55 protein-coding genes (1 of these 55 cut by a window edge) are annotated in these 57,671 nt (G+C 33.8%); 21 read left to right on the forward strand and 34 right to left on the reverse strand.

Annotated features, from left to right (window positions below):
* Positions 1-288: 288 nt before the first annotated feature.
* Positions 289-1,071, reverse strand: a complete 783-nt coding sequence (locus BMY56_RS14075; RefSeq protein ID WP_091625558.1) for a hypothetical protein — start codon at positions 1,069-1,071, stop codon at positions 289-291.
* 158 nt (positions 1,072-1,229) lie between these two features.
* Between BMY56_RS14075 and BMY56_RS14080 the strand changes: the two genes are divergently transcribed.
* Complete coding sequence (locus BMY56_RS14080; protein ID WP_245737231.1) at positions 1,230-1,862, forward strand: GntR family transcriptional regulator; 633 nt, start codon at positions 1,230-1,232, stop codon at positions 1,860-1,862.
* 5 nt (positions 1,863-1,867) lie between these two features.
* Here BMY56_RS14080 and BMY56_RS14085 read toward each other — a convergent pair whose 3' ends face one another.
* Together BMY56_RS14085 and BMY56_RS14090 are read right to left on the reverse strand one after the other, a co-directional pair.
* Entirely contained in the window at positions 1,868-2,467 is a 600-nt protein-coding gene (locus tag BMY56_RS14085; protein ID WP_091625564.1) for a hypothetical protein, read from the reverse strand.
* 3 nt (positions 2,468-2,470) lie between these two features.
* On the reverse strand, positions 2,471-2,959 hold the full coding sequence (locus BMY56_RS14090) for an RNA polymerase sigma factor (RefSeq protein ID WP_091625566.1): 489 nt from the start codon (positions 2,957-2,959) through the stop codon (positions 2,471-2,473).
* 143 nt (positions 2,960-3,102) lie between these two features.
* On the opposite strand from BMY56_RS14090, the gene BMY56_RS18695 reads away from it, so the two are divergent.
* A complete protein-coding gene (locus BMY56_RS18695; RefSeq protein WP_177170977.1) occupies positions 3,103-3,249 on the forward strand; it encodes a hypothetical protein in 147 nt (48 codons plus the stop codon).
* 2 nt (positions 3,250-3,251) lie between these two features.
* Here the strand turns inward: BMY56_RS18695 and BMY56_RS14095 are convergent, their stop codons facing one another.
* Together BMY56_RS14095 and BMY56_RS14100 are read right to left on the reverse strand one after the other, a co-directional pair.
* Complete coding sequence (locus tag BMY56_RS14095; RefSeq protein WP_091625569.1) at positions 3,252-4,355, reverse strand: amidohydrolase family protein; 1,104 nt, start codon at positions 4,353-4,355, stop codon at positions 3,252-3,254.
* On the reverse strand, positions 4,345-4,971 hold the full coding sequence (locus BMY56_RS14100) for a nucleotidyltransferase family protein (protein WP_143057824.1): 627 nt from the start codon (positions 4,969-4,971) through the stop codon (positions 4,345-4,347). The genes BMY56_RS14095 and BMY56_RS14100 overlap by 11 nt, the downstream gene beginning before the upstream one ends.
* A gap of 222 nt (positions 4,972-5,193) precedes the next feature.
* Between BMY56_RS14100 and BMY56_RS14105 the strand changes: the two genes are divergently transcribed.
* Entirely contained in the window at positions 5,194-6,285 is a 1,092-nt protein-coding gene (locus BMY56_RS14105) for a vWA domain-containing protein (RefSeq protein ID WP_177170978.1), read from the forward strand.
* Positions 6,286-6,491: 206 nt separating this feature from the next.
* The gene (locus tag BMY56_RS14110; RefSeq protein ID WP_091625577.1) at positions 6,492-7,322 is read left to right on the forward strand and encodes an OmpA/MotB family protein; all 831 of its coding nucleotides are present in this window, start codon (positions 6,492-6,494) and stop codon (positions 7,320-7,322) included.
* 67 nt (positions 7,323-7,389) lie between these two features.
* Here the strand turns inward: BMY56_RS14110 and BMY56_RS14115 are convergent, their stop codons facing one another.
* Genes BMY56_RS14115 through BMY56_RS14130 form a run of 4 tightly spaced genes read right to left on the reverse strand, consistent with a single transcriptional unit; the run spans position 7,390 to position 11,487 of the window.
* The gene (locus BMY56_RS14115; protein WP_091625579.1) at positions 7,390-8,853 is read right to left on the reverse strand and encodes a M14 family metallopeptidase; all 1,464 of its coding nucleotides are present in this window, start codon (positions 8,851-8,853) and stop codon (positions 7,390-7,392) included.
* Positions 8,854-8,877: 24 nt separating this feature from the next.
* Positions 8,878-9,549: an N-acetylmuramoyl-L-alanine amidase gene (locus tag BMY56_RS14120; RefSeq protein WP_091625582.1), complete on the reverse strand. Its 672-nt coding sequence runs from the start codon at positions 9,547-9,549 to the stop codon at positions 8,878-8,880.
* 10 nt (positions 9,550-9,559) lie between these two features.
* Positions 9,560-9,970: a 3D domain-containing protein gene (locus BMY56_RS14125; RefSeq protein WP_091625584.1), complete on the reverse strand. Its 411-nt coding sequence runs from the start codon at positions 9,968-9,970 to the stop codon at positions 9,560-9,562.
* A gap of 5 nt (positions 9,971-9,975) precedes the next feature.
* On the reverse strand, positions 9,976-11,487 hold the full coding sequence (locus BMY56_RS14130; RefSeq protein ID WP_091625587.1) for an FG-GAP repeat domain-containing protein: 1,512 nt from the start codon (positions 11,485-11,487) through the stop codon (positions 9,976-9,978).
* 105 nt (positions 11,488-11,592) lie between these two features.
* On the opposite strand from BMY56_RS14130, the gene BMY56_RS14135 reads away from it, so the two are divergent.
* Positions 11,593-11,994: a DUF2452 domain-containing protein gene (locus tag BMY56_RS14135; RefSeq protein WP_091625956.1), complete on the forward strand. Its 402-nt coding sequence runs from the start codon at positions 11,593-11,595 to the stop codon at positions 11,992-11,994.
* 85 nt (positions 11,995-12,079) lie between these two features.
* The gene (locus tag BMY56_RS14140; RefSeq protein WP_091625589.1) at positions 12,080-13,414 is read left to right on the forward strand and encodes a serine hydrolase domain-containing protein; all 1,335 of its coding nucleotides are present in this window, start codon (positions 12,080-12,082) and stop codon (positions 13,412-13,414) included.
* Between the two features lie 349 nt (positions 13,415-13,763).
* Here BMY56_RS14140 and BMY56_RS14145 read toward each other — a convergent pair whose 3' ends face one another.
* Positions 13,764-14,606, reverse strand: a complete 843-nt coding sequence (locus BMY56_RS14145) for a 1,4-dihydroxy-2-naphthoyl-CoA synthase (RefSeq protein ID WP_091625959.1) — start codon at positions 14,604-14,606, stop codon at positions 13,764-13,766.
* Between the two features lie 185 nt (positions 14,607-14,791).
* On the opposite strand from BMY56_RS14145, the gene BMY56_RS14150 reads away from it, so the two are divergent.
* Complete coding sequence (locus BMY56_RS14150) at positions 14,792-15,520, forward strand: phosphatase PAP2 family protein (RefSeq protein ID WP_091625591.1); 729 nt, start codon at positions 14,792-14,794, stop codon at positions 15,518-15,520.
* 125 nt (positions 15,521-15,645) lie between these two features.
* Entirely contained in the window at positions 15,646-16,407 is a 762-nt protein-coding gene (locus tag BMY56_RS14155; protein ID WP_091625594.1) for an SDR family NAD(P)-dependent oxidoreductase, read from the forward strand.
* A gap of 312 nt (positions 16,408-16,719) precedes the next feature.
* On the opposite strand, the gene BMY56_RS14160 is transcribed toward BMY56_RS14155, so the two are convergent.
* The 3 genes from BMY56_RS14160 to BMY56_RS14170 form a co-directional block, all read right to left on the reverse strand.
* Positions 16,720-18,549, reverse strand: a complete 1,830-nt coding sequence (locus tag BMY56_RS14160) for an adenylate/guanylate cyclase domain-containing protein (RefSeq protein WP_091625597.1) — start codon at positions 18,547-18,549, stop codon at positions 16,720-16,722.
* Positions 18,550-18,573: 24 nt separating this feature from the next.
* The gene (locus BMY56_RS14165; protein WP_091625599.1) at positions 18,574-19,032 is read right to left on the reverse strand and encodes a hypothetical protein; all 459 of its coding nucleotides are present in this window, start codon (positions 19,030-19,032) and stop codon (positions 18,574-18,576) included.
* A 107-nt stretch (positions 19,033-19,139) separates the two neighbouring features.
* Positions 19,140-19,511: a hypothetical protein gene (locus tag BMY56_RS14170; protein ID WP_091625602.1), complete on the reverse strand. Its 372-nt coding sequence runs from the start codon at positions 19,509-19,511 to the stop codon at positions 19,140-19,142.
* A 600-nt stretch (positions 19,512-20,111) separates the two neighbouring features.
* On the opposite strand from BMY56_RS14170, the gene BMY56_RS14175 reads away from it, so the two are divergent.
* From BMY56_RS14175 to BMY56_RS14185, 3 genes are read left to right on the forward strand one after another with little or no spacing between them, the layout of a single operon-like run.
* Complete coding sequence (locus tag BMY56_RS14175; protein WP_245737232.1) at positions 20,112-20,609, forward strand: mechanosensitive ion channel domain-containing protein; 498 nt, start codon at positions 20,112-20,114, stop codon at positions 20,607-20,609.
* A complete protein-coding gene (locus BMY56_RS14180; RefSeq protein WP_091625605.1) occupies positions 20,602-21,186 on the forward strand; it encodes a hypothetical protein in 585 nt (194 codons plus the stop codon). The genes BMY56_RS14175 and BMY56_RS14180 overlap by 8 nt, the downstream gene beginning before the upstream one ends.
* Entirely contained in the window at positions 21,176-21,877 is a 702-nt protein-coding gene (locus BMY56_RS14185; RefSeq protein WP_177170979.1) for a DUF2490 domain-containing protein, read from the forward strand. Before BMY56_RS14180 ends, BMY56_RS14185 begins: the two co-directional genes overlap by 11 nt.
* 146 nt (positions 21,878-22,023) lie before the next feature.
* On the opposite strand, the gene BMY56_RS14190 is transcribed toward BMY56_RS14185, so the two are convergent.
* The 5 genes from BMY56_RS14190 to BMY56_RS14210 all read right to left on the reverse strand — a co-directional run bounded on the left by BMY56_RS14190 (position 22,024) and on the right by BMY56_RS14210 (position 28,991).
* Entirely contained in the window at positions 22,024-23,283 is a 1,260-nt protein-coding gene (locus BMY56_RS14190; RefSeq protein WP_091625610.1) for a glycosyltransferase, read from the reverse strand.
* A gap of 225 nt (positions 23,284-23,508) precedes the next feature.
* Positions 23,509-25,719, reverse strand: a complete 2,211-nt coding sequence (locus BMY56_RS14195; protein ID WP_143057825.1) for a DUF981 family protein — start codon at positions 25,717-25,719, stop codon at positions 23,509-23,511.
* A gap of 219 nt (positions 25,720-25,938) precedes the next feature.
* Positions 25,939-27,450: a DEAD/DEAH box helicase gene (locus BMY56_RS14200; RefSeq protein WP_091625616.1), complete on the reverse strand. Its 1,512-nt coding sequence runs from the start codon at positions 27,448-27,450 to the stop codon at positions 25,939-25,941.
* A 98-nt stretch (positions 27,451-27,548) separates the two neighbouring features.
* Positions 27,549-28,478: a 2-hydroxyacid dehydrogenase gene (locus tag BMY56_RS14205; protein WP_091625617.1), complete on the reverse strand. Its 930-nt coding sequence runs from the start codon at positions 28,476-28,478 to the stop codon at positions 27,549-27,551.
* Between the two features lie 3 nt (positions 28,479-28,481).
* Positions 28,482-28,991, reverse strand: coding sequence for a DUF6155 family protein (locus BMY56_RS14210; RefSeq protein WP_091625620.1), 510 nt, complete (start codon positions 28,989-28,991; stop codon positions 28,482-28,484).
* A 172-nt stretch (positions 28,992-29,163) separates the two neighbouring features.
* Between BMY56_RS14210 and BMY56_RS14215 the strand changes: the two genes are divergently transcribed.
* Both BMY56_RS14215 and BMY56_RS14220 read left to right on the forward strand, forming a co-directional pair.
* The gene (locus BMY56_RS14215; RefSeq protein WP_091625622.1) at positions 29,164-30,027 is read left to right on the forward strand and encodes a sigma-70 family RNA polymerase sigma factor; all 864 of its coding nucleotides are present in this window, start codon (positions 29,164-29,166) and stop codon (positions 30,025-30,027) included.
* An 860-nt stretch (positions 30,028-30,887) separates the two neighbouring features.
* On the forward strand, positions 30,888-32,099 hold the full coding sequence (locus BMY56_RS14220) for a PI-PLC domain-containing protein (protein WP_143057826.1): 1,212 nt from the start codon (positions 30,888-30,890) through the stop codon (positions 32,097-32,099).
* A gap of 50 nt (positions 32,100-32,149) precedes the next feature.
* Here the strand turns inward: BMY56_RS14220 and BMY56_RS14225 are convergent, their stop codons facing one another.
* Genes BMY56_RS14225 through BMY56_RS14250 form a run of 6 tightly spaced genes read right to left on the reverse strand, consistent with a single transcriptional unit; the run spans position 32,150 to position 41,768 of the window.
* Positions 32,150-33,487 (reverse strand): YaiO family outer membrane beta-barrel protein, encoded by a 1,338-nt coding sequence (locus BMY56_RS14225; protein ID WP_091625627.1) that lies wholly within the window; start codon positions 33,485-33,487, stop codon positions 32,150-32,152.
* Positions 33,487-35,868 (reverse strand): sulfatase-like hydrolase/transferase, encoded by a 2,382-nt coding sequence (locus BMY56_RS14230; RefSeq protein ID WP_091625630.1) that lies wholly within the window; start codon positions 35,866-35,868, stop codon positions 33,487-33,489. Before BMY56_RS14230 ends, BMY56_RS14225 begins: the two co-directional genes overlap by 1 nt.
* Before the next feature lie 8 nt (positions 35,869-35,876).
* Positions 35,877-37,307 (reverse strand): glycosyltransferase family 2 protein, encoded by a 1,431-nt coding sequence (locus BMY56_RS14235; protein WP_091625632.1) that lies wholly within the window; start codon positions 37,305-37,307, stop codon positions 35,877-35,879.
* Positions 37,300-39,624, reverse strand: coding sequence for a HEAT repeat domain-containing protein (locus tag BMY56_RS14240; protein ID WP_143057827.1), 2,325 nt, complete (start codon positions 39,622-39,624; stop codon positions 37,300-37,302). The genes BMY56_RS14235 and BMY56_RS14240 overlap by 8 nt, the downstream gene beginning before the upstream one ends.
* A 13-nt stretch (positions 39,625-39,637) precedes the next feature.
* Entirely contained in the window at positions 39,638-40,006 is a 369-nt protein-coding gene (locus BMY56_RS14245; protein WP_091625637.1) for a response regulator transcription factor, read from the reverse strand.
* Between the two features lies 1 nt (position 40,007).
* Positions 40,008-41,768 (reverse strand): ATP-binding protein, encoded by a 1,761-nt coding sequence (locus tag BMY56_RS14250; RefSeq protein WP_091625639.1) that lies wholly within the window; start codon positions 41,766-41,768, stop codon positions 40,008-40,010.
* Positions 41,769-41,911: 143 nt separating this feature from the next.
* Between BMY56_RS14250 and BMY56_RS14255 the strand changes: the two genes are divergently transcribed.
* Positions 41,912-43,195 carry a dipeptidase gene (locus BMY56_RS14255; RefSeq protein WP_091625642.1) on the forward strand — a complete coding sequence of 428 codons (1,284 nt, stop codon included), beginning with the start codon at positions 41,912-41,914 and terminating at the stop codon, positions 43,193-43,195.
* 2 nt (positions 43,196-43,197) lie between these two features.
* Here BMY56_RS14255 and BMY56_RS14260 read toward each other — a convergent pair whose 3' ends face one another.
* Positions 43,198-43,602 carry an acyl-CoA thioesterase gene (locus BMY56_RS14260; RefSeq protein ID WP_091625645.1) on the reverse strand — a complete coding sequence of 135 codons (405 nt, stop codon included), beginning with the start codon at positions 43,600-43,602 and terminating at the stop codon, positions 43,198-43,200.
* Positions 43,603-43,880: 278 nt separating this feature from the next.
* On the opposite strand from BMY56_RS14260, the gene BMY56_RS14265 reads away from it, so the two are divergent.
* Positions 43,881-44,285: a glyoxalase gene (locus BMY56_RS14265; protein ID WP_091625647.1), complete on the forward strand. Its 405-nt coding sequence runs from the start codon at positions 43,881-43,883 to the stop codon at positions 44,283-44,285.
* Here BMY56_RS14265 and BMY56_RS14270 read toward each other — a convergent pair.
* Positions 44,277-44,957, reverse strand: a complete 681-nt coding sequence (locus BMY56_RS14270) for a DUF2461 domain-containing protein (RefSeq protein WP_091625650.1) — start codon at positions 44,955-44,957, stop codon at positions 44,277-44,279. The genes BMY56_RS14265 and BMY56_RS14270 overlap by 9 nt on opposite strands.
* Positions 44,958-45,051: 94 nt before the next feature.
* Between BMY56_RS14270 and epsC the strand changes: the two genes are divergently transcribed.
* Both epsC and cysM read left to right on the forward strand, forming a co-directional pair.
* Positions 45,052-45,843, forward strand: coding sequence for a serine O-acetyltransferase EpsC (epsC, locus tag BMY56_RS14275; RefSeq protein WP_091625652.1), 792 nt, complete (start codon positions 45,052-45,054; stop codon positions 45,841-45,843).
* Positions 45,836-46,720, forward strand: coding sequence for a cysteine synthase CysM (gene cysM, locus BMY56_RS14280; RefSeq protein WP_091625655.1), 885 nt, complete (start codon positions 45,836-45,838; stop codon positions 46,718-46,720). The genes epsC and cysM overlap by 8 nt, the downstream gene beginning before the upstream one ends.
* 43 nt (positions 46,721-46,763) lie before the next feature.
* Here cysM and corA read toward each other — a convergent pair whose 3' ends face one another.
* Together corA and BMY56_RS14290 are read right to left on the reverse strand one after the other, a co-directional pair.
* Positions 46,764-47,858: a magnesium/cobalt transporter CorA gene (corA, locus tag BMY56_RS14285; protein WP_091625657.1), complete on the reverse strand. Its 1,095-nt coding sequence runs from the start codon at positions 47,856-47,858 to the stop codon at positions 46,764-46,766.
* Between the two features lie 35 nt (positions 47,859-47,893).
* Positions 47,894-48,679, reverse strand: a complete 786-nt coding sequence (locus BMY56_RS14290; RefSeq protein ID WP_091625964.1) for a tRNA pseudouridine synthase A — start codon at positions 48,677-48,679, stop codon at positions 47,894-47,896.
* 347 nt (positions 48,680-49,026) lie between these two features.
* Here BMY56_RS14290 and BMY56_RS14295 point away from each other — a divergent pair, with 347 nt between their 5' ends.
* Positions 49,027-49,509, forward strand: a complete 483-nt coding sequence (locus BMY56_RS14295) for a hypothetical protein (protein WP_091625660.1) — start codon at positions 49,027-49,029, stop codon at positions 49,507-49,509.
* A 275-nt stretch (positions 49,510-49,784) separates the two neighbouring features.
* On the opposite strand, the gene BMY56_RS14300 is transcribed toward BMY56_RS14295, so the two are convergent.
* Both BMY56_RS14300 and BMY56_RS14305 read right to left on the reverse strand, forming a co-directional pair.
* A complete protein-coding gene (locus BMY56_RS14300) occupies positions 49,785-51,248 on the reverse strand; it encodes an AAA family ATPase (RefSeq protein WP_091625663.1) in 1,464 nt (487 codons plus the stop codon).
* A gap of 162 nt (positions 51,249-51,410) precedes the next feature.
* Positions 51,411-52,562, reverse strand: coding sequence for a vWA domain-containing protein (locus BMY56_RS14305; RefSeq protein ID WP_091625665.1), 1,152 nt, complete (start codon positions 52,560-52,562; stop codon positions 51,411-51,413).
* Positions 52,563-53,019: 457 nt separating this feature from the next.
* Here BMY56_RS14305 and BMY56_RS14310 point away from each other — a divergent pair, with 457 nt between their 5' ends.
* From BMY56_RS14310 to BMY56_RS14320, 3 genes are all read left to right on the forward strand, one after another.
* Entirely contained in the window at positions 53,020-53,736 is a 717-nt protein-coding gene (locus tag BMY56_RS14310) for a DUF1853 family protein (RefSeq protein ID WP_177170980.1), read from the forward strand.
* A 232-nt stretch (positions 53,737-53,968) separates the two neighbouring features.
* Positions 53,969-54,376 (forward strand): GNAT family N-acetyltransferase, encoded by a 408-nt coding sequence (locus tag BMY56_RS14315; protein WP_245737233.1) that lies wholly within the window; start codon positions 53,969-53,971, stop codon positions 54,374-54,376.
* A gap of 8 nt (positions 54,377-54,384) precedes the next feature.
* Positions 54,385-55,113, forward strand: coding sequence for a class I SAM-dependent methyltransferase (locus BMY56_RS14320; RefSeq protein WP_091625672.1), 729 nt, complete (start codon positions 54,385-54,387; stop codon positions 55,111-55,113).
* Positions 55,114-55,135: 22 nt separating this feature from the next.
* On the opposite strand, the gene hisIE is transcribed toward BMY56_RS14320, so the two are convergent.
* The 4 genes from hisIE to BMY56_RS14340 form a co-directional block, all read right to left on the reverse strand.
* The gene (gene hisIE, locus BMY56_RS14325; protein ID WP_245737234.1) at positions 55,136-55,759 is read right to left on the reverse strand and encodes a bifunctional phosphoribosyl-AMP cyclohydrolase/phosphoribosyl-ATP diphosphatase HisIE; all 624 of its coding nucleotides are present in this window, start codon (positions 55,757-55,759) and stop codon (positions 55,136-55,138) included.
* Positions 55,760-55,927: 168 nt separating this feature from the next.
* The gene (locus BMY56_RS14330; protein WP_091625969.1) at positions 55,928-56,620 is read right to left on the reverse strand and encodes an aspartate/glutamate racemase family protein; all 693 of its coding nucleotides are present in this window, start codon (positions 56,618-56,620) and stop codon (positions 55,928-55,930) included.
* Between the two features lie 169 nt (positions 56,621-56,789).
* Positions 56,790-57,545 carry an imidazole glycerol phosphate synthase subunit HisF gene (gene hisF / locus BMY56_RS14335; RefSeq protein WP_091625675.1) on the reverse strand — a complete coding sequence of 252 codons (756 nt, stop codon included), beginning with the start codon at positions 57,543-57,545 and terminating at the stop codon, positions 56,790-56,792.
* Positions 57,545-57,671, reverse strand: partial view of a DinB family protein gene (locus tag BMY56_RS14340; RefSeq protein WP_091625677.1) — the 3' end only. The gene runs 392 nt beyond the window's last position; only the last 127 of its 519 coding nucleotides appear in the window; its start codon lies beyond the right edge, outside the window; it ends in the stop codon at positions 57,545-57,547. The genes hisF and BMY56_RS14340 overlap by 1 nt, the downstream gene beginning before the upstream one ends.

The following is a 57,671-nucleotide window of genomic DNA, read 5'->3' on the forward strand; positions in this document are numbered from 1 at the left end:
ATTTTTTTCAAGTTTCAAGAATAGTAAAAGGGTGCAATGGGTAGCCTCTAGAAACCATACCCATTAAACCTCATTACAACAAAAATTGGGCGCCATCCTATTAACAACTCAAAATATTTCTGCAAATTTATTTTAGTAATTAGAGGATTGGGATTGGGATTGGGATTGGGATTGGGATTGGGATTGGGAAACAACAATATAAATTTCCAATAATCCATAAAAAAAAGGATAAGATTCATGGATCTTATCCTTTCTATTGATAATCTAAATTAGATTTTTTGAGACTTTTTAGTCTCTAAGGGTAATTTCTTCCTCTACTCCATTTGGATATGTTAGCGTAGCTACATCATCACAAGTCCCATCTCCAAAATCAACATTGACAGAAAGTCCATTCTTTGATATATTCATATCTCCGCTAGAAATATAGTTACAGCCAATACCACTTGTCAAAGAAGAGTTAACCATAACATTATAGGTATTTCCTTCATAAACAACTGTCCAAGTACCATCGATACTATAAGTAGGTGTATCTTCAAATGTTATTGTGGTAGATTTGGTACCGTTATCAGATATAATAGAACCATCTTCCATTTCTACCATCATATCACTTGTTACCTCAAAAGTTATAGAACTTTGGTCTGTGTTCGTACTAAAAACATATGACCTTGATCCATTAATTTTAGTCTCGCCAACATAAAAATCGACATAGCTTGCAGTAAAAGAACCCGCTTCTCCTTGTTGATCATACGTAACAGTCAATGTTCCATTTACACTTGCGGTTCCGTTTAAAACACAATTATTAAAGGTTGCCGTATATCCAGTATCAGAATATACAGCGCTGTAGCATTCTTCATTCGTAGATTTTCCAGTAGAATTTTGATTCGAGAATAAATCGTACAACGCAATATCAACGCCACCGGTAATATCATCGGTTTCTAAAACGGCTTTTAACTCCGTTTCGGTAAAAACAACTTCTTCATTAGCGCTTTCATCATCACTACAACTATATGTGAGAAAAAATACGGGTAGGACAATACATAACTTTTTAAAAATTAATTTTAAATTTTTCATATTATTTACTTGTGGGGTTGAGCCTTATAAACGAAAAAAAGTTTTTTTAAGTATTGACCATAGAATATTTAACGATAGTAATCGACGAGGAATATTTTATATTTTATACTAAAGCATTTAGAATTATAGTTATTATCGTATACGATATATTATATTTGATGATGCTGACAAAGATAAATTTAAGGGACCAAGTACGTGATTATCTATTAGCTGAAATGATTACGGGAAATCTAAGAACTGGAAAAACCATTAATTTAGCTGCACTTTCAAGAGATTTAAATATTAGCGTTACGCCTATTCGAGAAGCATTGACACAGTTACAGCAGGCACATATTATAAAGGCCGTACCCAATAGAGGTTTTATCATTGCTGAATTAGATGTTAAAGAAGCCGAAGATTTATATGGCTTAGTAGCCAATCTAGAGGTAATGGCTATTGAAAATTCAGAGTTTACTGAAGAAGATATAGCTAAACTAATAAAACAGCAAGAGGTTTTTGAAAATGCGAAAGACGCAATTACCAGAATTCGAGCAGATTTAGAGTTTCATAGATTGCTAACTAGGGGGTATGAAAATGATTTGGCACTTCAAATTTTAAATGATTTAAAAACTCGTATTTTCTTTTATGAAAAGGCTTTTACCGATGATGATTCATTCTATAATAAATCTGACAATCAACATGAATCAATAATTTCTGCAATAGCTGACGATAATGTGCCAACAGCCTCACTCCTCTTAAAAATGAATTGGATGTTGATTTTGAATTATATTCAAAAGAAGCTTACCGAGTAAGTTATTTACTCTAAATCTTTAATTAATTCTTGAGCAGATTGAGTTATTTTTTGATATCCGCTATATGCCCATTTGCAGAAAAACGCAAATATTACTAGGGTTATCGTAAACACTATATATTGCTCTTTTTTAAAACTGATTAGAAAAACATCTTTATTCGACATAATTTTTGATGTTACCGGAACTATGAACAGTAGTCCTATAAAACCAAATCCAATTCCAATTTGTTGCAACTTAAGAAGTCTATTTTTCGTCTTTAAAAAAAGGCTTAAATTTTCTTTATACGAACCTTTTGAAATATCTATGTTTTTAATTCTCTTCAATGTTTTTAATACCATAAGGGGTAGTATTATAAGAAAAGAAAGGGTTAAAACTCCGCAAATCTGTAAATACCAAGTATCTAATTTGTTGAAATTTAATACTACTAAAAACGAAATAATGAAACAAACCAACGCCCCAAGAGTTTCATATTTGGTAACTAGAACAAATTTATTTTGATATTTCTGCTTGGTCATATCCAATATGATATCGTTAGTCAATTTTTTTTGTTGTTCCAATTCATTACTCATTTGTGACCATGCAGCTTGTAATTCTTCTATTTCCATGATTTAACTTTTAGTCATATTAGTTTTTAATTTTTTCTTTATTCTTGAGATACGTGTTCCTACATTACTAACTTGTAATCCTGTTATTAAGGCTATTTCATTATAACTTTTTCCTTCTAGTAGCAGAAAAATTAATCCTTTGTCTAGGGTGTTTAAATGATGTAAATGTTTATAAAGAAGACGTAAACGCTCTTCATAAACGTCATCAATAGAATCATTTTGTTTTATAAACACCTCTGCAATAGGCAGTACATCGGGTCTTCTCTTTTTCTTTTTTAAGTGAGTTATAGCCGTATTCATCGCCACACGATACATCCAAGTAGTTATCTTGGAATCTTGTCGAAAAGAATCGAAGTATTTCCAGAGTTGATAAACCACTTCTTGAAATAAGTCTTCTTGATCTTGTTTGTTGTCGGTATAAACAGAAGTCACTTTGTACAATAGTGCTTGGTGCTCGCGAATTAAATTAGTAAAGACTGTTTCTTTTAACATATTTAATCTACTCGTTTATCCATTAGTATAAGACAATTCAATTTCGTCACACTATTTGTGTATAGTTTTTAACTTACGGTAAAAAATATATAACTCGTACAACATGAGGTATTTATATACGTTTGATTAAAAAATATTCTGATATGCAATTTTTAAACAAAGAGATCGAGGCATTGACTAAAAGAAAAAATACCCCAGCACTTGCTAAAAAGCAAGTATCATGCGGTATTTTTCAAGATATTAAAGATATTCCGGTCGTTGAAGAACCAGTTGTCATTAAAACGGTATAGTTCTAACTTTTAAAGAGCGAAGTATCTAAACCAGGAATTAGGCTCAAAGCATTTTGATAATATAGTTTTTTCAACACATCGTCAGGCAGGTTTAGTCCGTACATAGACCAAAATGCATGGTATTTTTTATAATAAGGAAAGTATTCATCATTACTTTCCAGAACCCTGAAATAGGTGGGAAACTCTTCTGGTTTCCAACTATCCTTTCCAAAAAGTACTCTATCTTGATATTTTATAAAGAAAGCCCTAGCGTTTTGTGGTTGTCTACCCAATTCTGCAATTACAGCAGAAATACCCACATTCATATTTGGCATTTCATCTAATAGTTCTCCTAATTTTTTAAGGTTATTAGCGTGCCATCCCATATGGGCATTAATGAATTTTGTATTAGGGTGCTTTTTAAACACATTATGTTGCTCTTGTATAATCTGTTCAAACGGTGCTGGGTCTGCAGCGGTTCGCTTTCTACGTGGGTGAGTCTTTAATTCTAACCAACGCTCGTTATCAGAATCCATTTCATCCCAAAAAGATTTTGGATCTGCAGCATGTATCAATACAGGCACACCCATTTCGGCACATTTCGCCCAAATAAGATCTAGCCGTGGGTCGTCGATAGCCAAGCGCTTTCCATCTGCATCCTTATTTCTTAGTCCTAGACTTTTAAAAATTTTTAATCCCTTTGCGCCATTATTAATATCTTCTTCTAATTGTGAAGCGGCCTTTTTACCCCATTCTAAATCTTTAGCTCCTTCAAAATCTACATTGGCAAAAACTGCAAATCTATTCGGATAACTTTTATTAATGTTATCAATTTTCTCTTTAAGACTTTCGCCCGATCCACCACTTAAGTTTACCATAATAGCTTCGTTCATCACATCCATATCTGCGACTAAATCGGTAAGTGCTTCAATTGACATATCTCTCTGATGGCTATGAACATCTATAAATGGAAACTTTGCGCTAGTTATTTCTTCCCCGGGAACTACAAGAGTTGAAGTAGGATTATATTCTTCAAAACCCATTTCTTGTGCCATAATTGGTAGGGCCGTTAAAAGTAGTACTGCAGTGAATATTACAAGTTGAACTTTACTTAGGCTATTCTTCATTCTTAATTTTGGTTTGTATAATTAATTTATGGTATTCTTCTTCAGTATCGATATCTATTTGTTGATTTTCTGCGTCTAAAGAAATGATATTTTTTATATGATTCTTTAAAAGGTCCCTTGCGCCTTGATCTCCATTTAAACACTCTAATTCATTAAATAGGAATTTAGGAAATAATGCGGGCACTCCTACCCGTTTCCCATAGTTTGTTGCTACTATTTTAGTGGTATCTTTTTTAAATTGGTATATAAGGGAATCGAAATAATCTGAGGTCAAAAGTGGTTGGTCTGCAAGACAGATTAAAATACCATCAAGGTCATGAAATTTTTTAAGTATCTCTTTTACACCTATCGCGATACTATTACCCAATCCTTCATCCCAATTGGGATTCAATATCACGTCTACCCCTATTTGAGTTAAATTGCACTCTCTTTTTATTCTTTCGGCATGGGAGCCTAATACAACTGAAACTGTTCTTGCTTTACTTTTTTGAACCGTTTTAATGGTTTCCGTCAAAAAGTTGGAGTTTTTCCAAGGTAGTAATTGTTTTACCCCCTTCATACGTCTAGAAGCTCCCGCAGCCATTATAAGCACCACTACATGTAGGTTTTCGTTCAATGAGAGATGCTTTTTCTTTAATTATTTAATATAACGGTATCAGTTTTGGACTTAAAAATAGGTATTGTAATAACCATATAAATCCTAAGGAAATATAATGCTTTTAGCCCTTTCAACATCTGTGAAACACATGCTTTAACAATCTTTAACATTAATTTTTTTAATCCCTATAATTTAAATAAACTTTGTCCGTTCTGCTAGTTGAACCTATAATTAATGAATATGAAAAATTTTTTAAAGACCTTCAGTGTGTTTTTTGTACTGTCGCTACTTGTTTCTTGTGGTAATGCAGATGATGATGTAAATCTAGATTTGAACATTGGCGATGGTCTAGGAAAAGGTCAGGAAGTAGATGATTGTTTAGGCTTAGAACAAGGAGATCTAGTTTTATCTATACAAGAACAGTTTACAACTTTACCAGGCAAGGTCTCTGTATTCTTTAGAGTATCAGATACAAGCGGAAATCCTGTACCCGGTTTAACTGCTAATCAATTTACTATTTACGAACAAGGAAGAAATGATGATTGTTTCAATACAATTTCAACTTCAGAATCTTCAGCTCGTATTTCACCGAATTCACAGATTTTTTCTAATAACACCTTATTAGTATTAGATTTAAGTAATAGTGTGCTTAGTAGTAGCCTTGATGAATTGAAGCTTGCATCTACCAGTTTTATTGACGCTGTAATGCCAAGTACTTCTCAAGAGTCTGTTAAGATGGCGATTTACTGGTTTGATGGTGAAGATAATTTGCATTTATTGAATGAATTGACCTCATCAAAATCAGAATTAGTAGCAGCAGTTGATGGTATTACAGATTCTATCAGTAATGACCCATCTACCGATTTATATGGTGCAGTAATTAAGTCTACCGATATTGCTTCAGATTTAGTGAAAAAGTCCACTGCTGGTGGAAAAATTGGAGCTGCCTCTGTTGTAATCTTTACAGATGGTACAGACCAAGCTTCACGTTACACTGAAGATGCCGCCTTAAAGAAGGTAAACGAAGCTAATGCGAATATTTCATTCTTTAGTATCGGGTTAGGTGCTGAAATTGATACGCAAGTATTAACAGCAATAGGTAAAACGGCAAGTGTATTTGCTCAAAACAAAGACGAGTTGGAAAGAACGTTTAGAGACATCTCTGAAAAAGTATCAGAACGAGCTAATAGTTATTACTTATTCGAATACTGTAGTCCTAAACGTGATGGTAGTGGTGAAAACAATTTGGCTATCGAATTAAATACTGGTTCTAGGCAAGGTGCAGTACAAACCAAGTTTAATGCTAGTGGCTTCACAGGCGGATGTGAATAACCATTTCACTTTTAAAATATAGAAAGAAGCGTTTTTACGCTTCTTTTTTTTTGCTTTATCATTTAGCAAATAACTAATTGATTCTCATTTTGTTGAGAACTACTATCTTAATTTTTGAGCTGGTTGGTAAAAAATTGAAACGTCCGTTTATCGATTTGTCCCGTATATAAAACCGATTACACTAATATTAATTTAAAAAGTATAAAATGAAAAGATTATCCTTAGTTACTTTATTATCAGTAGCACTTCTTACTTCATGTGTTTCTAAAAAGAAATATGTAGCATTAGAAGATAACCTATCTCAAACACAGAGTTCACTTCAAAAGACACAAGTTGAAAAAGAAGAGTTAGAAGCTCAAATGGCGAAAATAGAAGCTCGTGTTGAAGAATATAATTCTAAAATTAACTCATTAAAAGAAATGAACGATAGCCAGTTCACTAGCGTTGATGATGTAGCTGTTATGAGTAACAACACAAAAGCTAAAATGAGAAATACATTGAAGAATGTTGACCCAGCTAAATTAGCCGGAGCTAAAACATTGCAAGATTCAATGAATTTAGCCGTATCGTACAAATTAAAGCAATCTATATCTGAAGAGGGTGAAGATATAGATGTAAGTATTGACAAGACGGTGGTGATGATCAATATTTCTGATGAATTACTATTCAACACAGCTAGCTACAACGTAAGCAGCAAGGCGAATAACATTTTGAAGAAATTATCTGAAGTTATCAAATCTGAGCCAAGCATGGAAGTTATGGTAGAGGGTCATACAGATTCTAGAACCATAAACACACCCATGGTTTCTGATAACTGGGATTTAAGTGTAAAACGTGCAACTTCTATTGTTCGTAAATTACAGAAAGAATATGGCGTTGATCCTTCGCAATTGATTGCTTCAGGAAGAAGTAGTTATTTACCTCTAGTAGAGAATGATTCTAAAGAGAACATGGCAATGAATAGAAGAACAAAGATTATTATCCTACCAAACTTGGATAAATTCTTTGCCCTTTTAGATGCAGAAGATAATTTATAAGAACGTCTATTCTTAAAGAAAAAGGGGAAGCATATGCTTCCCCTTTTTTATGTTTTTTAGTTTACCATTAATTATAAATCATGCCGTTTGGCACGTTAATGGTTCCCGTTTTCAAATCCACCAAAAAACCGTTAATTACAGCATATTCCACTTTTCCTTCCTTTTCTAAAAAAAAAGTAGGGTTAATTCCTGGTTCTAATTTAAGCTCAGGCATTTTATATTTAGGTCCTATTAAATGAATGGGAAAGGGAGAATTAATTTCACTACTAGGTATTTTGGCCATTCTCACAAAGCCATAGCCTTGTTGTAATAAATCTTTAAAATTCAATGCCTTTACTTCTGCTAAAGAATTTAAAGTCCTCGGATACGCCTTAGCCTGTTGAATGGTATATTCAGAAGCATCTAAGGTTTCATAACCATAATACGTAGAAAGGTCACCTTGGTCTAAAACACGACTACTATACCAAAATGTATTGTGTTCAGGATAGTCTACTTCAACTTGATTTATTCCTAAATCGATTGTATAGTTATTGCCCATTAAATTATAATTGACACCCGTAATCTTAAGGTCAAATAGTTTTCTATCGTTCTCAGGAATCTTTTCGTATTCTTCAATAGAAATAGTTTCGTACGATTTTTTAGCGATGGTATAAATTGCCGATAAAATAGACGTGTAATTTAATTTTCTGATTTCTTGTTTTTCAATATCCTCAGGATATCCGCCAGATTCAATTAGTATGGTGCTTGTGCCCCATTTCTGAATATTATCTCCGAATGCCCTTGGCTCAAAATCATCATTATATCGACCAACTTGACCAGGAGCATATTTCTGAAGAATATCATTCATAAATACTATAATTTTCATAGCATTACCACGTGTTTCATTAATGTCCTTTTCATAATTATAGGCTGGTGCTAGATACGATATGGTTGCTGGCTTTTCGGTACGTTCAGCATTATAGTATGTACTTTGATCATGTAAGTTAAATCCGAAATCTGCATTGAGACTATCACGAACTCTTTTTAAGGTTCTTGACTCTGGTGATTGTAATCGCAAGGCATCTCGATTAATATCGACTCCTAATAAGTTTCTACGTTGAAAAAGTTCTGCTCCATCAGGATTTAGCATGGGTAAAAAATGTACCGTTAAATTGGCTAAAATCGCTTCCTTTTCAACCTTAAAATCAGGACTATTAAAGAAATTTAGAATATCAAAAATAGCTTGTGTAGCTGTAGGCTCATCACCATGCATTTGCGACCACAGAAAAACATTTGTTTTTCCAGAACCAATACTTATTAAGCTTAAATCTTTTCCTCCAATAGATTTGCCAACCGTTGCTACTTTGAACTTTTCATTAGAAGCATAGTTATTTATTAAGGGTTGTATATCAGCTCTCTTAATACGTCTTTTACCAATCGATATTTCTTTATAATTCTCGTAGGTGTCATATAACTGCGACGTTAAATCTGTTGATTGACTCATTCCTAATAAAGAGAATGAACATACTATGGCAAGCACTATTTGCTTCATGACTTATTCTGTTTTCGTTTTAATTTAATTTTCTGATGTATTTTCTGGTAACTCTTTAAAATCTAAATCCTTCACAGCCTTTCTAACTTCGAACATAAAATCTTGTCCTGGGTCAGTCTTTTTGGTACGGTAGCCAGCATCTTTCTCTAACCATAAAGAATGATTTTCAAAAAGAGTATACTCGTAATGACCTATTAAATAGTCGATATTATATTTTTCCTTAAGATATCGAACCAACCAAATATTCGATTTCAACTGTGCTTTCGTTAGTGGTAATTCATCAGTGCCCCCAACATTTTCAACACCTATTGCACAGTGATTCAGTCCAATAACATGACGCGCCATAGTAGTTTCTGGCAAAAGTCTATAAATGGTACCATCTCGGTCAACCATAAATTGAGAGGATACATTTAGACCACTCACATCTTTAATATCTGGCCTCCAATTTGGTAAGGTAGCAGGGTCGAATGCTTCGAAAGATTTTTCAAAAGTCGGAATGACCGTCCAATGCAAAACTATAATTTTAGGAACAATCTGAGGAGTTTCTTGCTCTAAGCCATATCTATTTTCAAGGTATTCTAAGGTTAATATTTTACGCTCTTCATTAAAGGTAATTGGACGTTCCACAATCGATTTTGTAGTAGTACAGGAAACGAATAGTATGATTAACAAAAGATAATATGAAATTATTCTCATTGATTGATATTTATAAACTATCCTTTAATACAGCATATCTAATGGTTACTTTTCTTCTTCCCCATTCTTTTGCCTTCTCGACATTATCTCCCATGTAAATATCGATTCTGTTTTTCCATCTAGAATGCATTTTATCTTTTACGAGATATACCCCTTCGAAAGTATCAATTTTGACCATAGTATTGTAACCAAGTCCTTTATTCAATAAATCTCGAGATACGGCAATCCATTTTAAACCAGGTTTTATTGAATCACCCCATGCTGTAATGGCTGGGTGTTCATAAGATGTTTGATCTGGAAGTGAATTGTAGGCCGTAGCAGTTACTTGTATAGGAACCCAATCATATTTTTCATCCAAGCTTTCATCTGCACAGCAAATTACTGTTAAGCTTATGAATAATATGATTATCCTTTTTATCATACCTACTAATGTAGTTTATTTTCTAAAATTAAAAGGTCAGTATAACTTTCACCCCATGCCTCTTCCAATTCTTTAGGTACAGGCGTGAATGAATAAGTCAATGCGCTTAAAACAATATCTTCGTCACCATCGCCATCAATATCTGCCGAATCCATTAAGAACCATCTAGCCATTTTCATGTCTGTCAAATGCTCTTGTTTAAAAGTATAATTTTTACTGTTTTCATTCTCCAGATACACAAAATTATATTCAGGGTGATTTTCGTAATCAGGAAAAGTAGCCAAGAGAGCAAAATCCAAATCTCCATCCTGATCAAAATCTTTAGCAATTACTCGAGTTGCTCCATTTAATGGGTAAAAAAAAGTTTCCTTAAAGTTATTCTGGCCATCATTTAAATGAATACGCATTCCATGATAAGGCTTACTTACATATGATTCATCTGCATTGTCACCGTTAACCGTAATTATATCATCATAACCATCGCCATTATAATCTACCAGTTCAAACCAACTTGAGCCATATACGGGACTAAACCTAAGTACTTTTTCAACGGTAAATTCCAAATTTTCTTTCTGATATAAAATATAGACCGCTTCATCACCTTGAGCTGCTAAAACAACTAAATCATCTTTCCCATCGGCATTCATATCTTTTGGTATTACCCTTAATGTTCCTGGGATGTTCAAAAGCGACCTTTTTTTATAAAAACCATAGGAATCTTTTTCGAGTAAAGTCAACTTACCATGTAAGTCCCCAAATTCGCTTACCACGATCTCTTCAGTTCCATTTTTATCAAGATCTACATAAAGGGTATGAACAGGTCGATGGAGAGAATCCATTAACGATGCCGAGGTATTATTATACTTTAATATTATTTTTCCACTCGGAATCTCCGAAGGCACTAATAAGCCCATACTGGTAACATAAGCACTATCACCAATAATCTTTGCATCTGTAATGGCACGATTAAAATACCCTTTAAGTTTATTCTCTTTCGTTATCAAATCAAAAGATGCTAGTTCCCCTTTTCTTGTGCCTGTTAAAATGGTACTATTTGCTGTATCGATTTTTAAAAAGGTGTATAAACTTCCAACGGCACTATCCAAAGAAATAGGATTACTGTTAAACTGAGATAGCGATGCACTTTTTATTCGGTCATTTTTGTTTGTAATACTATCGGGAGCCAAATCAATGATATAATTTTTTAAAAGCTCCCAGTCATCTGCTTCAATAATTGGCTTACTTGGAAAGATACCCGTTTTTATTATGGCCATCTGTTCCGGGAAAGATAGATTATGATAGGGGTGATTTTCCGTAGTTATAATACCCATTCGGGCCGCCATTGCTGGGAGTACATTATTTTTCCAAATATCTTTTGGTAAATCTTGAATATCAGGAGCTATATGACAACTAGCACAATAATTTTCATACAAAACAACTTCCTTAGGACGATTTTCTGTAGTACATGAAATAGATAGAAACAAAAGGGAAATATAAAAAGCTGTTTTCAAATCCATAGAAATTATTATGATTTACTTATTATTTAATAAGTTTGGAAGATACCTATACCATTAAAATTTTGCAAGTGATAAATGAAGGCTTTTCTTTAAATTTGCATGGCTATGAAAAAAGAAAAAAAACCAGATAATGTTGTATTCAATGAAGAAACCCAAGAGTATCATGGGAAGCTATCACCTTTTGCTACAGGTGTATCTGCTCCAAAAATAACACCGCCAGATGTTACTTCATGGAAAAACACACATATCGTAAGTGCCAATAACCAATTTAAGGCCCAATACGAAGAACTACAGAATTCGTATAAAAAATTGATGGACAATTTTGAGTACAACAATTTAGTCTACAGTGCTAAGTTTAGTTTTGAGCCAATTGTAGGCAAGGAATATCATTTGTACAAAGCTAAAGACGAAAGCACATTTCTGTCCTTAATTTTACCTCAAGAATGTAACTTTGACCATGTAGGCAGTTTTAGACTTGCTGCGGATAAAACTTGGGAAAGATTATAGTTAATCTAACCTATTTAATGGACGTTGCCTGTTCTAGAAACGAATCTCATTACATTTTAAAAATTTAAAGAAAATTACATTACGAATGAGGAAAATTAAACTATTTCTAGGTATTGCCTTGGTTGGGATTATTACTGCCGCTTATTTCAACTATCCAAAGTTAAACCTTATGTCTGGGTTTGCTTCTAAAAATATGGCTTCTAGCGTATTTATTGCTGATAGAGAACCAGTAGATGTTTCATTGTACGATAATGATATACCATTAGTGAATTTATCTGACTGTGCCGTTTCCGAAGCAGATGAATCCGCTACGGCAACAGTATACGGACTCATGCCAAGAACGGCGGTGTACAAAGAAGGTATAGGTGCTGTACTTACCAATAAAGAGTTTTCGAAACATAATTTTGAACTAATTCCTAATAGGTTTGTAACTATGGATAGTTTGCCTTTCCCATACGGCAACAACGGAGTTATGGACACCGTTTTAGAAAATGTTGATTATGATAAGTTAGAAGTGGCTTTCTCAAATGCATTCAAAGATCCGGAGCAAAAAACAAGGACTCTTTTAGTGGTGTACAAAAATCAGATTATTGGTGAACGTTACATTCGTGGGTTTTCAGAGGATACTAAAATACTAGGCTGGTCAATGACTAAAAGTGTATTATCTACCCTATATGGTATTTTGGAATACCAAGGTAAAATGAAGATGGATTTTAAACCATTTTCAGATGAAATACGGATGAAAAGCCCTAAACATAATATAACCATAGACCATCTGTTACGAATGCAAAGCGGATTAGCCTGGGACGAAAACTATTTTAAAATTTCTGATGCTACACGTATGCTTTTTTTGGATTCTGACATGACCTTGGCACAAAGAAATAAAGACGTCATTGCAGCTCCTACAGAAGTTTGGAACTATTCTTCTGGTACTACCAATTTATTGTCTGGCATACTGCGAGAACAATTTAATACCCATCAAGAATATTTAGATTTTCCTTATAAAACATTGATTGATAAAATAGGGATGCATTCAATGCTTTTAGAAACCGATTTAACTGGAAACTATGTATTATCATCTTATGGATGGGCTACAACACGAGATTGGGCAAAGTTTGGAATTTTATATTTAAACAATGGCGATTGGAACGGTGAACGCATCTTTTCCGAAACTTGGGTAGATTATGTTGCTGAACCTACAGAACATTCCAACGGAACCTATGGTGCGCACTTCTGGTTGAATGCAGAGGGTAAATATGTCGATATACCTACAGATTTATATTCGGTTAATGGATTTCAAGGTCAACGCATTTTTATTATTCCCTCAAAAGATTTGGTCGTGGTACGCACAGGTTTAGAAGAGCAGACCGATGAACAGTTCAATACCTTACTGAAAGAAATCATTCAATCTATTCGATGAATAGGTTGAAATTTTAACGAATCTAATACAATACCACATTTTTACTGTCATACACCACAGATTTCTCTTACGTGACAACAATAGTTTCTAGAAACTAGGCATCCTTTCTATATTTACAGTGTTATTAAAAACGAAATAAAAATTTTTCATTTTCATATAGTGTTCTCGTAAAAGAGTCTGATCTTCTAAGATCGGACTCTTTTTAGTTTGAGCAAATTTCCGTTTCCAGTCTGCGATTTTTAGTTCACAGCAATCACTATTCAGTATTCAATTTAAAAAAATATCAACAGCTAAAAGCTATTGGCTAAATACTGAATTAAGGTCAAGCCAAAGTGAACTAACAATCAATTTACGGCAGCCAATTATCGGTACCGAAGTTTGGTTTACGTTTTTCAAGAAATGCATTTCTACCTTCTTTGGCTTCCTCGGTCATATAAGCTAGTCGTGTAGCTTCACCAGCGAAAACCTGTTGACCTACCATGCCATCATCTGTAAGGTTCATTGAGAACTTCAACATTTTAATAGAGATAGGAGATTTCTCTAAAACTTCTTGTGCCCACTGAAAAGCAGTGTCTTCTAATTCATGATGTGGAATCACAGCATTGACCATTCCCATATCAAAAGCATCTTGTGCAGAATAGTTTCTACCCAAGAAAAATATCTCACGTGCTTTTTTCTGTCCCACCATTTTAGCCAGGTATGCAGAACCATATCCACCATCGAAACTGGTAACATCGGCATCGGTCTGTTTAAAAATGGCGTGTTCTTTGCTGGCCAATGTCATATCACAAACCACATGAAGACTATGTCCACCACCTACGGCCCATCCTGGTACTACAGCAATGACCACTTTTGGCATAAAACGTATCATACGTTGAACCTCTAAAATATTAAGTCTATGCTGACCATCTTGCCCAACATACCCTTTCTCTCCCCTAGCCTTTTGATCACCACCACTACAAAAAGACCATATTCCGTCTTTGGTAGAAGGCCCCTCAGCTGACAGCAATACCACTCCGATAGAAGTATCTTCTTGTGCGTCATAAAATGCCTTTATCAATTCACTGGTTGTGTGTGGTCTGAACGCATTACGAACATTAGGTCGATTAAAAGCGATACGACCCACACCATCACATTTTTTATAGGTTATATCTTCAAATTCAATGGCCGTTTGCCAGTTAGGTGATTTCATAATTTCTAACAATTCAATTGTGGCATAAAGATAAGGGTTCATAGGTAACCTTACCAAATCTGAAAAATGGAAATGGTATATATCGAGCGCTTGGTGTCTTAATCAAACGCGTTATTTATCCTATGGTTTGTAATAATCTTTTGTTACCATTTGTGCTATGTTTACAACTTCAACTAAACGTTAGAATGAGACAAGCCCTTTATGCCTTTATAAAATCTGTCCATAAATTTTTAGCACATATATTTCATGAGTATAACACCAAGTTGCCCTACCTCATTACGATCATTATAGCCTTAATGGTCGTGGTCGGTGGAATAAATTTGTTTATAGAACTTACCGAAACGCTAAAAACAGAACTTCTTGCTCGATATGATAGTTCGATAACGGAGTATATAATTTCATACCGCTCTCCTTCGCTTACTTCATATTTTAAGTTTGTGACCAACGTAGGCGATTTTTATGGGTATTTGATCGTATTGGGTATTTTTCTGGTCGTTTCTTTATTCGTTTTTAAAAGATGGAAATTTGTAGCACAGGCAACGTTGGTGCTCGCCTTGGCTACCGTTTCAAATATGATGTTAAAACGTTTTATAGACCGTGCCCGACCAGGTATAGAACACTTAGTTTCAGTTGAAACTCTTAGTTACCCCAGCGGACATGCCATGAGTGCGATGGCTTTTTATGGCTTTTTGATTTTTCTTGTTACTAAATTCGATATTCATAGGATAGCTAAGGTGTTAATTTTAACAGTTTTGGTTTTGTTGATTTTAAGTATTGGTATAAGCAGAATATACCTAGGGGTTCATTTTCCATCGGATATTGCCGGCGGATTCATTGCCGGATTCATTTGGGTAGTCTTCTGCGTACTTGTCTTCTATTTAATTGAGATTTTTAGAAGAGATTCACAAACCTAATCTACTTTTGCTATCAAAACACTTCAAAATAACAGTACAGCTACCATAGCATTCAATGATTTTAATACTTTCGTAGTTGATATTGTAATACACTAAGTACGATAATCTTAAAATAATAAACGAATATGTCAACAAATAAGATTGCTTTGGTTACTGGCGGTAGCCGTGGATTGGGTAAAAACATGGCGTTAAGTATTGCTAAAAGAGGTTTAGATGTGATACTGACCTATCACTCTAACAAAGAGGCAGCTGACGATGTGGTTGCTGAAATTAAAAAGCTTGGGCAACAAGCGGTTGCCTTTCAATTGGATACGAGTGATACTTCAGGATTTAAAGCATTTTTTGAAGGGATATCTACCTATTTAAAGGAAAAGTATAATGCCGATTCTTTTGATTATCTGATCAATAACGCGGGTACTGGCATTTACAAGCCTTTTTTAGACACAACCGAGACCGATTTTGATGAAATGATGAACATACACATTAAAGGGGTTTATTTTTTAAGTCAACAAGCAGTTCCTTTATTATCCGATGGTGGCGGAATTATTAATATATCTTCTGGACTAGCCCGTTTTTCATTACCAGGTTCGTCCGCATATGCAAGTATGAAAGGGGCTGTTGAAGTATTCACTAAATATTTGGCAAAAGAGTTAAGCAATAGAAAAATAAGAGCCAATGTTGTGGCACCTGGTGCAGTGGCTACCGATTTCGGTGGTGGTGAGAATAAGGATAATGAAAAGAAACGTTCTTTAATTAGTCAAAACACAGCTTTAGGTCGTGTTGGGGAACCTGAAGATATTGGTGGTATTGTAGCCTTTTTATGTACTGAAGACGCTCGCTGGATCAATGGTCAACGTATTGAAGCCTCTGGTGGAATTATGTTATAACATTTCTAAACTTCAAGTTAGACGTTTTTCAAATGATATTAGACCGTTCTAATTTTTTATATTGAAAACATGGAATCCCAATGAAACAACTGTACTCCTCAGGTTCGTTATAGATACCCTGAAGATTATGTAAAGACCATACATTTGTCTGGAATCAAAAGATTAGCATGGAGCGGAAATCGCCGCTATGAAACTGGTTTCATAAAAGCTCTGGGTTGATTCAATAGATGTATTCTGATGACTTTTTAATATAAGTATGTCTTTAAAGAATAAAATAAAAACACCTAAAAAATAACGAACCCTAGGCTTGTATCAAACTAGTGTCAATAGTCCTTTTTTAATCCCGTTCACAAAGTACATCTTCACTTTACCCCTATTCTTTGCCTCTATTTCACCCCGATATTCACAATGAAAATCTGATTTTATAAGCTCATAAGTACTCTGGGAAATATTGATCTTTCCGGGTTCAGACATTGATTCCATGCGCGAGGCAACATTTACCGTATCTCCCCAAATATCATATGCGAATTTTTTAGTACCGACCACACCCGCTACAACCGGACCTGTATTAATACCGATACGGATATCAAAATTCAAGTCACTGGCCTTGACATCTTGTTTTGTGTCATAAACAAATTGTGCTATTTCGGTGGCGGCCAAGACCATCTTCTGTGGGTGGGTTTCTTCTGATCCATGCAAACCGCCGGCGCACATATAGGCATCGCCTATAGTCTTTATTTTTTCCAGACCATGTTTTTCTACAATGGCATCGAACTTAGAAAAGTAGAAGCCTACCGTTTCTACTAAAGCCTCAGGTGAGAGCTTTTCCGAATAACTGGTAAAGCCTTTAAAGTCGGTAAACAAGACCGTAACCGCATCGTATTTTTTGGCTTTTACCACACCATGCTCCTTTAGTTCCCGAGCAGTTTCCTCGGGCAGGATATTGAGCAATAAATGATCCGAGCGATCCCGTTCTTTCTCGATAATGGCTTTAGTTTTACGAATGAATGCATTGCGTCGAAATAAACCAATGGCAAGTAGGCCAATCAAGAATAAGGCTACTGCCGTTGCAATTGCAATGTTGCGCTGGTTTTTTCTTCTTTCATCTAGAAGATCTACTTCTATTTGCTTTTGGGAAACTTCATAATTGGTACGCAAATCGGCCATTTGCGTAACACTTTCAATATTAATGAGAGTATCCCTATATGCAATATGCTTTTTATAGTGTTCGTATGATGATACCAAATCACCTATTGCTTCATATAAAACAGAAAGTTTAAGATGAGCTTCACTTATCTGCTCCTTAAGGTCATACGTATTAGCCAAATCTAAACTTCTATGGGCGTAACCAAATGCGGTGTCATGGTCGTTCTTTCTAAAATAAATATCCGACATGTAGGTGAGGTAGACCGAAATCGGGTAATAATCCTCTAATTCTTCCAGAATCGCTATTGCCCCGTTTATATTCCTTTCTGCAAGAACATCTTTTCCTCGTTCGGCATAAATCATCCCTAGGTTACCCATACCGTATGCTTGACCAATTGGATAATTTATTTTTTCAAATATAATTCTTGCCTCTTCTGTATAATTTAGGGCCGAGTCTATTGCACCATTATTAAAATAATCATCACCGGCATTCAATAGTGCAGTGGCAATTTTAATGGAATCGTTTGCCTTCCTTAGTAACAGAATTCCTTTACTATAATAGGCTTGGGCATTACTTGAATTCTCCATAGCAGAATACGTATCTGCGATAGAAATCATTAGGGAGCCTATTCCTATTTCATATTTGTTGCGATTAGCAAAATTTAGACTTTTAAAATATGAACGTAATGCTTCTGCATTGTCCCCTCTGAATTTAAGAGCATTACCCTTTTGCAAATAACCTTTATGAAGGAAGTAAAACGAGGAATCTTTAGATGCCTTATTTATTAGTAAGTTCGAAAATGTAAGCAATCTATCAGGATTTGTTTCTGCTTCGGAAATCTTGGATAATAAATCTAATTCACTTTCCTCATACGAGCCAGATTGATATTGAATTATTAAACTATCCGCAAGTATCTGGTCTTGTTGCCCCATCGCCAATGAAATAGCAAGACAAAAGAATCCTATAGAGAAATAGGCTTTGCGTTTAAGTGACATTCCTATTCATTAAAATTGTTTACATTAATTCATTTTTAGTTTGGGATCTATAGAATAGTCACCGATTATGGTAGTACCACTACCTACTGAAAAATTTATTGTATACGTTGTAATTCCTGATTTTGCCCCATTATTAACATTTCCACCCATATGTGTGCGTCCTGCACCTGGACCTGCCAATGGGTTTCTTACATTAATTCCTATTTGGTCCTCTTTTAAAACAATATTAGATACCAACACATAATGGTCGTTGTTATTAGCTATATCCATTACGGCTCCTACCCAGGCAATTTGAGAATCGCTATGCACATCCGTTATAAAATCTGATTTACCAAATGGGTCAGTTGGTGTTTGGGTAGGTGTATTTGGATCTGTCCAATTACTCGAAATGAATACACAGTCTAATACGTTGGGATTCGATTGAATGGCTACTGTATCAACATACAGCATTATAAGCACGTCGGTTGTTTCTGGTTTTGGCATAATAGTAATTTTTCAAATTGATTTCCGTTTATGATTACCATAAGTAATTGGCAATTTTTTGTTTTATTTTAAAGGCGCTAACAGTTTAGCATCAAGTAGCGGTTGCCTTAATTCATTTTGAGTTTAGGATCTTGATCTTGAATACCAGTTACATTAGTAACTTGATACCTGATGATATATTCCTCAGTTCCTGTAATACCACTTTTTATTGTTCCTGTCCAACCATTATTTTGATTTGGTTTCTTCCCAGGTTCAAAAAATGCTCCAGGAGTTATGGCTTGTATACTTGAAATATTGTTAGCGACTCCACCCTTGGAAAGGCCAAATGCGTATGTGACAGTATCCCCAGCATCGACGTTTGTAGTAAAAGCTTTATCAGCAGTTTCAGTATCAACCCATGTTGCTCCGTTATCCTGAGAAATTGACAAAGGGTGATAATTAGCAGTTGTAGCAAAGATTTGAATAGTATGATTTGCCATAATAAAGTTTTTAAATAGTTAATTAAAATGATTTCTCTTTATATGGAAAATACACCAGATGATTTTACAATCTGAGTGTAGTAGGACGAAGATGCACAATTATTGTCCGAAAGTATCTATATTATTACCAAAGCTATTTTCGGATGTACAGTTTTTACGCCATTTCCAAAATACATATTCACGTTGCCACGATTCTTGGCATAAATTTCGCCGCGATATTCGCAAACAAATTCTGATTTTACAAGGTCACAAGTGGTTTGGAGATAATAATTTTTCCTGATTCCGACATAATTTCCATCCGTGAAACTATTTTAACCTAGTTAGCCCAGAAGTCATAGGTGATTTTTTTGGTGCCAACTAACTTGATTTTAAAAAATTAGATAGAGTTGAACCGAAAATTACTTTTATCAAGTTATCCTAGTAGTTTACTGCTGAAAATTAAATCAGTGGTGAATTAAAATATGATTCTACGTTAATAACTTCTCGCAAGTCTCTTTGTACGTATTTGCTTTCAATTTTGTAAACAACGAACTTCGTTATCATCCGCTATAAGGAATTGAAACTCCTCTTAGCTCGCCGTTGTACGCAAGTTAAAAACATATGGATACAATTAATATTAAAATTATAGAGTCTGTAATTGTTATTATCGCTTATATTTTGTTGAGAATAATATTGAGCAAACTAATTGACAGAACTATCATAAATAAAATAGTTCAAAAGCAGAGAGGTAAAATTATAAAAAAAGCCATAAATCTGATTTTTTTCTCAACTTGTTCTATTTTTCTTTTAATAATTTGGGGAGTTGACCAATCGGAATTAGCTTTATTTATAAGCACTGTGCTAACAGTAATCGGAATCGCATTGTTCGCTCAGTGGTCAATTCTATCTAATATTACCTCAAGTATAATTATTTTCTTTAATCACACTGTTAAACTAGAAGATACAATTACCATAATCGACAAAGATTATGAAATTGAAGGAAGAGTTAGTGATATAGGTCTCTTTTTTGTTATACTTAAAACAAAAGAATCAGAGGAAGTATCCATACCAAACAATGTGTTTATTCAAAAAATGATAAAAAAGAAAATCAATGTTTAGAAAAATAATAATCTTTATGATTTTTTTAATGTTTGGACTTTGTTCAAATTATTTATTTGCACAGCAGAAATATGAAAAGGAAAGTAGAATAAAACCCAAAGACGTGCCTTCTAAGGCAATGAATTTTATTGATTCAATCAACTTGAAGAATAGGGTAAAATGGTATTTAGAAGAAGGATTAGAAACCAAAAGTATTGAGGCTAAATTTAAATACAATTCGAAAAAATACAGTGTTGAGTTTGACACGCTGGGAAATATTGAAGATGCCGAAATTGAAATAAAATGGGATGAAATGCAAACGCCTTTCAAAGATTCTATTAGCTCGCAGTTAAAAAAAGATTGTCTAAAGCAAAAAATTGTAAAAGTTCAAATACAATATAGCGGAACTAGTTCTGAAATATTATCAAAACTTAGAGAAAATAAAACATCTGGTAATCTAACTATTAAGTATGAAGTAGTAGTAAGATGTAAATCTAAAGACACTGTTGTTTTATTTGAATATTTATTTAATAAAAAAGCTCAAGTGCTTTCTAGGTCAGAAATAATATTTAAAAACAGTAGTCATCTTGAATATTAATAAAACATACTTGTTTTTGGTGTTTTTGGTGTTTTTGGAGCTTCTATTTGTAAATGTTGCTCAGGCACAAAGTACCTACCAGTTTGGAGCACTTCCGTCATTGAATATAAACAATAAATTCCAAAATGGTTGGTCTTTAAATTCAAAAGTAGAGTCTAGGCAATTAATGAAAAGTGGTAATTTTAACGGGAATTCAAATACGGAATATAAATATGTTCTAACTGACTTTTCTTTTATTACAGCAAAAAAAATTGGTTTAAATTCTCGAATTGCAGGCGGGTATTTATTTAGACTTCGAGAGACAGAAATTTTTCACAGATTTATACAACAATATACAATAGTCCAAAAAATGAATGGTTTTAGATTGGCTCATCGCTTTTCAAGCGATCAAACATTTTCCAATGGAGAAAAACCGGAATTTCGATTACGATACCGAATAACTTCGGAAATACCGCTGAATGGAGAGTCTGTTGATCCTAAAGAATTCTATATAAAACTTAACAACGAGTATATTAACAGTTGGCAAGGAACAGACTATGACTTTGAAATACGTCTCGTACCTTTACTTGGCTACGATATAACGGATAACAACAAAATTGAGGTAGGATTAGATTATAGAGTAAATTCTTTTTTGAACAATAATACTCGACATAGTTTTTGGTTGAGTTTAAATTGGTTCATTGAAATATAAAAGCAACCTACGTACAATATATATAAAATAGGTGAAACAGTAATATAATCAAGGTTTTTGGCTTGTATCAAGCTTTGTACTTAACCGCAAGTTTCGTGCTTCGCAATCGCCTATTTTTCATATACTAACCGATAACGAACCAATTACTATCCCCTATTCTTTGCTTCAATCCATTTCCCCATAAACTTTGTGCTCTGAAGCGTCTGGTGCTGTAGCAAAGCGCCTATAAAGTTATGTTGGCGGTGCTGTGGTAGGTTACGTTGAAGCTCATCAATTGCAGTTATGAGTATTTTCTCTAAACTAGTTTTTGAATACAAGGTATTAATCAGAGTTTTTCCCTGCTCTTGTGCTCTGCTCCATATAGTTTTATCGGTGTACAAGTGCACGGCAGCGTCTACAAAGGCATTAGGGTCATTTTCAATAGATCCGTTCCAATCTAAAATTCCGTGCATACCTTCCGCACCTAAAGTGGTCGTAACGCTAGGTGTTCCGTTTTGCATTGCAGCCACTAATTTTCCTTTAATTCCCGCACCAAATCGTAAAGGTGCTAAACATACTTTTGCCGACTGCATCGCCTCGTCAGCATCTTCTGCCCTGCCCTTTACTAAGAATCTTTCTTTTGGATCATGCATTTCTAGTACTTGTTGAGGTAAATAGGCTCCGTAAATATGCAACTTGGCTTCTGGTAATTGCGCATGTATTAAAGGCCAAATGGAAGTTTTCAGCAGCTTGATAGCATCTATATTGGGAGCATGTTTTCCGCCACCTATAAATATAAATCCGTTTCGGTCCTCAAATGTTTTCCATTTGGTATTATTGGTAATTTCATCTACCATGAAAGGAAGTAACAAAAATAGACTTTTATCTATTTTGATCACATTAGTCAATAATTCCAGTTCAAAACTTGAGATAATTAAAGAAAGGTCACAACGATAGATGCTAGCAATTTCCCGCTTTGTTTTATCATCTGCTATCCATGCTTCTGTAGTAAAAGGAATATCCTTTTTAAAACACTGTTCACGCACATGACGAAGCGAATGCAAATCTTCCGTATCCAAAATCCGAAGTGCATCGGGACATTGTTCTACAAACCGCCAACCAAACTGTTCTTCGGTCAGAAATCTATCGAAAAGCACAACACTAGGGTTCAATTTTTTTACGAAAACATCAAAAGAACAATCGTTCATTTTAATATCCTCCATCTTAAATCCTAAGGAGTGAAAATCAAAAGAAAACTGAGATTTAGACGCTGCAGAAGCTATGGTAATAGCATATCCTTGCGTTTTAAATACATCTAATAACTGCATCATACGCACACCAGCAGCTGTAGAAGCAGGTTCTGGCCATACTAAAGCAATTACTAGGAGGGTTTTGTTATTGGACAAAGTGTTGATTGGAGTTTGCATTTCGTACAAAGTAAGTGAAACGGTGAACGGATAGCAAGTTTTGTGTTGGCAGTATCAGTTTTCAGTACCAGCTGACAGAATCAGTGCTTAGTAACAGTATTAGTATTTAGTTCCTTTGTCAGTCAGAGCGCAGTCAAAGACCTATGCATTTTAAAGTCCCTTCGACTGCGCTCATGATAAGACATATTATAACCACAAATACAACCGTCAACTAATAACTATTAACTACAAGCCACTAACCCCAATCTCATCAACTATCACAACCCCATAATCGCTTTGGTCAAATATGAATTTTAGACTCTTTAACTGTTCTATATTAAAGTCGGGATTCTTCGACGTTAAAACAGATAAGGGAAAATGATAGGTCTGTAATTGGATTTCCCAATCATCGCCAATCATCTCCTTATCTAAAAATTTGAATTTTGTAAAGCGTGTTTTTAAGGGCTTTGGAATCCCTTTTACATCACTCACTTTTATAGCCACTGTTTGGCCAAGCTTATCGGTCAATTGAATAGTAAAATCTAATTGCGGAACTTCACGTTCTTCATCATCCTTTTTCTCCTGTATATCTTCCTTCGTCAGGTTAACATCCAACCACTTATGATTTCCTGCTCCTAAAGTAATTTGTAAGCTTGATTCTGGCGTAAAAAATGGTGTGACAGCGTTAGACAAATCAACCTCATAAACACCTATCTTAGTTGAGCTTTTCAGGTCTTTATAATCCCATCCTAAGATAACCCCGCTATTCTCTTGACTATTCTCGTCACGCGTAGGTAAAATCTGTTCTTTCCATAATGCTAAATCCGTCGCTTGTAACGTAGTACTATCCGTTGCTGTAGTAATATCTAAATCTTCCTCATAATCAGCAATCGTTTGTAAATCAGAAGACTCAAAATGCGTTAAATAATGCTCAATAGGTAACCATTGCTTTGCAACAGCCACATTCTTAAAAATAGCACGGTACTCCTGTTTATTCTTAAGCGTTGCTTCGGCAAAAGCACTCACAAAAACTTTGGCGGTTTCTTGCTGTTGCTCTTCTTTAAGCAAAGGGTCAAGATTCAATAACCATTTAGACGGTGCACCGAAATCTGCATTTCCCCAAGTAGAGTTAAATTGCCCATGATTGGCATGGTGAATATACACCCCAGATTTAAACCTAGAAATGGAATCGGTATACTGTAACCTACGATAGGGTCGCATACCCCAAAAACTAACTTCATCAGAATCATACGAGCCTTGTATGCTTAAAAAATTAATGTCCTTTAAAATGATTTTTCGGTTATATCTGTAATCTGTAGGTGCAAGGGCAACCACACCTTTTATGTTATAATTAAAATTAAATTTCTCTTTTGCTTCATCAGGAAAATAAGGCAGCTTATTATATGCGGCGGCAATAGAAACGGCCTCTCCACCTCTAGAATGCCCCACTAACATGATATTTTCCATATCAACTCTACCTGCTAGTTCATGACCTATTTCTGAATTCCAGCTATTCCATTGTTCTAGGTGTTTTAAGAGCAACCAAGCTCTCGCAGGCATTTCTTTTCCCATAAAATCACCTGACCAATGTCCGTTTAAGAAATTCTCATCAACAGATACAGCAATAATTCCCCTACTGGCCAAAAGATTACCCAGATAGCCATAGCCATCATCAGAATAATCAATCATGCTATGGTTACCATGTACAATGAGTGTTAGCGGAAAAGGCCCCTCACCTTCCGGCATATAAACCCGACCATTTAAAGGGAATTTTTCGGCTCCGAAGCCCCAATAGCGTTCACGCCATTTTTTCTTTTTACCCTTCCAATCAGGGATAAGCCATTTAGCATTTACAGAGTTGGTTGTATAGGTAACACCTGTTGCAAATTCTTCTCGTTGTTCATCAGTACCACTACCATACGTAAATGCTTTGACCTTATGCGTACCAATAGCAGCAGGGTTTTCAAATAAAACTTGAGATGGTGGGAAATTATCTTCTTGTGAAAATGCCAAAGGAACTTCCTTATCAAAAGGGTCAGAACCAGGTGTAGCCAATACAAACAGAATATAGCCCACACCAATTAGCATTAAGCCAAAAAACAGGGTAGTTAGCAATGTTTTCTTCCGTTGATACAAATACAGTGAAATGCAAAATAAAATACCCAGCGCAACAACTACACTATAGAATAGCGTTGGCCAACCAAATCCGAATATTTTTAAAATGATAAAACCGATAACACCGCTAGAAATAGCAGTAATAGAATTTATGGGGATTTTATGAAATCCTTTTACAAGTAGATTTAAAAGCCCATAAACGGTAAGGTTAATGAGTACACCTAAAACAATACCCATGAGCATCATTACAATAGGATGCCACCCAGTTAGAAAATGATAACCGACTATGCCATAAAAAATAAGTGATAATAAAATGATGAATGAGAGAAGTCGGTTTTTCATTTGCGTTGGTTATTCTTGAGGTTTAAGCACATGAATTTAACCATCTTAATTGAATTTTGATAGCCCTCAAGTCATTTTTGAAAATTCGGTAATAGAATTTAGGTAAGATTATAGCATTGACGAGGTTATCCCTAAAAATCTAGAATACTTTATCTGAGATAACAAAACTTTAGGTTTGGCTTCTTACTCTCCACTTATTCATAACCATCATTATAAAACTTACATCTTCGCGGCGAACTTCTTAGAAATCTTAGAACGTAGTTTACGCTCATAATCTTCCTCTAACCACTCTTTGTAGTTCTTGGTATTGTTCATGATACAATACGAATATTGACGAACCCTATACTTTATTTCTTCTTTCAGCTTTTTTGCCAAAATTCGGGCATCAAAAACATCTTCAGAATTTTCAACACATATTTTTGCATGTTGCTCAATACTTTTCTCCAATACCAGTTTAGATTTCTCACCATTGGCAAAACTCTTCTTGTATTCAGCTTTAATATCAAAATCAATTTCAGTTGACTTTGCAAACTCCGCCCTTAAATCAGGTGGCATTTCGTATACAAATTCCCGTTCAATTTCCTCATCATTCTTGATGTTTTCTAGATAGAAATCTGGGAAATGAAAAATCTCTTGCCAATCAATACCCGCATTCCACAATCCAAAACGAGCAACATTGTTACCCATATCAATTACGTTAAAATTCTCTTTATGGGGCAAGTATCGAGACCCACGGCCAATCATTTGAAAATAAAGGGTAAGGGAACGTGTAGCACGGTTTAGAATAATAGTTTCAACACTGGGCTCATCAAAACCAGTAGTTAAAATACTAACCGATGTCAGTATCGCATCTGGTGTTTCTTTAAACCATTTCAAAATCTCTTTACGTTCAGATGCGCTATTCTTATTATCAAGATGGCGAATATTGTATCCTGCTTTTTTAAAAATTTCGCAGACGTATCTAGAAGTATTTATTCCGTTATTAAAAATAAGTGTTTTCGTTCCTTTTGCAATTTCATTATAAGCCGCTACCAACTTATTCAGCATGCTATGGTTACCATACAGCTCATCGGAAGATTTTACAGTATAATCACCACTGATACCTAATTTTAAAGTTTGAAGGCTAACATCATAATTATACATATTCGCTTTAGCCAAGAACTTTTTCTGAATCAACGATTCAATAGATTCACCCACAATCAACTTTTTATAGTTGTCTTTCATGGGAAGCTTAATGTTTGAACTTAGCGGAGTTGCAGTAACCCCAAGAATTACGGAGTTCTCAAAAAACTTAAATAGCTTGCGAAAAGAGTTATAATGCGCCTCATCAATAATGACAAGACCAATATTATTGATTTCTATTTTTTCTTCTTGCAGTCGATTGTTCAACGTTTCGACCATAGCCACAAAACACATATAATCGTTTTGATCTTGCCACTCTTTAACTTCACTATTAATAATCTTATTCTTTACCCCAAACCCATTTAGCATTTTAGAAGTCTGTTGACTCAATTCTATACGATGGGTAAGAACGACTACTTTTTTTTTGGTGCGTTCTATGTAGCGTTTTGCAATTTCAGAAAACACAACGGTTTTACCACCCCCTGTTGGCAATTGGTATAATAAGTTCGAATTATCACCATTATCATCTAAATAATTAAAAATTGTATTTAGATCTTCCTCTTGATAATCGTATAAGGTCTTCTCAGTACTGTCTTTCTGTAGCTTCAAAAGGTGTGTAGGCGTTAATTATATTAATAATGCTAAAACCTTATAAAATTATGGGATTTTTATGGGTATATGAAATAAAAAAAATTAAATACAGAATATTAATATCCCTTGTTCATATCTACCAAATTCAGAAGTTCTTCACCAGATTGCAATCGTTTATAATTATCTATCATTTGTGGAATAACAGAATTGGTATCGGAAACACTTGCATAATGGGGAGTCATGTGTATTTTATCATGGTTCCAAAACGGATGTGACTTGGGTAAAGGTTCTATATGATAGACATCTAAACAAGCCCCAGATAAGTGTTGGTTATCTATCAACGCCAACAAATCTTCGTCTACCAAATGACCACCTCTTGCTACATTGATAACATACCCATTTTTAGGCAGCTGTGACAATAGTTCTTTATTCAGAATCCCTTCCGTAGCAGGGGTTAACGGCAATAAACAAACCAAAATATCGGTAGACTCAAGAAATTCTGACAATGAATCTGGCCCAGAAAAAGTGGTAACGTTCTCTATATTCTTAGCACTACGACTCCATCCTTGAACCTTAAATCCATATCTGGTAAGGTCAGCACCTGTAAGAGCACCTAATTCACCAAGACCTAAAACACCAACGGTTACATCTTTTATCCTTAAATACTCCATTGGCTCCCAAACGTTCGCTATTTGTTTTGCTTTATAAGCATTCAAATTTTTAAGATGAGCTAAAATCACCGCTAAAACATGTTCAGACATATCACTTGCTAAAAATGGGTCAACAATTCGAGTAATAGGAATGTCCTTGGGGCGAGTAGCATCTTCGAATACATAATCTACACCAGCACCAGCGGATGCGATACATTTTAAATTTGGATACCCTGAAAGTGAACCAGAAGGATGTTTCCAGGTGATAGCCATAGTAATTTCATCTTTCGGATGCTCTTCTAAAAAACTATACACCTCAAGTGAACTGTCAGCATTTAACAACGCTTTTTTCCAAAGTTCAATTTTGTGGTCTTGTCTAATTATTACAATTGCCATAATCTAGTCTATAATATCCAAGGCTTTTGAGAACTCATCTTCAAAAAGCCATTTTTGGTTTTGGGTTTCTGTATATATTTTTAAAATCCGCTCTTTAAATTCAGGTAGTAAACCATGAACCGTAGCGAACTGTATTACTTCATTAAATGAATTCAGCATACTTCTAAAGAAAGAATCGGGCACATTTTTTTCCTTTGAAAAGGTCTGGGCAATTTCGAGGTTAAAGCACATAACATCTACTATTAAATGTGGGTCAACACCTAATTTAATAAAATGCTTAAAGAATTTTTGAGCTACCGAACGTCTTGCTTTCGGTCGTCTTCTTTTTAAGGGAAAGTATTCATTAGAGATTTTTGCCTTCGCATCTTGTACCAATTTATCCTCTTTCGGATTAAAGGCAAAATCATAATACGTTTTTACAGTAGGGAATTTTTCATATAATTCTACTATTTGCTCTTCCAAAGCTTTTTTTGGTAGTTTGGAGAGATATGTTTTCAAGGCCCTTTTACTCATATAAAACGTCTGTATTAGTTCAAAAATAAGTTATACTGATTTAAAGTCCTAAATGCATAATACTTTGTTAAACCTTATAAATAGTGTAGAAGTATAGTGCTGTTTCTTTGGTAAAGACAATAATAAGTGGTATACTGTAAACTTGTAGAACTTCTAAATTCCATACAAACATATGAGGCAACTAAAGATAATTAAGCAGGTAACGAATCGTGAATCAAAATCACTCGATAAATACTTGCAAGATATCAGTAAAATAGATTTGATTACTGCGAATGAAGAAGTAGAATTAGCGCAGAAGATTAGGGAAGGTAGTCAAGCAGCTTTGGAAAAATTAACTACAGCAAATTTAAGATTTGTAGTTTCCGTAGCAAAACAATATCAAAATCAAGGCCTTAAATTACCCGATTTAATAAACGAAGGAAATTTAGGTTTAGTTAAAGCAGCAAAAAGATTTGATGAAACTAGAGGATTTAAATTTATATCCTATGCCGTATGGTGGATCAGACAATCTATTCTACAAGCTTTAGCAGAACAGTCAAGAGTAGTTCGTTTACCATTGAACAAAATTGGTTCAATTAATAAGATTAAAAAGACATTTTCATATTTAGAGCAGGCACATGAGCGTCCACCATCTCCAGAAGAAATTGCTAAAGAATTAGAAATGACCGTTTCTGAGGTAAAGCAGTCTCTTAAGAATTCAGGTAGACACGTCTCTATGGATGCACCATTACGTGAAGGTGAAGATTCTAACTTGTATGACGTCTTGCGTTCGGGTGAATCACCTAGACCAGATAATAAATTATTACAACAATCATTAAATACCGAAATCAATAGAGCTTTAGATACTTTATCGCCTAGAGAAGCTGATGTTGTTAAGTTATATTATGGTATTGGTGACCAGCAATCAATGACTTTGGCTGAAATTGGCCAAACATTTGATTTAACTAGAGAGCGAGTAAGACAAATACGTGAAAAGGCAATACGTAAATTACGTCATGCTTCTAGAAGTAAGTTATTGAAAACGTATTTAGGATAAAATTAAATACTGTTATAAAAAAAGAAAGCGCCCGTATTAACGGGCGCTTTCTTTTTTCTTAATGTTCAACATTAAGAATAGGTCAATTTGTTGATATTGAAATTTACAAGGATTGTATTTAAATCCTGGATAAAATTTTGATAAGATGAATAATCTTGATTTTGATGTGCCATGAGAATTTAATTTTTAATTTGTGGTTTGGTTACTTTTTACATGTAGTCCAACTCAGCTAATTCGTTGATACTTAAAATTTCGTTTAAATCTTGAAGAAATACTAAGTATTCTTCACCGTAAGTGTCGTAAAGCATTTTTGTAGGTTTAAAATTTAAAAATGATTTGGATAAATTAATCTTGAAGTAAATATATAGGGAACATACAGGTGCAACAATTAAATGTGGTGAACCTTTTTATTTTTGTTGTAAAACCTATAAAAAAGTATGTTAGCGAAAATTATTAGCGAAACCACCCTATTTATATGGCGAACAACGAGTGCAGTTCATCCCGTTTTTTGGTATTTAGTCGATATAAACAATAATTAAAGACTAAACCTTAAGTAAACCTCAGCTTTACAACTATTATGTAGCTATGGTAAAACTATTATATAGATGAACTATTCTAAGCATACATTAACGAATTTACAAACACTATAATAAGCCCTTAAAATCATTTTACTCACTACAATATGCCCCATATAATTTCGTTTTCATTTTACAGTCATAGTTAACCTTTACGGGTGTTATATGATTGTTTTCTAAAGATGAAATTAAATTAATGTATTCTTATATATGAACTCTAATTCCCTAACAATTAAGCTTCTATTATTTTTCATATTTCTAGGAAGTGTTGCGAAAAGTAATGCGATGATACCCTTACACGCTATTACTAAAAAAATAGTGACCGAAGAATTGGTATTGAACAGCCATAGTTTTAATACACATCAACGAAGCTCTTTTACGTATATGTCCCAAAAAGAAACTATAGAACGCGGACTAACCATTTTGCATTTTGAAAAAGATGAAAGAATAGCGTACAAAACATTTGATACCTATGGTAGTAAAGAAGAGGTTGAAGAATTTTTAGCTACACTTTCTAAAATGATAACAGCAAATTCTAAAATAGCCATACTTGCGCATGATTCTGCTGCAGCCAGTTTGTTAGGGTTTGAAAAGCAGTTATTCGACTTAGGTTTTTTTCAATTAAGTACTCTCAAAGGCAGGCAAGCATACATCATGCATAACTTAAATGGTGTTATTACTGAACAAGTGGATGATAATTCGATTACAAAGACTTTAAATGTACCTACGATAACAGGAAATGGAATAGTTTATTTTCCTAAAGAAACTTATGAATTTACACCTAACATAAATAGGTACATTGCTCATGCAGGCGGTGAGGTAAACGGAATAAAATCTACTAATTCGAAAAATGCTCTAGATGAGAATTATAAAAAAGGATTCCGCATTTTTGAGTTAGATATAATAGAAACCTCGGATGGTAAATTAGTAGCGGCACATGATTGGAATATGTGGGCTCGATTTACCGATTACACGGGAACCTTACCTCCTACCCATGCTCAGTTCATGAAACAAAAGATTTATGGAGATTACATAACCATGGATATGGACGGTATTAATGCTTGGTTCAAAAATCACCCAGATGCTACTTTAGTAACAGATAAAGTAAACGACCCTATTGCCTTTGCCGAGGCTTTCATTGATAAAGACCGTCTAATTATGGAACTATTCAGTGTTATGGCCGTTGAGAAAGCATCAGAGAACGGTATACATGCCATGATGTCTCAAGAACCATTAATGGCAATTAAAGGCGATAAAACTAACTTTTTAAAGGTTAACGATGTAAAACATGTGGCCATATCAAGAAGAATTATCGCTAATCAAAAGAAACTCATGTTACAATTAAAGGAAGCCGGAATTAAGGTATATGTCTACAATGTAAATTTTGACCCAGGCAAAGACGAGAAATATGTTCAGGATAACGAATTTGGCCTTATCTACGGTATGTATGCTGATAAATGGATATCGGAGATGAATTCTAATAGCGCATCTAAATAATAATTAATTCTAGGAAATAATTTTATTTAGCTGAATGAACGTATTTAAATCTAAAAATTGAATTGATAGGTAAGTCCTGCAGAAATTGAATAAAAGAAACTACCTGGATCAAAAGATTGTTCTTGGCGCAAAACTCCAATATTCGTTCGATACGAACTCAAACTGTTTTTACTCGTAAACTGGTATTCACAACTTAAACGTTGCGATTCAATATATAATAGAGTTTCAGCCAAAATCTGGTCTCCTGAAGAAAATTGTCTTAACTCTGGAGAAAATCCGATTCCGAAATTAACACCCATGAAATTTTCTGCATCCTTTAAATATTTCCTAACCAATATATTTCCGGAAGCTTTAGTTAATTTGTCATTTACACTTGGTGTAATGAATGAACGCAAAGAGAAATAATAATTACCTCGATAATAACCTACAGAGTTAGTTATTGACTTAACATCTCTTGTCGCAAAACTAATATATCTTCCACCTCCTGAAAATTCAAATCCACTTTTATGATTGTAATATATATCTCCCCCAACTTTATGGTTAGGGTAAAGTTCTGAACTAGAATAGCCATAATTTACATAGGCATAGAATCCTTTTGCGATTTTCGGATATAAGTCTATATCGAATTGAATTCCGTTTATACCTAAACGATTACTATTGTTTAATCTTGGAATAATACTACCGTACTTTGTTTGGCGCTTATACGATATACTTGAAGAAACCACTGGATCAAAACGTTGGTCAAATACCGTAACGGAACTATTGACCGCTATTCTATTTTTTAGCTTTTCTTCAGTTACCGGTGTCTTTCTTAAAAGCAGCGTACTATCGGCTTCAGTCTTTTCAACAAAAGCATTCTTGGCCTTGTTATTTTTTTTCTTTGTGCTAAAGTTGGTTACTACTTTATTCTCGACATTATACCAACCATCTTTCTCATATACCGATTCATTTATCCCAGAAAAGGCTAATGATTTTAATCGCAATAATTCATTATCTTCTTGAATATGGGCTAAAGCCTTGTTCGACAATCCTAAAGCAGTAGCGTAATTTTTGGCATACAATTCATTTTTTATAGCAGATATCCAAACATCTTTATCTGTTTTGTTTTTAGACAGTACCGCATTAAAATTTGATCGTGCTTTATCATAATTGCCTTTCCAAGAATATGTACTCGCTAGTAAAGATTTTGCTTCTTGATTATCTGGTCTCTCTTTCGTAAATTCTCCAAGCATACGATTTGCTTGTGAGTTTTTACCATCATAAGCCAATTGATAGGCAGTATCAAAGTTTAATGCATCAACTTCCAAAGCAGTTACATCTTGCCCATTTACGCTATATACACAGGCAATTAATATGATGATTGCGATATGGAGATGTTTTTTCATCATTATTTTATAATTCCCGCTGTACTTTTTACACTACTAATCGCAACTTCATTAATTTTAATATTTGCTTTTCTAGCTTGACTTCGGGCACGTGAAATTTTTTCGGAAATTTCATTAGCACTGGCACTATTCTCTTCTACCGCTATTGTAAGCTCTAAAGCTTCCTTGGTTTTATCTGACCAAAAGTAGACATCGAACAAAGCAGCATAAGAATCAATATAATTTGGGTTGATGTTAATACACTCTTTTAGAATTTCAATGGCTTTGTCATGATTACCTTTCCACGAATTCACCCGTCCCATTAAAATCTTAGTGTCAATATGACTTGGGGCTTCAGATAGATTATAACGACACAATAATAACGCTTTGTCCCAATTTTTATTCCATGCTAATTCCCTCGCCTTAAAATATCCTTTATCTGAATCTTTACCATCATACACACTATTTAGCCATACCGTTTCTGCATCGGTAAATTTTTCTTTCTGAATGGTAAAAATGGCAAGACTATCCGGTATTATTTTGTTCTCTGTAGTAACGTACTGGTTAATAGATTTGAACCTTTCAAGAGTTGCTTCTACCGAGCCACCACCAAAAGCAGAACTTAGATCCATGTTTTCATCTATCGCCATAATATCCCCATCCGTATAAAGCTTTTCTCCACTTAAATACTCTTTCAGTTCATTCTTATTTCTCATCAAAGGAATATTCTTTGTAGACCTAAAAGCAGTTTGCATATCTAAAGCACCACCCATCCAAGCTACTTTTTTTGGCATTTTTAATTCGTATTGATCTCCTAATAATGCTAAAATGGAAGGTGTAACATCGAAATGAGATGAAACCGAGCTCATCTTACGGGTAGTCTTTAACATAGGACTATACATAATTAAAGGCACATGAAAACGACTTATATTATTACGTTGCGGAATTGGTATGAGTCTGTGATCTCCAGTTATAATGAATATAGTGTTCTCGTAATTGGGTTGCGATTTGTAGGCTTCCATAAACCATTTTATAGCCTCATCGGTATATAATAACGTGGCAAATACATTATCATTTTTCTCAATAACCTTTTCTACTCTTGAATTGAAATTGCCTTTTGAAAGAATAGTCTCTACCTCAAGCTCATAGTATTCTTGACTAGGTGGAATAAAAGGTTCATGCGTACTAATGGTCATATAAACTTCTAATCTAGGTTGATTTTCTTCTCGAGGTAGACTAATACTTTTCTTAAACAATTCTTTATCGGGATACCCCCAAGATGAACCAGCCGCGTCTTCTGCCTGCTGTTGATAGTTAACTCCGAATCCTGATTTATCGAGTACAAAATCAACACTCTCACTATTTAGAAACCTATCTACCTTATCGAAAGAGCTATTGGTACCTTGATAAAATGACGTGTGGTAACCGTTATTTTTTAATACGCTAAATAGGGTGAGTTTATTAGGAAATTCTTCCAATTCCATAAATCCACTTTTTCCAAAAGGGAGTGATCCCAATAACGATGGTAATACCCCAAATGTTCGACCGGTATTGCTTAAAAAATTTTCCCAGTATAAGGATTTAGTGGTTAAAGAATCTAAATAAGGTGTAAAGCCACCATATTCGGCACCTTCACCAACGAAATCTCTACCAAGACCTTCTACCATTATAAAAACGATATTAGGCTTCTGTTGTTTTAGGCTAAAATATTCGCCTAACACGTTTTCAATATTTGGCTTTTTTACTAAAGGATATTCTTCAGTTGAAGTATATGTATTGTCTTCAGTACTACTATTATATAGGTTAACAACCAGATACTGTGTTTTATTCTGATTTATTGGTTTACCATCGGTAAATAAGGATGCTACAAACAAGCTGAAAAGCACAATGGTAAAAGGATACATTTTACTGATTCGATGATAGATTTTAGAGGTAACTCTATATAAACCTAAGAAAAGACTGATTAAAATTAGAACACCAATAAATAAATAAACAGAAATCATGAATCCACCAGAGTTGGCTATGGTTATTTTCATATCTGAATAACTATAACCCAATAAATCTGAACCTAGCGGAACCAAAGTGGTACAATAATACCCGGTTAGCATAGCTTCTATAATCAATATGATGCTTAGTAAGGCAAAAACAAGATTAAATCCGTATTTGGATCTTAGGTTCTCCCAAAAATTGAAAGGAAAAACCATCACAATCCCTGTTATGGCCGTGAACCCTATTTGATGAACGATTGCCTTTAACAAGCTTATAGAGAAAATGCTATCTAACACCCCTTTATAATATAGAACGCCATATTGAAAAAGTGTCAATACCAGCAAACATCCAAAAAAGGATATCATAAGCCTAGTGTATTGCTTTAACGTATATCTATCTATTCTGCTTGTATTCATTGTTTTATTTAAGTTGCTTTAGCAAATCCTTTTCTTACCTGGTATCCCCAACCAGATTTTACATTAAATAATTTTTTATAGTTACCCCTAACAGCGGCATAAACAACGATTGGATGGAATATAAAGGGCTCTAGCAAGGCTAGTCCCATTAATATTAAAATATCTTTTGTACGCCTATATTGATTGTACGAGTATACATCCCAAAGTATAGCATAAAAAGAAATCATTATAGAGAATAGGTATATCGCTAAGGTTATCATTAAAAAGAACTCCCAATTAAGAATACCTAGATATGCAAACAATATAACTGTGAAAAAGCCAAAAAACTCTAATAACGGAGAAAGCCACTCATAGAAAAACCAATAAGGATAACTTAACAAACCTAACCTACCGAATTTCGAATTGAACAGCATGTCTTTATGTTTGAATAATGTCTCTAGATTACCACGCGCCCAACGATCTCGTTGATTTATTAATATGCTTAAATCTTCAGGTACTTCGGTCCAGCATAAAGGATCAGGTATATATTCAATGGTATATGGTTCTTTTCGTTCATGCATATATCTACGCATTTTAAAAATGATTTCCATATCCTCTCCTACTGTTTTAGTATCATAGCCCCCAACAGCTAAGGCTATTTCCCGTTCAAAAAATCCGAATGCGCCAGATATAATGAGTAAGCTATCAATTCTACCCCAGGCCATTCTACCTAAAATAAAGGAACGGGTGTATTCTAATAATTGAAATCTAGCCAACCAATTTGTAGGCAATTTTATTTCTTCTAATTGTCCGCCTGCTATTATACACGAATTGGCTACTCGTATTACACCACCCACAGCAATAACGCGTTTCTTAGACCTTTGAAAGAATGATTTTACTACGTGTAATAAGGCGTCTGGTTGAAGTAAACAATCAACATCTATGCAACCAATATACTTACTAGTAGACAAGGAAACTCCCGCATTTAAGGCATCCGATTTGCCTCCATTCAATTTGTCGACAACCGTCAACTTAGAGAACGCCATATTTTTAGACTTATATATAGCAATTACTGGTTTTGATTTCCAATCAGGATCCATTTCAGTATCGATTTTTACCAAGTCGTAAGCATCCTTTAGTTTTTGTAAAGTATCATCTTTACTTCCATCATTAACCACCATAACATCATAATTCACATATTGTAATGACAATAACGATCTAATATTTTCAACAATGGTAAGGCCTTCATTATAGGCGGGAGCAATTATAGTAATTGTAGGTGCCAAAGGAGAAGCCATGATTTTCGTAATATCTGTAAAGCTGTTTTTATTTCTATAATGAATAGAGTTTCTTGTGGAAAAATATGCCATAGCAGAAAACATGATAAATAATATCATGGTAAACAGAAAGAATACAAAATTGATGTATTCTAGTACTATGCCAAATAATTCACTATCCATTTATCTTATTATATAAGGTGTTGGACATGGAGCATAGTTGGTCAAATATTGTAGAACCATTCTCGTTCGATTTCATCATTCTTTTGGAAGCCACACTCAGGCCTAATTCAAAATCTACATCGAAGAGCGGGTTATTATTTTTAACAGTATTAATTGCTTCTGCATTAGTTACCACTATCTGCGATTTAATATGTTTTAATACCGATTTAGCAGATATAGCTAAAGTTTTTGATTCGGTATTAATTATGGATTCCAATAATTGAATTTCTTTTTTATCACCGATTCTTTTAATCTCTTGTAACAATATTAGCTTAGTTTCCTTATCTGAATGATTATACACTTCAGTAAAAACACTTTCTACTAAATCATTCTTAGAGGAGAATAATTCATTAGGACGAGGTGATTGATATGAGAACTTCTGAATCAATTCATTTGTTCGGTCTAAAATTAGTGGTGAGGTATTTTCAGCTAGTAATTCTTGAAGCATCGGTAACTCTCTGCAATCACCCATTTCTGCAATATTCTCTAACAGTACCATCGTGTCAAGTTCATCCTCCAACATAAAATTGGCAGAAAAAGTAACAGTTTCGTTTTCAAATGAAATTAAAGGCTCCTTAGTAATTTCAGAATCTTGATAACTATTACTGTTTAAAACATTTGTCCAATCTATTTCCTCAATTACATTTTCTTGAAAAGAATCAATTTGATTTTCAATTTCAATAGGTTCGATATCTAAATCTTCATCTAAAGAAAACAATGGAACAAAGTCATCATCTTCATTACTAGTAATAACTTCTTTAATGCTCGGGTTAGAAATTATCAACGGTAAAAAATCAAAAGTCAAAGGTCTTTCATCTTCTTGAACAGTTTCAAGATTTATGCTAATAACTTCCTCTTCCTCAACAACATCAATATCTACTTTTGGCAAGAAGCATAATTCAATTTCAGAAACTGAATCAATAACAACGCTTTCTTCTACACTTGTAATCTCTTCACTAACATCAGTATCAACCTTACGTTCTACTTCATTTATTTTTAGTTCAGCCAGTTCTAAATGTTCATCAGAATTAATGCTCACAATCTGTTCTTCTATAATTGGTTCATTAGGTTTTTCTACTAAATCCTCTTTAATTTCAATTATATTTTGGGAAATAATTTCTGGTGTTTCAATAGTAATCTCATTTTCAATACTTTCGATTACTTCACTAACATCATCATTATTCTCAGCTTCACTTGAGAAATAATCAGAACTAGCTATATTCTTGGTAGGTAATATACTCTCAGGGTCAAGTTTATTCAACGTTCCCAAAACTTTACTTTTTATATTAAAATTTCTTTCTTTCTTTTTAAGTTTTTCTATGAATTCTACATCTGATTTTGAACCTATTTCCCCTATAGCATCTAGAATTGCAATTTTAATGTCAATGCTTGCTTTGCTATACACCATTTTTAATGTCGGTAAGGCAGATACAAAAAAGAATTCCTTAATACAATCTATAGCCTCTGCCTGTATGTCTCTCTTTTTATGTTTTAATAATGTAATAATAGATTTTTCGGCATCACTTTGTCTATAATATTTAATTAGTCTTAAAGAGAAAAGTACAACATGACTATTGGTAGATGTTAGCCACAAACCAAATAAAGGAGGCTCGAAATTGGTTTTATGCCTAAGAACATCCAAAAGTTTTAATTGCTGCCATTCTGAAATTTTGTACTTGGTATTATCAAGAAAAAAGCCAATACCTTCTTCTTTAAGGTTTACAACCGCTATTTCAGCTTGTTTACGTATGGTACCTTGCCTATGATTTATAAATTTGATGATTAGACCATATGACTCCATAACCTCCATAGTGGTTAATTCTAGAATTCCGCTTGAAATAATTTGCCATCTTCTGCTCGCTAATTTTTCAAATGCTTCATTATGCAAGCCTAAATCTTTATAGAGCTCAATAAGAACGGTTTGTGATTGGCCAGATAAATCTTTTCGTAAATCTAGCAGTACTTCAGTTAATACCCTTCTATCAAAACTGTCTTTTATTAATTCCCTAATTTGAATTTTAAGATTCAAATAGTTCATTTTTTCCTCTTTACTATTAGAGTCTTCATAAAATAGAAACTCACTGATCATAGGGGAAAATTCTATTTTCTTATCCTTAGTACGACCATTAGTTGAGGTTATTCGATTTCTTATTAAAAAGATTCCAATAAAATATAATACAGCCAATACCATAAATGATATGGATAACCACCAGAGATATTCTAAATTGAATTCTGGGGCAGTTATCAGCGATATTTTTATTTGTCTTGGGGGAATCAACAAACTTCTTTATTTATTTTTTATTAATTTCTCTCGCTACACGAACTAATAATTCGGTTGGACTTACGGGCTTTGTGATGAAATCATTTGCACCAAGTTCAAACGCGCTTAAAACGTTTTGTTCGTTACCGGCAGATGATATAATTATAATTGGTACGTTTGATTTTAACTCATTTCTAACGAAATCAATTAGCTCTATACCGGAAAAATATGGCATCATGATATCACTTACGATGATATCGGGCATTTCAGTTTTTAGATATTCTTTAACTTCTTTACCGTTCGACGAATGGTGTACTTCGTAACCACCTTTTTTTAACCTGAAGTTCAATAACGAAGCTAAAAGTTGGTCATCATCTGCTAATAGTACACGCTTACCCATATTATTTTTTATTCAATTTTTCTAAATCAATATTCAAGTTATTTTCTAATAAAGGATAATCATTTAAGAACAATTCATACAACTCTTTAACCTTATCAGTATCATTTGCTTTACAATTAGCTTCTAACTCAACTATGAGGTTATGCATACCTTTAGCCTTAAGCATAGCAAAACTAGCCTTAAGTTTATGTGCAGAAAAAGCAATTTCCGCCAGGTTATCCGTTTTTAGATGAATTCTAACATTACCCATAAATTCAAGAACGTTGGTCTTAAAAAGCTTAATCAGTTCATTTAGCATTTCTAGTTCTCCAAAGCAATCATTTAAAAGACTGTTAAGGTCAATAACGGTAGTTTCTTTTGGTTCTATCATTTGTTTTTGAAGTATTGATCCAAACTCATTAGCTGGGGTATTCTCTCTTTTGTTTCTTATTATAATTGACATTAAGTCATTTAAGGTATAAGGCTTTAATAAAAAATCATTGATACCTATTGACTCGCAATCCTTACCATCTTGTTCAGTAAAATCAGCACTAAAAGCTACAATTGGCGTATTGCTAATAAGTGGGTTCTGATTTGATCTAATAACCTTAGACACTTCAAATCCGTTTAAATTTGGCATCTTTAAATCCATCAGAATCAGGTCTACTTTTTTTGCCTCTAAAATGTTCAATCCTTTTTTAAGGGTTACATTGGTATACACATTACAGCCCCATTTGGTTAACTGCTCTAATATTAAATGCTGATTCATTAAATTATCTTCGAATACCATAATATCGGTCCCCTCCAATAACTTCTTCGCTTCCTTAATATCAAAATTATTTGTCTTTTCAAGTGGTAAGTTGTTTAAATCTCCCTTAGAAAATGGTAATGTGAAAGAAACCATAGTTCCTTTACCTACTACACTGCTAATTTCTATTTCACCATTTTGTTTTTCAATAATTTCTTTAGTAATAGATAAACCTAATCCAGTACCTCCATATTTAATGTATGTGTCATTATCAGCTTGAGAATAGCGTTCGAAAATGGAATTTATCTTTTCTTTTGAAATACCAATTCCTGTATCAGAAACAGAAAATTCTAAAACATAATTGTTCTCATTAACTTCCTTAACACTAACACCCAACTTTATAAATCCTCGATTTACAAATTTGATGGAGTTACCAACTAGATTTAAGATTATTTGTGAAAGTTTTGATGGATCACCCTTTATTACCTGAGGCACACTCTCATCGATATCAATAATCAGTTCTACTTTACTATCAACTAACAATATCTCACACAGGAACATAACATCATTAATTAAACCATGTAGTTTAAAATCTAGAGACTCAAAACATGTATTACCAGAAGATATTTTTGAATAATCTAAAACTTCATTGATCAGCTTTAATAATGTATTGGAAGCAAATTGAATAGCTTCTACTTTTTTCTGCTGACTCGTAGTAAGTCTTTCTTCCTTAAGAAGGTTTGCAAAGCCAATTATACTGTTTAATGGAGTTCGTATTTCATGACTCACGTGTGTAATGAATTCCTTTTGGGATACTACTTGTTTATTTGCAACCATAGGTGACTCTTTTTTAGGAGAATCCCTGTTTTGGTTTGGTGCAAAAATTCGACTTTCTAAACAAGACCTAAAGGTGTTAAATGAATTCTTTAACTCCTTAGCTTCATCAGCACTTAATTCCTCAAAAGAGAACTCATTCACCGAGCGTTCTAGCTGAGATAATTGATCAATTAAATCTGTAGTTTTTGAAATTGACATAAAATGCTATTCTTTAATTATTTGTCTTGTTTGTTTTAAGAGTTTTTAAAAATGCGCCTTTAAATACGTGACAACAATAAAATGTTTTCAAGGGTTGGTTATTTGTTGTGAATACCCTTAAATTGTAGGTCTAAAACTATCTTATGAAGCAGTTTATCTATTTATTTTATTTTTTATTGGCTGTGTCTTGTGCAGAAAAAAAAGAAAACGTAACGGAAACCACGCTTGACAAAGCAAAAAGAATACATGAAGATATTATTACAATTGACACGCATAACGACATCAATGTCAACAACTTTACAGATAGTATAAATTATACCCAAAACCTAGAAACCCAGGTGAACCTGCCAAAAATGATAGAGGGTGGTTTAGACGTTTCTTGGCTAATTGTTTATACAGGTCAAGATACTCTCACAAAGGTTGGTTATACTAAAGCAAAAGATAATGCCATGCAGAAATTTGAAGCAATTCATAAGCTTTGTGAGGAATTGGCACCAGATCAAATAGGTCTGGCATTGACTTCTACTGATGTCAGGGAAATTATAGCCTCTGGTAAGAAAGTGGCAATGATTGGTGTAGAAAATGCGTACCCAATAGGTACAGACATGAGCCAGTTTAAGACCTACTTCGATTTGGGAGCACGATATATTTCGTTAGCTCACAATGGTCATAGTCAGTTTTCTGATTCAAATACAGGTGAGGCAGATGACAAATGGTTACATAATGGATTAAGTAAATTAGGAAAAGAAGCTGTAAATGAGATGAATAGACTTGGAATTATGATTGATGTTTCGCACCCTTCGAAAGAAGCGATGAAGCAAATGATCTCACTTTCTAAAGCACCGATAATTGCATCACACTCTTCTGCTAGAGCTTTATGTAATCATAGTAGAAACCTAGATGATGAACAATTAATGATGATGAAAGAGAATGGCGGGGTTGTCCAAACAGTTGCATTTAGCTCCTATTTAAATACTGAAAAACACGAAGCTAGAGCGGCATATATGAAATCAATTTATCAGCAAGTAGCAGATTCATTGGGCATAGATTGGTATGAGCGTTCACAATTTTCAAGTTTAACTGATGTCCAAAAGGAGAGCTTTATGGAGAATTATCCTAAAATACTTAAAGTTGGCAAAGAACTAGTAAAAGATAAGTTAGATGCACCCTCAGAAGTTAATGTTTCCGATTTTGTCGACCATATAGATTACATGGTCAAATTAATTGGTATCGATCATGTAGGTATAAGTTCAGATTTTGATGGCGGTGGAGGAATCGAAGGTTGGAATGATGCATCAGAAACTTTTAATGTAACCCTAGAACTCGTTGAACGTGGTTATACCCAAGAAGAAATCGCCAAATTATGGGGTGGTAATCTATTAAGAGTTTTAGATGAAGTACAGTCTGTAGCTAAGAATTTGGGGTAAAGTTAATCTACCTCCCCTAAGGCCGCCAATCGGTCCTTTACAAATTCAATTTTCGTTTTACCATGTGGTGCTGGTTTTCCATTTTCACCAAGGTTTACCATAATGATATTATCAACCGTAACGATGGTTTCATGATTCATTTTATTACGTACCTCACAGTTCAGCGTTAATGATGTTTTTCCAAACTTAACAACCTCAATGCCAATCTCAATTACGTCACCTTGCTTGGCTGCGCTCATGAAATTTATTTCTGACATGTATTTTGTAACAATTTTCCCATTTTCAAGTTGAACTATGGCGTATAATGCAGCTTCTTCATCTATCCAAGCTAACAGCCTTCCACCAAATAATGTTCCATTTGAGTTTAAATCTCCAGGCTTAACTAATTTTCTAGTATGAAATCTCATAGTCTTAGATTTTGAAAATATACATTGCAAAGTTATACCGAATATTAAGAATTATACTACTTAATTTAAGAAGACATATAGATTTGTCAATGCTGTATATTGTATAATCGTTTAATTACATTTTGATAATAAGCCTTCTATAGAATTACTATTATCTTAATTATTTCAGGTATATTTTAAATCTATACAACCTTTGTTCATAACAGGTTAAAAACTAATTATGTACTTTTCTTAAAGGCTTTATCTAATATGTACCTTTAAATAAAATTTTAGAAAATATGGACAGATCACAGAAACTACTATCGATACGCCCTTTAATTTCTTCAGCCAAAATAGTGCCGAACATGACAGAAGAAGAACGTTTTCAAAACCAGACCTTACGTCCTATATTAAAATTACAAAACGATTTATTATTAGCTTCTTTTGAAAATTATATTAAAAAAATGAAGAATACGTTTTATGAGTTCAAGCTCGAAAAACGCATGAATTACATAACTAAATCAATTCAAAAGGATATTAAATTTCGAAATTCTTTAAAAGGAATGATCACTGGTCAATTTACGATTGAAGAATATGGGGTTTACATTCAAAACTCTTCAGCTTTAAATAAGCGAATGATGAACATGGTCATTAAACGACTACAAGATCAAATACAATATTTTGGCAAACTTGAATTAGTTTAGTAGGGACTCTCCATTTAAATTAGTCGTTAAAATATTACTCATCAAATCAAAATAAGGTTTTATTAATTTAAAACTTTCATCTATTTGGGCAGCGAAATCATTTGACAAAACCTCATTATCTGAAAATTTTCTTACAAAAATAAATTGCTTTTTTCTAATAAATTCAATGTTGGGGTCTTCCTTATCGAAACCTTTTGGGGCTGTTTTTAACTCCTCACCTTCTAACTGTCCCCAAACTTTTTTGAAAGTATCATTTTCGACTATTTCTACCAATTCAGTTGTATCTATCTCCCACTCTTTTCGAATACGTAACAAATCCTCTTTTTCTGGATTCCAAAAACCTGTAGCAATAAAACTATTACCAGGTTCTATTTGCAAGTAATAACCACCTCTTCGATGGTTACCAGCTCTAGCAAAGGAAGCCGAAAAATTACTTTTATATGGGGTTTTATTTTTAGAGAAACGAACATCCCTATAAATTCTAAAAACTTTTAAACGTTCAATTTCATCATGAGACTTAAGTTTTTCAAGTATATAATTAAAAAAAAAATTAACTTTTTCAGACTCTATAGTAAATTCCGTTTTATGTTCAGCAAACCACTCTCTATTATTGTTTTTTTTAAGTGAATTTAAAAATTGGAAGGTACTCTTTGTAATATTCGTTTCTAACATACGACCTAGCTCTTGTGATTTTAAGCTAAAGTTAACCAATAGAAGAGAAGTACTTTTAGTTATTTGGTTAATTTTGACTAACTAATGTAGAACCATGGACCATCGATCAATAATCGACAAAATAAACGCTCACAAAAAACAGCCTAACCTTAGATTTCGGTTAAAGAGGAATGTAGAAAAATTCACAGACTTACTTTTTTACACTCTTTTTGATATAGAAACCCCTGTTGCAGACAATTTAGGTAAACTTCAAGCTCAATTTGATGAGCTTGTAGATTTAGCTTGCTGGCAGAGTGAAAAGCCCTGTAAAAAAGTTTGGGAGAATTATGTAGAAAAGCTACCGCAAGTTTTAGAAAGCCTAAACCTAGATGCTGAAGCAACTGTAAATTGTGATCCAGCTTCGTTGTCTATAGAAGAAGTTTATATGGCTTATCCAGGTTTTTATGCGATTTCTGTTTATCGTTTAGCCCATGAACTATATAAATTCGGATTCCCACTTGTACCAAGGTTAATGACCGAGTATGCTCATAGGCAAACTGGGGTAGACATTAATCCCGGAGCAAAAATTGGTAATTCATTTCATATCGATCATGGTACTGGTGTCGTTATTGGTGAAACTGCCGTGATAAAGAATGATGTAAAAATATATCAAGGTGTAACCCTAGGAGGTCTTTTTGTTGCTAAGAACCTTCAAAAAACAAAACGTCATCCTACCATAGAAAATAACGTAACCATTTATGCAAATGCGACTATTTTAGGAGGTAATACGATTATTGGGGCTAATAGTGTAATCGGTGGAAATGCTTGGATTACAGCATCTGTTCCTCCTAATTCAACAGTTTTTCATACTCCTGAAATTAAAATTAAAACTTTACCCAATGTCTAATTCTATACTTTCCCTTATTGGTAATACACCTTTGGTAAAATCAAGAGTTCTTAACACGAACCCTAATGTTTCGTTATACTTTAAATTAGAGGGCCACAACCCTGGCGGTAGTGTAAAAGACCGTGCAGCATACAATATGATCAAAACTGGAATTGAACGTGGCGATTTCAGTACCAATGATAAACTTATTGAAGCTACTAGTGGTAACACTGGCATTGCCTTAGCAATGATAGCAGGTATCTACGGATTAGATATTGAACTAGTTATGCCCGAAAACGCTACAATTGAACGCGTACAAACGATGCGCGCCTATGGAGCTAAAGTTACTTTAACTTCTAAAGAAGTTGGTATAGAAGGTGCACGCGATTATGCGGAAAGTAAAGTTGCCAACGAAGGTTACATTATGATGAACCAATTTGGAAATCCTAATAATTGGAAAGCACATTACAAAACTACTGGCCCTGAAATATGGAAAGATACAGAAGGTAAAATAACTCACTTCGTTTCTTCTATGGGCACCACTGGCACTATAATGGGTACTTCAACTTTTTTGAAAGAACAGAATAATGATATACAGATAGTAGGTGTTCAACCTTGTGATAATGCAAGTATACCTGGTATACGCAAATGGCCAAAAGAATATTTACCTAAAATTTTTGATGCTAAAAAGGTAGATAGGATAATGGAAGTTAATGAGGAAGAAGCTAAATCTATGGCAAAAAGACTTGCCAAAGAAGAAGGGATTTTTTCTGGGATGAGTAGTGGCGGAGCCGCTACTGTCGCTTTACGCTTAGCTGAAGAATTGGATAATGGTGTTATTGTTTCAATTGTCTGTGATCGTGGCGATCGGTACCTTTCATCGAACCTATTCGATTAATTAAAATCACTTAAATTATTATAGAATATAAAGAAACGAACACCTACAACCACTTTTTCTTTTTAAAGTAAAACATCATTCCTATAAAAAGAGCAATCATAACTGCCCAAACATAGTAGTAGCCATTTTTAGTATGCAATTCTGGCATATGATCAAAGTTCATTCCATAAATACCTGCAATAAATGTTAGTGGTATAAAAATAGAGGCCATTATGGTCAACACTTTCATTACCTCATTCATTTTATTACTCATATTACTCATATACATCTCCATTAAACTCATAGACATTTCACGGTATATCTGTAAACTCTCATTAATTTCAACGGTATGATCGTGAACATCCCTTAAAAAAAGCTTTGTGTCTTTTGTAATCAAAGGGTTTTCAGAATCTATTAATCTACTGATCAATTCTTTTGCAGGGTAAATCCATCGTCTTATCTTAAGTACTTCTTTTTTTAATTGTTGAATATTCTTTGCAACGATAGGTTCTGGATTATTATATACCTCTTCTTCTAAGATTTCAATTCTATTGTTTAAATTTTCGATGGCTAAAAAGTAATTATCGACTATCGCATCTAATAAAGCGAAGAATAGATAATCAGCTCCTCTTGTTCTAATACGGCCAAGTTTACCGGTTATCCGGTCTCTTAATCCATTAAAAACATCTGCTTTTACTTCTTGAAAGACTAAAACTGTGTTCTCAAGCAGCACAATGGCAATATGCTCACCAATAATCTCATCTTCCTCAGATATGTAAAGCATTCTAAAAACAGCGAAGATATAATCATCATATTCATCAATTTTCGGTCGTTGTTCTGTGTTTACAATATCCTCTAATACTAAAGGATTTAAATTAAAATGTTTACCAAGTCGTTCTATAAAAGGTTCATCAGAAATACCAACAACATTTACCCATGAAATTTTATCTCGTCTATCTTCTGTTATAAATTCCTCGAGATCTTTAAAATCCTTGGTTTCAAAATTATCAGTATTGTACGTAGTACTATAAATTATGCTATCGCTAGGTTCCTTATCGCCCATATAACTAATGGTACCAGGCGCTTTTCCCATTTTATTCTGTTGGCGAGATTTTTTCTTCTTTCTCTTAGGGAAGTTTAGCTTTTTATTTGAAGCCATAGATGATTTTTTTTTAAATATAATAAAACTGCTATCTAACCATTAAATTTTAGTTGGTTTAATAGTAGTCCTGATCCTGGTGCAATCGTTTTTAACTTTAAATCAGAGCTTGGTTCTAACGATAATTTAATTTGATTTAAGGTAAGTTCATTTTTACCCAATTGAACCAAAACTCCCATTATCATTCGTATTTGATAACGCATAAAACCTTTTCCCTTAATTTTCAATATATAACTACTTTCAGGGAAAAAATTAGCTGTTAAAATATCATTTTTTTCAATGCAACAAGATTCAATTGTACGAACTGTTTTAGTATTCGGCTTAAGACCTGCGGTATATATTGAAAAATCATGCCTACCAACAAACAATTCGGACCCTTGCTTCATGATTTCTAAATTAAGGTCTTCTAAATAATTGGTTATGAAAGGTGCACTAAACGGATGATTTTTACATCCGAAGGAAAAGAAATAAAAATACTCTTTTATTTTACTATCCTTAATTATGTTGAAGTCTTGACTTACAGGCTCTATAGAAAGTAAACGAATATCGGAAGGAAGATTTTTATTAAAATCTAGTATGAAGCTATCTAAATCTTTTAACTCCTCTCCCAAAAAAAGCTCGAAAGCACCATCTAAAGAAGATACTTTAGCATCTGTTCTACCAGCACCTAATATCTTATAAGTTCTATCCGGAAATAAAAATTCAAACGTTTTGTTCAACATACTAACTATTGTGCGTTGTTTTGGTTGCAACTGCCAACCACTGAATCTAAATCCCAAATACTGCAAACGCACCAAATAGCAAAAACGGTTAATCTTCATGGTGGTAAAAATAAATACAATACATGTAACCCTGTATATTTTATTAAAAATACTCTTGCGTTTACTCTTCTTTCTAAATTCGAGATATAAAATATAAGCCCGCCAATAACTATATAAATTTATTAGTCCCGCATTCATATTAGTTTCATGTCCCTTTATTTTAAACATATTACGGATTATTAATATTATTTATCACTAGAGATAGTAATACTAAAGTTTGAATTATTTAGATTTAAGGTATTGAACAACAAAGTATACTGTTTATCGAATTGTTTAAAATAAAGGGAAAACATAGCCGTTCTTGAAAGAAAACTAATGGTTCCCCAAGGCCATGAAATCTATTTAAAATGAATTTTATTAAAGGAATACTAACATGGAAACGTACATTAATTTTGTCCGTTGGTATATTGTTGCTATTAAACATTTTCAGTTTTTACGGGCTTTACACAAATAAGTTTTATTTCTTTAAAATTGATAATTACATATTTCCTATACTATCAATTGTACATATTGTTTTTCTATACGTGTTATGGTTTAAGATAAAGGAAGATGAATTGAGCGATCCACCAATGCGAACACTTGAATATGTTCTATACATTATCTCATTGGTTTATGTTTACAAACTTGTTGAAACTATTATCATTTTATTAAGTTATAATGACTTTGATAATCACTTAATACCCGGCACTTTTTTACCCTTAGGATATTTTATGCTGTTACTATACATTTTGCTTCTATTGGTTACTTATTTAGCTATAGACTATAGAAAAAAAATAGTAGGCACCTATCTTTTCGATGATATGAATCAACATGTTGATCATTGGAAGTAAGTAACAAAACAGATAATAAAAAAACCTCGGTAATACTTACCGAGGATTTTTTGTTTTATACTTTCTGTTAGAATAAGTGATAACTACTGATTAGCTCTAAAGTAAACAGGCTGTAAAATAGTTAAAACCTTGAGTTAAAATGAAACTACCATTGTTGTTTTAAGTAACCCCTATAATAGAAGTTCGTTTATTTTTTAACTTTCTACCCATCAAATATAAAACTTTAGGTACTATGAAAAAAAAGCCCTTTCAATTTTGAAAGGGCTTTTTTCTCTTTAAATATCCTTTAAGAAACTACTGTAGAGATCTTTGAATTCAAAACCATCAGTAAATCTTTGTTTATTTAATTTTTTATGGGACACCAAACCCCACAACAACAACTCTTTCAGAAAATAAACATCCTTTTCATTATAATCTGTTTGATACTCTTTTATAAGCTGATTTAATGCAGGTATACTATCTAATGCCCGCTTATATTCCTCATCTGTGAAATCATCCATTAATTCAAAACCTTCACCTTGAAAAAACCAATGTAGTAATTCATCATAAACAGTTGCCTCATCTTTACGTTCCAACTTATTTATTTTAGGGAAGTATTTAGGAAAAAGTGATTTTACCGCATCATCTATTAAAATACCTGCAACACCGTCCGCACCTTCCTGCTCTCCTTCGTATACTAATTCAATCTTACCTGTAATAGAAGGTATCACTCCTAGAAAATCACTTAAACGAACCATCGTATGGTCACCACCGTTCAATAAAGACCTACGTTCTGCAGTACTTAACAGATTTTCAAACGCTGTTATACTAGTTCTTGCGCTCACTCCACTTTTAGCGTCTACATATTCGCTTTCACGAGCTTCAAAACTAATCTGCTCCAATAAGTCTTTTGCCAAATCGGGCACATAAATACTTTCTACCTGCCTAGCATCTAATTTAGATTCTTGTTCGGTAATTTTACGTGCAGTTTCAATATCGTCTGGGTAGTGCGTTAAAATTTGTGAACCGATTCTATCCTTCAATGGAGTAACGATACTACCCCTATTGGTATAATCTTCAGGGTTAGCAGTGAAAATAAACTGTAGGTCTAAAGGTAATCTCAATTTAAAACCACGAATTTGTATATCACCTTCTTGTAAGATATTAAATAGCGATACTTGAATACGTGCTTGTAAATCGGGTAATTCGTTAATTACGAATATACAACGGTTGGCACGCGGTATCATACCGAAATGAATGACACGGTCATCAGCGTAAGAAAGTTTTAAATTTGCTGCCTTTATGGGATCAACATCACCAATCAAATCAGCTACTGTAACATCTGGTGTAGCTAATTTTTCAAAGAATCTATCATCTCTATGTAACCATGAAATAGGAGTATCATCCCCTTTTTCATCAATAAGTTCAAGAGCATAACGTGACATTGGTTTAAGTGGGTCATCATTAATTTCAGAACCTTCTACAACTGGGATCCACTCATCTAATAGGTTAACCATTAATCTGGCCAAACGAGTTTTCGCTTGTCCTCGCAGTCCTAAAAGATTTATATTATGTCTCGATAAAATAGCACGTTCCAACTCTGGAATAACCGAATCTTCATAACCCCAAACTCCTTTAAATGAATCTTTTCCAGCTATAATATTCTCACGAAGATTATCCCTAAGCTCATCTTTTATCTTTTTGGTTTGATATCCGGCCTTTACTAATTGACCTAATGTCTTTATTTCTGTATGTTTCATTTTTTAAAATCGTTGTTCGTTGTCAGTGGCATGTTGATGATATATTGCTTCATCTTGAAGCCATTTTTTTTAATTTTAATATCTAAGAAAAGAAATCATAATTAGTAAACAAGAATGGCGAAAGATTTTTATTCACTATTCTTGTTTACTAATTAATCAATTCTATTTTAGTCTCTTCTTTCTGTTTGCTTCATAATCTTCAAATATCATTTCACCCAAACCTTTAAGTCCTGTAAAAAATGCTTTGCCTTTATTAGCTTCCGTAAAATGACGGATAAATTGCATTAAATAAGGGTCTTGCGCAATCATAAATGTCGTAATAGGAATATGTATTTTGCGTGCTTGCCGCGCCATATTGTAACATTTCTCTACAATAAAATCATCTAAACCAACACTATTCTTGTAATAAGTACCATCGGGCATACGCAAACAACTAGGTTTACCATCGGTTATCATAAAAATCTGTTTGTTGGTATTACGTTTTCTGCGTAACATATCCATTGCTAATTGAAGTCCTGCAACCGTATTCGTATGGTAAGGCCCAACTTTTAAATAAGGTAAATCTTTAATAGGAATCGGCCAGGCATCGTTACCGAACACAAGTATATCTAAGGTATCTTTCGGGTACCTCGTAGTGATGAGTTCTGCCAATGCCATCGCCACTTTTTTTGCGGGAGTTATACGGTCTTCTCCATATAAAATCATACTATGGCTAATATCAATCATTAGGACGGTACTCATTTGGGCTTTGTGTTGCGTGTCCTCAACTACCAAATCTTCCTCACTTAGTTGAAAATTACCTATACCATGATTAATTTGAGCATTTTTAAGACTTTCGGTCATTGAAATATGCTCCAAACCATCGCCATAGCGATATTCTCTAAAATCACCGGTGTGTTCATCTCCTTGTCCAGATTTACCGGTTTTATGATTTCCAGAGCCACTTCGCTTTATTTTTCCGAATATTTGGTCTAATGCACGTTTACGAATAATACGTTCCATTTTAGCGGTAATCGAAATATCTCCACCGTCTGATCCTTCTTCTCCTTCTTCACCATCTCCACCACCATCTTTAAATTCTTCTCGTATATAGCCCTTGGACTTTAAATCTTCTATAAAATCATCAATTGTATATTCTTCTGTAGTCAATTCATATTCTTTATCCAACTCACGCAGCCAGTCGATTGCTTCGTCAAAATCGCCAGAAGTATGTGTTATAAGCTCTTGAAAAATATCAAAAAGTTTATCAAATATTGATTGCTCGGGTGCCTCGTAAGTTTCGAAACGAAAACCATTTCTTACATTCATTGCCATAGTATAAAATTAACACATTTACATTGCATACCCTTGTAATTTAAGAAACGTTAACGTTGTTGTTCAACTTGTAGGTTGGTTTTAAGTTTTTAGAATTTAGTAATGAATACAAGTATTCGACTAACTATAAAAGGATAAACTATTTAGTCTGTAGTGAAGGCTTTTCATTACGATTGAGTATGCAAAATTTTTATGCAATAATTTCAAGAAATAAAGTGATTTCGGATAAACAAAGCTAATTCGTAACTTATCATATGTAAAGATTAGGAAACAAAGTTGGTATATTATTTATAACTAATTAAATTGTACGCTGAGCTTAGCCGATGATTCTTTAATAAAAAAACAAAATCCCATCAACAATCAACTAACAAACATCAACCAATTCAAAGATTTTTTAAACACGCCGGTTATATGGGACCATACACAGTTTGGAATCGAGCAGTTTGAATTTCCAAAGGTGGATTTGTCGGACTTCTCCCCTGCTCCCATCCCAGAAAATTTACGATTGGGTCATCAAATAGAAGTTGTCTGCAAACAGTTGCTAGACCATTCATTACAATATGAAGTGCTAGTTTATAATTTACCCATACGGGAAGGAAAACAAACTTTAGGGGAAATTGATTTTATACTGAAGGATGTCGCAACAAAACAAATCATACATGTAGAACTAACCTATAAATTCTATATTATAAACCCTGATATCAAGGAACCCTTACATCAACTGATAGGACCAAACAAACGTGATACTTTCTTTATGAAAATGGAGAAAATAAAGAACAAGCAATTTGCCTTATTGCATTCTGAAGCTGGTACAACAGCATTGTCCGATAAAGGTATTGCTATTGCTAACCTGGTACATCAAACTTGTTTTAAAGTACAACTTTTTAAACCCTATAAAGTAGACGCGTTATATCTAAACCCATTAAACCAAAATTGTGTTGTTGGGTATTGGCTACGATTATCAGACTTTAACACCAATGCGTTTACACTGTTCCAATTTTATATTCCCAATAAAAGCCAATGGGTTTTATACCCTGATACCACCAATAGTTGGACTTCTCATGCAGACACATTATTAACAATCGAAAAACAGTTGTTTAAACAAAATTCACCCATGGTTTGGATGAGAAAAAGTGAAACAGAATTTGAGAAGTTTTTTGTGGTGTGGTGGTGAAATGAAATTTTGAGAACACCTCTAAATAGTAGTTATTTATAACAGTTGGGAAGCAGGTTTTTTAGTACTTCAGCAATAGGTTGACTTTTGGGTAAACTAATAAATTGAGTTTACTAATTATTACGTTTATCCATTTGCTGTATATAATTTTGAAAACAGAAAATCCTCATAGCATAGTATAATAAATTAAGAGACATATGGTTCCAATGATATCGATTAAATAAAAAGATAGGTGAAAAGAATTGTTCAAATTACATCAGAAGAAACTCTTTCTATTCGGCACAAGGTCATGTGGCCAAATAAACCGATTGATTATGTACAATTACCCAATGATTTTGAAGGCAGGCACTTTGGCTATTTTAAAAATGACATATTAATTTCAGTTATCTCGCTTTTTGTGGAAAACAACGAGGCTCAATTTCGAAAGTTTGCCACACTGAAAGAATACCAAGGTAAAGGTTTTGGTAGCGAATTATTAAATGAGTTAATGCGAATTTCTGCAAAAGAACAACTTTCTAAAATTTGGTGCAACGCACGAATCAATAAAATCGATTATTATTCTAAATTCGGTATGAAAGAAACCAACAACCAATTTATAAAAGGAGGAATTAGTTATGTTATTATGGAGAGAATATTTTAAATTTAATCATGGCAAAAGAATATGATATAATTACTGCCTTACATTATGCCACATATCGACCTTCTTTACATTCAGAAATATTAAGCGCATTTTTAGAATCAAATAAAAAATATGAATTTGGGTTGGATGTTGGTTGTGGTACAGGTCAATCTTCAATTGCACTAGCAAACTATTGTTCAAATGTGGTTGGTGTAGACCCTAGTAATGAGATGTTGGAAAAATCTCTACAACACCCCATAATTACCTATCAATTAATCGATTCTAACACGTTCAATTTTGATAACGATGTCTTTGATATCATTACGTTTGCCGGTTCATTATACTATGCGAAATCACAATCGACATTAGATGAAATTATAAGAGTTGCAAAGAAAAACTGCAGGATTATAATTTATGATTTTGAAATATTTCTAGAACCTATCTGTATACAATTAGGCCTCAGTAGTAAAATAAAACAACCAAACGATTATAATCATCAAGCTAACTTTTCAGAGCTTGATGAACAGTTTATAACCTTTGATAATGAACTAAATAATGAGGTTTCTTTAGATATAAAAATTACAGACCTAACTCATTTACTATTATCCTCTAAAGAGAACTATGATAGATTATCAGAAGCATTTGGTGCAATTGATCTCTATGATGAAACAACAATGCGGTTACAAACAGTTTTGAAAAATAACATAACCACCTTGAAAGCAATGACATATTTAACTTCTTATAGCGTCATTAAATGACCTTAAAAGTAGATTAAAGCATTTATTTTTTTCTCTTCATCAATTCAGCCTCTATATCTTTCAGTGTAAAACCTTTTGCTTGTAATAGCATTAAATAGTGAAACAATAAATCAGCACTTTCGTAAAGGAAAAGTTCATCATTAGTATCCATTGCTTCAATAACGGTTTCCACTGCTTCCTCCCCAACTTTCTGGGCAATCTTGTTAATCCCTTTTTTAAACAAAGAAGCTACGTAAGATTGACTATCGTCTGCTGTAGTTCGTCTTTCTTCAATGGTATTTTCCAATTCAGAAAAGAATCCGAAGTTTGAGTTGTTATATTCCGCCCAACATGTATCCGTCCCTTTATGGCAAGTTGGCCCAACAGGGTTTACCGAAATAAGCAATGAATCATCATCACAATCATTTTTAATACTAACCAAATTTAGGAAATTACCACTCTCCTCACCTTTGGTCCACAATCGATTTTTAGAACGACTAAAAAATGTCACCTTACCCGATTCTGTGGTTTTGCTTAAAGCTTCAGCATTCATATAACCAAGCATTAATACATTTTTAGTTCGTGCATCTTGAATGATTGCAGGAACTAATCCGTCATTCATTTTATTCCAATCAGGTGTATTGTAATCCATATTCTTGTTACTCATTACTGTTATTCTTTTTCTGTCTTAAGACACTCTAAACTGATTACTTTTTAATTGTCTGTCCGAGCTCAGTCGAAAACTAATTTGGTATTCCTAAACCTTCGACTATGCTCGGGGTGATATTTTATTTATCAAATCTGCAAACTGAAAACTGATACTGTCAACTGAATACTAAGCAAGTGCAAACTCCACAGCAGCATAAGCGTGCTCTTTAGTGGTATCAATTACCACAATATCACAATCTTCCTGTTGAATCAACAAAGGAATTTCAGTACAGCCTAAAATTACTCCTTGTGCTCCTTCTTTTTCCGATTTTTTAATGATATCTAAATACAATTTTTTGGACTCCTCAGTAATTATACCTTTTGATAATTCGGAATAAATAATGTCATGCACTATCTCACGGTCAGCTTCATTAGGAATCAAAACCTCGATACCAAACTGGTTATTAAGAATGTCTTTATAGAAATCCAATTCCATCGTGTATTTGGTACCTAATAACAAAACTTTCTGACAGCCTTTATTCTTAACGGCATTACCGGCTACTTCTGCAATATGTAAAATAGGTATAGAAAGTCTTTTCTTCATCGTTGGGACACTTAAATGCATGGTATTAGCACAAATTAGTATGATCTCTGCACCTGCATTTTGTAAACGTAAAGCAATATCAGTCATTTGGGAATGAAGGGTATCCCAATCGCCCGCCGCTTGTTTAGAAGATATATCAGCAAAATTCACAGATTCAATAATACATTCGCAAGAATTTTGACCACCCAATATCTCCGCTACTTTAGTATTTAGCAACTGATAATATAATTGTGTAGATTGCCATGTTATACCTCCTATCAATCCTATTTTTTTCATTGCTTTAATTTTAATTCGTTCTTCTTTTATCGTTAGAATGCCACAGAAAACCATATTATATATTAACCACTTCCATTGATACTTAAAATTGGTCAGGTTGGCTCAGAATGTCATTTTATAATATTTAAGTACCACTAAATAACTACAAATTTAAACTAGGTACTACTACTTAATTACGAACTGGAATTCCGTTTTCTTGCAACTCCATCTTCAGTTCCTGAATACCTATCTCTTTAAAATGAAATACACTTGCCGCTAAAGCTGCATCCGCTTTTCCTTTTACAAAGGTATCGGTAAAATGTTGTTTATTTCCTGCCCCACCAGATGCAATAATGGGTATATTCAACTCCGTTGATAATCGTGCTAACGCCTCGTTAGCAAAACCATCCTTGGTACCATCGTGGTCCATAGACGTAAATAAGATTTCACCCGCTCCACGCTCTTCTACCTCTTTGGCCCATTCAAACAATTTTCGTTCTGTAGGCACCTTTCCACCAACTAAATGAACAATCCATTCCCCATTAATCTGTTTAGCGTCAATGGCTACTACAATGCACTGTGAACCAAATTTTGCCGATAAATCATTAATCAATTGAGGGTTCTTTACAGCCGATGAATTAATTGATACTTTATCTGCTCCGTTCTGTAGTAGAATGTCAACATCTTCAACAGAAGAAATTCCGCCACCTACGGTAAAGGGAATGTTTACTTTTTCTGCAACTCTAAATACCAATTCAGCTAAGGTTTTACGCTTTTGCTCTGTTGCAGAAATATCTAAAAACACCAATTCGTCAGCTCCCTCTTTACTATAAATTTCTGCCAGTTCTACTGGGTCACCAGCATCGCGTAAATCAACGAAATTGACACCTTTTACAGTTCTACCGTCCTTTATATCTAAACAAGGAATTATTCTTTTTGCAAGCACTAATGTATATTTTTTTTGTTCAAATCCATTCCATCATAAAAGCCCAAATCATTATTCTTTAATTGTTTTACCCAAAAAGCAATTTGCCCAGTATGGTAAGAATAATGTTCAACTGCATGCATGATG

Source organism: Maribacter orientalis (genome assembly GCF_900109345.1).
Classification (GTDB): Bacteria; Bacteroidota; Bacteroidia; order Flavobacteriales; family Flavobacteriaceae; genus Maribacter; species Maribacter orientalis.

Bases quoted from the DNA above. Each gene is read 5' to 3' on its own strand.
- BMY56_RS14190 (WP_091625610.1), bottom strand. From the start codon at position 23,283: ATGCAAACTCCAATCAACACTTTGTCCAATAACAAAACCCTCCTAGTA.
- BMY56_RS14260 (WP_091625645.1), bottom strand. From the start codon at position 43,602: ATGAGATTTCATACTAGAAAATTAGTTAAGCCTGGAGATTTAAACTCA.
- BMY56_RS14145 (WP_091625959.1), bottom strand. From the start codon at position 14,606: ATGAAATCACCTAACTGGCAAACGGCCATTGAATTTGAAGATATAACC.
- BMY56_RS14130 (WP_091625587.1), bottom strand. From the start codon at position 11,487: ATGGATTTGAAAACAGCTTTTTATATTTCCCTTTTGTTTCTATCTATT.
- BMY56_RS14090 (WP_091625566.1), bottom strand. From the start codon at position 2,959: ATGTTAAAAGAAACAGTCTTTACTAATTTAATTCGCGAGCACCAAGCA.
- BMY56_RS14225 (WP_091625627.1), bottom strand. From the start codon at position 33,487: ATGATGAAAAAACATCTCCATATCGCAATCATCATATTAATTGCCTGT.
- BMY56_RS14135 (WP_091625956.1), top strand. From the start codon at position 11,593: ATGAAAAAAGAAAAAAAACCAGATAATGTTGTATTCAATGAAGAAACC.
- BMY56_RS14205 (WP_091625617.1), bottom strand. From the start codon at position 28,478: ATGGCAATTGTAATAATTAGACAAGACCACAAAATTGAACTTTGGAAA.
- BMY56_RS14085 (WP_091625564.1), bottom strand. From the start codon at position 2,467: ATGGAAATAGAAGAATTACAAGCTGCATGGTCACAAATGAGTAATGAA.
- BMY56_RS14215 (WP_091625622.1), top strand. From the start codon at position 29,164: ATGAGGCAACTAAAGATAATTAAGCAGGTAACGAATCGTGAATCAAAA.
- BMY56_RS14230 (WP_091625630.1), bottom strand. From the start codon at position 35,868: ATGAATACAAGCAGAATAGATAGATATACGTTAAAGCAATACACTAGG.
- BMY56_RS14075 (WP_091625558.1), bottom strand. From the start codon at position 1,071: ATGAAAAATTTAAAATTAATTTTTAAAAAGTTATGTATTGTCCTACCC.
- cysM (WP_091625655.1), top strand. From the start codon at position 45,836: ATGTCTAATTCTATACTTTCCCTTATTGGTAATACACCTTTGGTAAAA.
- BMY56_RS14180 (WP_091625605.1), top strand. From the start codon at position 20,602: ATGTTTAGAAAAATAATAATCTTTATGATTTTTTTAATGTTTGGACTT.
- corA (WP_091625657.1), bottom strand. From the start codon at position 47,858: ATGGCTTCAAATAAAAAGCTAAACTTCCCTAAGAGAAAGAAGAAAAAA.
- BMY56_RS14175 (WP_245737232.1), top strand. From the start codon at position 20,112: ATGGATACAATTAATATTAAAATTATAGAGTCTGTAATTGTTATTATC.
- BMY56_RS14110 (WP_091625577.1), top strand. From the start codon at position 6,492: ATGAAAAGATTATCCTTAGTTACTTTATTATCAGTAGCACTTCTTACT.
- BMY56_RS14330 (WP_091625969.1), bottom strand. From the start codon at position 56,620: ATGAAAAAAATAGGATTGATAGGAGGTATAACATGGCAATCTACACAA.
- BMY56_RS14160 (WP_091625597.1), bottom strand. From the start codon at position 18,549: ATGTCACTTAAACGCAAAGCCTATTTCTCTATAGGATTCTTTTGTCTT.
- BMY56_RS14170 (WP_091625602.1), bottom strand. From the start codon at position 19,511: ATGGCAAATCATACTATTCAAATCTTTGCTACAACTGCTAATTATCAC.
- BMY56_RS14105 (WP_177170978.1), top strand. From the start codon at position 5,194: ATGAAAAATTTTTTAAAGACCTTCAGTGTGTTTTTTGTACTGTCGCTA.
- BMY56_RS14210 (WP_091625620.1), bottom strand. From the start codon at position 28,991: ATGAGTAAAAGGGCCTTGAAAACATATCTCTCCAAACTACCAAAAAAA.
- BMY56_RS14270 (WP_091625650.1), bottom strand. From the start codon at position 44,957: ATGTTAGAAACGAATATTACAAAGAGTACCTTCCAATTTTTAAATTCA.
- BMY56_RS14220 (WP_143057826.1), top strand. From the start codon at position 30,888: ATGATACCCTTACACGCTATTACTAAAAAAATAGTGACCGAAGAATTG.
- epsC (WP_091625652.1), top strand. From the start codon at position 45,052: ATGGACCATCGATCAATAATCGACAAAATAAACGCTCACAAAAAACAG.
- BMY56_RS14095 (WP_091625569.1), bottom strand. From the start codon at position 4,355: ATGAAGAATAGCCTAAGTAAAGTTCAACTTGTAATATTCACTGCAGTA.
- BMY56_RS14300 (WP_091625663.1), bottom strand. From the start codon at position 51,248: ATGAAACATACAGAAATAAAGACATTAGGTCAATTAGTAAAGGCCGGA.
- BMY56_RS14245 (WP_091625637.1), bottom strand. From the start codon at position 40,006: ATGGGTAAGCGTGTACTATTAGCAGATGATGACCAACTTTTAGCTTCG.
- BMY56_RS14080 (WP_245737231.1), top strand. From the start codon at position 1,230: ATGATGCTGACAAAGATAAATTTAAGGGACCAAGTACGTGATTATCTA.
- BMY56_RS14120 (WP_091625582.1), bottom strand. From the start codon at position 9,549: ATGAGAATAATTTCATATTATCTTTTGTTAATCATACTATTCGTTTCC.
- BMY56_RS14295 (WP_091625660.1), top strand. From the start codon at position 49,027: ATGAATTTTATTAAAGGAATACTAACATGGAAACGTACATTAATTTTG.
- BMY56_RS14250 (WP_091625639.1), bottom strand. From the start codon at position 41,768: ATGTCAATTTCAAAAACTACAGATTTAATTGATCAATTATCTCAGCTA.
- BMY56_RS14165 (WP_091625599.1), bottom strand. From the start codon at position 19,032: ATGCCAAAACCAGAAACAACCGACGTGCTTATAATGCTGTATGTTGAT.
- BMY56_RS14290 (WP_091625964.1), bottom strand. From the start codon at position 48,679: ATGAAGATTAACCGTTTTTGCTATTTGGTGCGTTTGCAGTATTTGGGA.
- BMY56_RS14195 (WP_143057825.1), bottom strand. From the start codon at position 25,719: ATGAAAAACCGACTTCTCTCATTCATCATTTTATTATCACTTATTTTT.
- BMY56_RS14255 (WP_091625642.1), top strand. From the start codon at position 41,912: ATGAAGCAGTTTATCTATTTATTTTATTTTTTATTGGCTGTGTCTTGT.
- BMY56_RS14150 (WP_091625591.1), top strand. From the start codon at position 14,792: ATGAGACAAGCCCTTTATGCCTTTATAAAATCTGTCCATAAATTTTTA.
- BMY56_RS14305 (WP_091625665.1), bottom strand. From the start codon at position 52,562: ATGGCAATGAATGTAAGAAATGGTTTTCGTTTCGAAACTTACGAGGCA.
- BMY56_RS14320 (WP_091625672.1), top strand. From the start codon at position 54,385: ATGGCAAAAGAATATGATATAATTACTGCCTTACATTATGCCACATAT.
- BMY56_RS14155 (WP_091625594.1), top strand. From the start codon at position 15,646: ATGTCAACAAATAAGATTGCTTTGGTTACTGGCGGTAGCCGTGGATTG.
- hisIE (WP_245737234.1), bottom strand. From the start codon at position 55,759: ATGAGTAACAAGAATATGGATTACAATACACCTGATTGGAATAAAATG.
- BMY56_RS14115 (WP_091625579.1), bottom strand. From the start codon at position 8,853: ATGAAGCAAATAGTGCTTGCCATAGTATGTTCATTCTCTTTATTAGGA.
- BMY56_RS18695 (WP_177170977.1), top strand. From the start codon at position 3,103: ATGCAATTTTTAAACAAAGAGATCGAGGCATTGACTAAAAGAAAAAAT.
- BMY56_RS14265 (WP_091625647.1), top strand. From the start codon at position 43,881: ATGGACAGATCACAGAAACTACTATCGATACGCCCTTTAATTTCTTCA.
- BMY56_RS14140 (WP_091625589.1), top strand. From the start codon at position 12,080: ATGAGGAAAATTAAACTATTTCTAGGTATTGCCTTGGTTGGGATTATT.
- BMY56_RS14235 (WP_091625632.1), bottom strand. From the start codon at position 37,307: ATGGATAGTGAATTATTTGGCATAGTACTAGAATACATCAATTTTGTA.
- BMY56_RS14125 (WP_091625584.1), bottom strand. From the start codon at position 9,970: ATGATAAAAAGGATAATCATATTATTCATAAGCTTAACAGTAATTTGC.